The sequence below is a fragment of the Desulfosporomusa polytropa genome, assembly GCF_055380075.1.
The window spans coordinates 5,322,501-5,380,171 of the sequence record NZ_AP042400.1 but is presented as its reverse complement, the minus strand read 5'-3'; the positions used below and the strand labels follow the sequence as shown (position 1 = coordinate 5,380,171).

60 protein-coding genes and 2 tRNA genes (1 of these 62 only partly in view) are annotated in these 57,671 nt (G+C 41.2%); 17 read left to right on the top strand and 45 right to left on the bottom strand.

What is annotated here, in order from left to right; translation table 11 throughout:
- The first annotated feature begins 883 nt into the window (after positions 1-883).
- The 9 genes from ACZ449_RS27035 to ACZ449_RS26995 all read left to right on the top strand — a co-directional run bounded on the left by ACZ449_RS27035 (position 884) and on the right by ACZ449_RS26995 (position 10,338).
- A complete protein-coding gene (locus ACZ449_RS27035; protein ID WP_464259101.1) occupies positions 884-1,501 on the top strand; it encodes a TetR/AcrR family transcriptional regulator in 618 nt (205 codons plus the stop codon).
- Positions 1,502-1,593: 92 nt separating this feature from the next.
- On the top strand, positions 1,594-2,208 hold the full coding sequence (locus ACZ449_RS27030; protein ID WP_464259100.1) for a TetR/AcrR family transcriptional regulator: 615 nt from the start codon (positions 1,594-1,596) through the stop codon (positions 2,206-2,208).
- 208 nt (positions 2,209-2,416) lie between these two features.
- A complete protein-coding gene (locus ACZ449_RS27025) occupies positions 2,417-2,623 on the top strand; it encodes a hypothetical protein (protein ID WP_464259099.1) in 207 nt (68 codons plus the stop codon).
- A gap of 27 nt (positions 2,624-2,650) precedes the next feature.
- Positions 2,651-3,778: an efflux RND transporter periplasmic adaptor subunit gene (locus tag ACZ449_RS27020; RefSeq protein ID WP_464259098.1), complete on the top strand. Its 1,128-nt coding sequence runs from the start codon at positions 2,651-2,653 to the stop codon at positions 3,776-3,778.
- Positions 3,775-6,876: an efflux RND transporter permease subunit gene (locus tag ACZ449_RS27015; protein WP_464259097.1), complete on the top strand. Its 3,102-nt coding sequence runs from the start codon at positions 3,775-3,777 to the stop codon at positions 6,874-6,876. Before ACZ449_RS27020 ends, ACZ449_RS27015 begins: the two co-directional genes overlap by 4 nt.
- A gap of 42 nt (positions 6,877-6,918) precedes the next feature.
- Positions 6,919-7,362 (top strand): universal stress protein, encoded by a 444-nt coding sequence (locus ACZ449_RS27010; RefSeq protein ID WP_464259096.1) that lies wholly within the window; start codon positions 6,919-6,921, stop codon positions 7,360-7,362.
- A gap of 196 nt (positions 7,363-7,558) precedes the next feature.
- Positions 7,559-8,929, top strand: coding sequence for a lipase family protein (locus ACZ449_RS27005; RefSeq protein WP_464259095.1), 1,371 nt, complete (start codon positions 7,559-7,561; stop codon positions 8,927-8,929).
- The gene (locus ACZ449_RS27000; RefSeq protein ID WP_464259094.1) at positions 8,926-9,288 is read left to right on the top strand and encodes an ion channel; all 363 of its coding nucleotides are present in this window, start codon (positions 8,926-8,928) and stop codon (positions 9,286-9,288) included. The genes ACZ449_RS27005 and ACZ449_RS27000 overlap by 4 nt, the downstream gene beginning before the upstream one ends.
- A 396-nt stretch (positions 9,289-9,684) precedes the next feature.
- A complete protein-coding gene (locus ACZ449_RS26995; protein ID WP_464259093.1) occupies positions 9,685-10,338 on the top strand; it encodes a TetR/AcrR family transcriptional regulator in 654 nt (217 codons plus the stop codon).
- A 166-nt stretch (positions 10,339-10,504) separates the two neighbouring features.
- Here the strand turns inward: ACZ449_RS26995 and ACZ449_RS26990 are convergent, their stop codons facing one another.
- The 9 genes from ACZ449_RS26990 to ACZ449_RS26950 all read right to left on the bottom strand — a co-directional run bounded on the left by ACZ449_RS26990 (position 10,505) and on the right by ACZ449_RS26950 (position 13,597).
- Positions 10,505-10,663, bottom strand: a complete 159-nt coding sequence (locus ACZ449_RS26990; protein WP_464259092.1) for a hypothetical protein — start codon at positions 10,661-10,663, stop codon at positions 10,505-10,507.
- Complete coding sequence (locus tag ACZ449_RS26985) at positions 10,656-10,817, bottom strand: YvrJ family protein (RefSeq protein WP_464259091.1); 162 nt, start codon at positions 10,815-10,817, stop codon at positions 10,656-10,658. The genes ACZ449_RS26990 and ACZ449_RS26985 overlap by 8 nt, the downstream gene beginning before the upstream one ends.
- Positions 10,818-10,839: 22 nt before the next feature.
- Positions 10,840-11,064, bottom strand: a complete 225-nt coding sequence (locus ACZ449_RS26980) for a DUF2922 domain-containing protein (protein ID WP_464259090.1) — start codon at positions 11,062-11,064, stop codon at positions 10,840-10,842.
- Between the two features lie 46 nt (positions 11,065-11,110).
- Complete coding sequence (locus ACZ449_RS26975) at positions 11,111-11,332, bottom strand: DUF1659 domain-containing protein (RefSeq protein ID WP_464259089.1); 222 nt, start codon at positions 11,330-11,332, stop codon at positions 11,111-11,113.
- 186 nt (positions 11,333-11,518) lie between these two features.
- Positions 11,519-12,055: an N-acetylmuramoyl-L-alanine amidase family protein gene (locus ACZ449_RS26970; protein ID WP_464259088.1), complete on the bottom strand. Its 537-nt coding sequence runs from the start codon at positions 12,053-12,055 to the stop codon at positions 11,519-11,521.
- A gap of 75 nt (positions 12,056-12,130) precedes the next feature.
- Positions 12,131-12,373 (bottom strand): hypothetical protein, encoded by a 243-nt coding sequence (locus tag ACZ449_RS26965; RefSeq protein ID WP_464259087.1) that lies wholly within the window; start codon positions 12,371-12,373, stop codon positions 12,131-12,133.
- 122 nt (positions 12,374-12,495) lie between these two features.
- Positions 12,496-12,813, bottom strand: a complete 318-nt coding sequence (locus tag ACZ449_RS26960; protein ID WP_464259086.1) for a single-stranded DNA-binding protein — start codon at positions 12,811-12,813, stop codon at positions 12,496-12,498.
- Positions 12,814-12,966: 153 nt separating this feature from the next.
- Positions 12,967-13,314 (bottom strand): hypothetical protein, encoded by a 348-nt coding sequence (locus tag ACZ449_RS26955; protein WP_464259085.1) that lies wholly within the window; start codon positions 13,312-13,314, stop codon positions 12,967-12,969.
- Positions 13,315-13,375: 61 nt separating this feature from the next.
- The gene (locus ACZ449_RS26950; RefSeq protein ID WP_464259084.1) at positions 13,376-13,597 is read right to left on the bottom strand and encodes a hypothetical protein; all 222 of its coding nucleotides are present in this window, start codon (positions 13,595-13,597) and stop codon (positions 13,376-13,378) included.
- A gap of 185 nt (positions 13,598-13,782) precedes the next feature.
- Here ACZ449_RS26950 and ACZ449_RS26945 point away from each other — a divergent pair, with 185 nt between their 5' ends.
- Positions 13,783-14,115, top strand: a complete 333-nt coding sequence (locus ACZ449_RS26945) for a helix-turn-helix transcriptional regulator (RefSeq protein ID WP_464259083.1) — start codon at positions 13,783-13,785, stop codon at positions 14,113-14,115.
- Between the two features lie 124 nt (positions 14,116-14,239).
- Positions 14,240-15,472: a tyrosine-type recombinase/integrase gene (locus ACZ449_RS26940; RefSeq protein WP_464259082.1), complete on the top strand. Its 1,233-nt coding sequence runs from the start codon at positions 14,240-14,242 to the stop codon at positions 15,470-15,472.
- A gap of 123 nt (positions 15,473-15,595) precedes the next feature.
- Here ACZ449_RS26940 and ACZ449_RS26935 read toward each other — a convergent pair.
- A tRNA-Lys gene (locus ACZ449_RS26935) sits at positions 15,596-15,671 on the bottom strand.
- A 110-nt stretch (positions 15,672-15,781) separates the two neighbouring features.
- Positions 15,782-15,857, bottom strand: a tRNA-Gln gene (locus ACZ449_RS26930).
- 204 nt (positions 15,858-16,061) lie between these two features.
- Here ACZ449_RS26930 and ACZ449_RS26925 point away from each other — a divergent pair.
- The 3 genes from ACZ449_RS26925 to ACZ449_RS26915 all read left to right on the top strand — a co-directional run bounded on the left by ACZ449_RS26925 (position 16,062) and on the right by ACZ449_RS26915 (position 19,903).
- Positions 16,062-16,526: a redoxin domain-containing protein gene (locus ACZ449_RS26925; RefSeq protein WP_464259081.1), complete on the top strand. Its 465-nt coding sequence runs from the start codon at positions 16,062-16,064 to the stop codon at positions 16,524-16,526.
- Positions 16,527-16,975: 449 nt separating this feature from the next.
- Positions 16,976-18,838 carry a molecular chaperone DnaK gene (gene dnaK, locus ACZ449_RS26920; RefSeq protein ID WP_464259080.1) on the top strand — a complete coding sequence of 621 codons (1,863 nt, stop codon included), beginning with the start codon at positions 16,976-16,978 and terminating at the stop codon, positions 18,836-18,838.
- A 33-nt stretch (positions 18,839-18,871) separates the two neighbouring features.
- Positions 18,872-19,903 carry a DnaJ C-terminal domain-containing protein gene (locus ACZ449_RS26915; protein WP_464259079.1) on the top strand — a complete coding sequence of 344 codons (1,032 nt, stop codon included), beginning with the start codon at positions 18,872-18,874 and terminating at the stop codon, positions 19,901-19,903.
- A 106-nt stretch (positions 19,904-20,009) separates the two neighbouring features.
- On the opposite strand, the gene larE is transcribed toward ACZ449_RS26915, so the two are convergent.
- From larE to asnB, 4 genes are all read right to left on the bottom strand, one after another.
- On the bottom strand, positions 20,010-20,837 hold the full coding sequence (gene larE, locus ACZ449_RS26910) for an ATP-dependent sacrificial sulfur transferase LarE (protein WP_464261949.1): 828 nt from the start codon (positions 20,835-20,837) through the stop codon (positions 20,010-20,012).
- Between the two features lie 32 nt (positions 20,838-20,869).
- The gene (locus tag ACZ449_RS26905; RefSeq protein WP_464259078.1) at positions 20,870-22,156 is read right to left on the bottom strand and encodes a homocysteine synthase; all 1,287 of its coding nucleotides are present in this window, start codon (positions 22,154-22,156) and stop codon (positions 20,870-20,872) included.
- A gap of 175 nt (positions 22,157-22,331) precedes the next feature.
- On the bottom strand, positions 22,332-23,618 hold the full coding sequence (locus ACZ449_RS26900) for an ankyrin repeat domain-containing protein (RefSeq protein WP_464259077.1): 1,287 nt from the start codon (positions 23,616-23,618) through the stop codon (positions 22,332-22,334).
- A 175-nt stretch (positions 23,619-23,793) separates the two neighbouring features.
- The gene (gene asnB / locus ACZ449_RS26895) at positions 23,794-25,638 is read right to left on the bottom strand and encodes an asparagine synthase (glutamine-hydrolyzing) (RefSeq protein ID WP_464259076.1); all 1,845 of its coding nucleotides are present in this window, start codon (positions 25,636-25,638) and stop codon (positions 23,794-23,796) included.
- Between the two features lie 212 nt (positions 25,639-25,850).
- On the opposite strand from asnB, the gene ACZ449_RS26890 reads away from it, so the two are divergent.
- On the top strand, positions 25,851-26,063 hold the full coding sequence (locus ACZ449_RS26890; protein ID WP_464259075.1) for a hypothetical protein: 213 nt from the start codon (positions 25,851-25,853) through the stop codon (positions 26,061-26,063).
- Positions 26,064-26,202: 139 nt separating this feature from the next.
- Positions 26,203-26,538, top strand: a complete 336-nt coding sequence (locus ACZ449_RS26885) for a cupin domain-containing protein (RefSeq protein WP_464259074.1) — start codon at positions 26,203-26,205, stop codon at positions 26,536-26,538.
- A 1-nt stretch (position 26,539) separates the two neighbouring features.
- Here ACZ449_RS26885 and ACZ449_RS26880 read toward each other — a convergent pair whose 3' ends face one another.
- From ACZ449_RS26880 to crcB, 3 genes are all read right to left on the bottom strand, one after another.
- Positions 26,540-28,021, bottom strand: coding sequence for a methyl-accepting chemotaxis protein (locus ACZ449_RS26880; RefSeq protein ID WP_464259073.1), 1,482 nt, complete (start codon positions 28,019-28,021; stop codon positions 26,540-26,542).
- Between the two features lie 261 nt (positions 28,022-28,282).
- A complete protein-coding gene (pfkA, locus tag ACZ449_RS26875) occupies positions 28,283-29,242 on the bottom strand; it encodes a 6-phosphofructokinase (protein WP_464259072.1) in 960 nt (319 codons plus the stop codon).
- A gap of 29 nt (positions 29,243-29,271) precedes the next feature.
- Entirely contained in the window at positions 29,272-29,631 is a 360-nt protein-coding gene (gene crcB / locus ACZ449_RS26870; protein ID WP_464259071.1) for a fluoride efflux transporter CrcB, read from the bottom strand.
- Between the two features lie 155 nt (positions 29,632-29,786).
- Here crcB and ACZ449_RS26865 point away from each other — a divergent pair, with 155 nt between their 5' ends.
- On the top strand, positions 29,787-30,203 hold the full coding sequence (locus tag ACZ449_RS26865; protein WP_464259070.1) for an EamA family transporter: 417 nt from the start codon (positions 29,787-29,789) through the stop codon (positions 30,201-30,203).
- 162 nt (positions 30,204-30,365) lie between these two features.
- Here ACZ449_RS26865 and ACZ449_RS26860 read toward each other — a convergent pair whose 3' ends face one another.
- From ACZ449_RS26860 to ACZ449_RS26730, 27 genes are all read right to left on the bottom strand, one after another.
- Positions 30,366-31,328 (bottom strand): acyl-CoA dehydratase activase, encoded by a 963-nt coding sequence (locus ACZ449_RS26860; RefSeq protein ID WP_464259069.1) that lies wholly within the window; start codon positions 31,326-31,328, stop codon positions 30,366-30,368.
- Between the two features lie 394 nt (positions 31,329-31,722).
- Complete coding sequence (locus tag ACZ449_RS26855) at positions 31,723-31,974, bottom strand: hypothetical protein (RefSeq protein WP_464259068.1); 252 nt, start codon at positions 31,972-31,974, stop codon at positions 31,723-31,725.
- 154 nt (positions 31,975-32,128) lie between these two features.
- Positions 32,129-32,587 carry a VanZ family protein gene (locus ACZ449_RS26850; protein ID WP_464259067.1) on the bottom strand — a complete coding sequence of 153 codons (459 nt, stop codon included), beginning with the start codon at positions 32,585-32,587 and terminating at the stop codon, positions 32,129-32,131.
- Positions 32,588-32,693: 106 nt separating this feature from the next.
- Complete coding sequence (locus ACZ449_RS26845; RefSeq protein WP_464259066.1) at positions 32,694-32,855, bottom strand: hypothetical protein; 162 nt, start codon at positions 32,853-32,855, stop codon at positions 32,694-32,696.
- 146 nt (positions 32,856-33,001) lie between these two features.
- Positions 33,002-34,774, bottom strand: coding sequence for an ABC transporter ATP-binding protein (locus ACZ449_RS26840; protein ID WP_464259065.1), 1,773 nt, complete (start codon positions 34,772-34,774; stop codon positions 33,002-33,004).
- Positions 34,775-34,862: 88 nt separating this feature from the next.
- Positions 34,863-35,036, bottom strand: coding sequence for a hypothetical protein (locus ACZ449_RS26835; protein WP_464259064.1), 174 nt, complete (start codon positions 35,034-35,036; stop codon positions 34,863-34,865).
- 58 nt (positions 35,037-35,094) lie between these two features.
- Positions 35,095-35,235 (bottom strand): hypothetical protein, encoded by a 141-nt coding sequence (locus ACZ449_RS26830; protein ID WP_464259063.1) that lies wholly within the window; start codon positions 35,233-35,235, stop codon positions 35,095-35,097.
- Between the two features lie 17 nt (positions 35,236-35,252).
- Complete coding sequence (locus tag ACZ449_RS26825; RefSeq protein ID WP_464259062.1) at positions 35,253-35,711, bottom strand: lasso peptide biosynthesis B2 protein; 459 nt, start codon at positions 35,709-35,711, stop codon at positions 35,253-35,255.
- Positions 35,704-35,991 carry a lasso peptide biosynthesis PqqD family chaperone gene (locus ACZ449_RS26820; RefSeq protein WP_464259061.1) on the bottom strand — a complete coding sequence of 96 codons (288 nt, stop codon included), beginning with the start codon at positions 35,989-35,991 and terminating at the stop codon, positions 35,704-35,706. Before ACZ449_RS26820 ends, ACZ449_RS26825 begins: the two co-directional genes overlap by 8 nt.
- A gap of 436 nt (positions 35,992-36,427) precedes the next feature.
- On the bottom strand, positions 36,428-38,026 hold the full coding sequence (locus ACZ449_RS26815) for a right-handed parallel beta-helix repeat-containing protein (protein ID WP_464259060.1): 1,599 nt from the start codon (positions 38,024-38,026) through the stop codon (positions 36,428-36,430).
- 110 nt (positions 38,027-38,136) lie between these two features.
- Positions 38,137-39,675, bottom strand: a complete 1,539-nt coding sequence (locus ACZ449_RS26810; protein ID WP_464259059.1) for an oligosaccharide flippase family protein — start codon at positions 39,673-39,675, stop codon at positions 38,137-38,139.
- Between the two features lie 48 nt (positions 39,676-39,723).
- The gene (locus ACZ449_RS26805) at positions 39,724-40,818 is read right to left on the bottom strand and encodes a polysaccharide pyruvyl transferase family protein (protein WP_464259058.1); all 1,095 of its coding nucleotides are present in this window, start codon (positions 40,816-40,818) and stop codon (positions 39,724-39,726) included.
- Positions 40,819-40,945: 127 nt separating this feature from the next.
- Positions 40,946-42,007, bottom strand: a complete 1,062-nt coding sequence (locus tag ACZ449_RS26800; protein WP_464259057.1) for a glycosyltransferase family 2 protein — start codon at positions 42,005-42,007, stop codon at positions 40,946-40,948.
- A 24-nt stretch (positions 42,008-42,031) separates the two neighbouring features.
- Entirely contained in the window at positions 42,032-43,189 is a 1,158-nt protein-coding gene (locus ACZ449_RS26795; protein WP_464259056.1) for a glycosyltransferase family protein, read from the bottom strand.
- Positions 43,164-44,375 (bottom strand): O-antigen ligase family protein, encoded by a 1,212-nt coding sequence (locus tag ACZ449_RS26790; protein ID WP_464259055.1) that lies wholly within the window; start codon positions 44,373-44,375, stop codon positions 43,164-43,166. Before ACZ449_RS26790 ends, ACZ449_RS26795 begins: the two co-directional genes overlap by 26 nt.
- Before the next feature lie 94 nt (positions 44,376-44,469).
- A complete protein-coding gene (locus tag ACZ449_RS26785) occupies positions 44,470-45,603 on the bottom strand; it encodes a glycosyltransferase family 4 protein (protein WP_464259054.1) in 1,134 nt (377 codons plus the stop codon).
- Between the two features lie 278 nt (positions 45,604-45,881).
- On the bottom strand, positions 45,882-46,976 hold the full coding sequence (locus ACZ449_RS26780) for a glycosyltransferase family 4 protein (RefSeq protein WP_464259053.1): 1,095 nt from the start codon (positions 46,974-46,976) through the stop codon (positions 45,882-45,884).
- Between the two features lie 65 nt (positions 46,977-47,041).
- A complete protein-coding gene (locus ACZ449_RS26775) occupies positions 47,042-47,659 on the bottom strand; it encodes an acetyltransferase (RefSeq protein WP_464259052.1) in 618 nt (205 codons plus the stop codon).
- A 103-nt stretch (positions 47,660-47,762) separates the two neighbouring features.
- Complete coding sequence (locus tag ACZ449_RS26770) at positions 47,763-48,428, bottom strand: sugar transferase (RefSeq protein ID WP_464259051.1); 666 nt, start codon at positions 48,426-48,428, stop codon at positions 47,763-47,765.
- A 2-nt stretch (positions 48,429-48,430) separates the two neighbouring features.
- Positions 48,431-49,657 (bottom strand): DegT/DnrJ/EryC1/StrS family aminotransferase, encoded by a 1,227-nt coding sequence (locus ACZ449_RS26765; RefSeq protein WP_464259050.1) that lies wholly within the window; start codon positions 49,655-49,657, stop codon positions 48,431-48,433.
- 304 nt (positions 49,658-49,961) lie between these two features.
- On the bottom strand, positions 49,962-50,912 hold the full coding sequence (locus ACZ449_RS26760; RefSeq protein WP_464259049.1) for an HPr kinase/phosphorylase: 951 nt from the start codon (positions 50,910-50,912) through the stop codon (positions 49,962-49,964).
- Positions 50,912-52,141 carry a nucleotidyltransferase domain-containing protein gene (locus ACZ449_RS26755; protein WP_464259048.1) on the bottom strand — a complete coding sequence of 410 codons (1,230 nt, stop codon included), beginning with the start codon at positions 52,139-52,141 and terminating at the stop codon, positions 50,912-50,914. The genes ACZ449_RS26760 and ACZ449_RS26755 overlap by 1 nt, the downstream gene beginning before the upstream one ends.
- A 58-nt stretch (positions 52,142-52,199) precedes the next feature.
- Positions 52,200-54,113, bottom strand: coding sequence for a polysaccharide biosynthesis protein (locus tag ACZ449_RS26750; protein WP_464259047.1), 1,914 nt, complete (start codon positions 54,111-54,113; stop codon positions 52,200-52,202).
- Between the two features lie 20 nt (positions 54,114-54,133).
- On the bottom strand, positions 54,134-54,823 hold the full coding sequence (locus ACZ449_RS26745) for a CpsD/CapB family tyrosine-protein kinase (protein WP_464259046.1): 690 nt from the start codon (positions 54,821-54,823) through the stop codon (positions 54,134-54,136).
- 36 nt (positions 54,824-54,859) lie between these two features.
- Complete coding sequence (locus tag ACZ449_RS26740) at positions 54,860-56,293, bottom strand: GumC family protein (protein WP_464259045.1); 1,434 nt, start codon at positions 56,291-56,293, stop codon at positions 54,860-54,862.
- Positions 56,294-56,335: 42 nt separating this feature from the next.
- Positions 56,336-56,968 carry a polysaccharide biosynthesis/export family protein gene (locus ACZ449_RS26735; RefSeq protein WP_464259044.1) on the bottom strand — a complete coding sequence of 211 codons (633 nt, stop codon included), beginning with the start codon at positions 56,966-56,968 and terminating at the stop codon, positions 56,336-56,338.
- A 181-nt stretch (positions 56,969-57,149) separates the two neighbouring features.
- Positions 57,150-57,671, bottom strand: the 3' portion of a protein-coding gene (locus ACZ449_RS26730; RefSeq protein ID WP_464259043.1) for a LytR/AlgR family response regulator transcription factor. Its footprint extends 162 nt past the window's final position; 522 of the gene's 684 nt are visible here — the last part of the coding sequence; its start codon lies beyond the right edge, outside the window; its stop codon occupies positions 57,150-57,152.

The following is a 57,671-nucleotide window of genomic DNA, read 5'->3' as shown; positions in this document are numbered from 1 at the left end:
TTTATTCGTCGGGAGGGGGATTAAGGGGGTGGGTCCTTTAAAGCGGAGCCAGGCCGTCTGCTGCCGCCGCCGTCTGATTGCCGCCAAGCTGAGTGGAGACCCTGCCGTGGCCGCGTACCCCCCAATTTGTTCGGCCGCACCTTAGCGGGGGGTTTGGGGGGTAGTCCTTCCCGTAAGGGCGCCCGGAGTCCTCCCTTCCCCCCGAATTTAATTGCGGCCCACCGCTTAACGGCAGCGCCAATTAGGTGGGATGGGGGGCTTGGGGGGAAGGGAGGACGGAGAGTGGATACGCGCTTTTGGTGTCCACGGGGCGGGACGGGCGCGGCCACGGCAGGGCTGGAACGACTGTTAACGTTTGGCTTAGGCGAGTGGCGGCAGGTGGCCTGGTGGAGCGCTTGGTTTCGTGCTTTGTTTTCGTTCCCGGCGATCGGCAGGACGCCCGGTGGGGTCGGTCGGTGGTTTTTCGGCCGGACTTGCCGGAGTGTCTTGCCGAGGCCCCGCGCAGTGTGCGGGGCCAGCCGACATAGCCCAGTCACCCCCGGCAGGCCGGTAGGCGAGTGATAAGGAGCCTTCGGGCCTGCTCCCCTGCCAAACTGACGAATGGCCTCCCGGCAGGATACGGCTCTAAGCGCAGCGGTGGCCGGGCGGGCGCGGATGAGGAGAGTGGAGCAACGCGGAACGCCGCAAGGAGCGGACGTCCGGCCATAGAGCGGTATCCGTTGTATTGGCACTGAGCGGAGCAGCCTGCAGGAATGCGGAGCGGGCCTTCCTTTGCTATTACACAGAACGAGCTTCAAATTTATCTACATATGGCAAATTAATCCTTGACAGTTTTCTTGTCCGGATTTATTATTTAAACATGTTTAAATAATCGAGGTGCACTATGGCCAGACCTCCACAAGATTCCCAGATTCGAATTACCGAGATTTTAGATACAGCTGAACATTTGTTTACGATTAATGGCTATTGCGGAACAACCATTAGTGATATTGCTAAGGAAATGAGCGTCGCTCAAGGAATGCCTTATTATTATTTTAAATCGAAGGAGAAAATATTGGAAGCATTAGTCAATCGTCATATCTCTTCCATTATTGCTGAAATCGAAGCTGTGACTTGTTCCGATAGTATGACCCCGCTCCGCAAAATAGAATTAACGCTATTTATCCTACTGCGGAGCGTTCGTTGTAAAGACGGATTACTTTTTTATACTTTATGTAATGAACAGCATTTACATATGAAAGAAAGGGTGGCCCACCTAGCTAAAAGCTTATTTACACCTCTACTGCTAACAGTTATTGAAGAAGGCATTCGCACACAGTCTTTTCACATATCGCACCTTAATACAACGCTGGCTTTTATCCTAATTATCATTGAACCCTTGTATGATGCTCTGTATGAGAAAATGTCTGCTGAGCTTTTATCCCATCGCGTAAGGATGGCAGAAACGCTTATCGAAAAGGCGTTGGGCCTCCAGGAAGCAATGATCCATATATCATTGTAAACGCTGAAACAAAATTCAATGGAAAATTAATCCTTGAAAATTTTCTCAGTAGGATTTATAATTTAAACACGTTTAAATAATCGAGGTGCACTATGGCTAGGCCTTCACAAGATCCCCAGATTCGAATTACCGAGATTTTAGATACAGCTGAACATTTATTTACGATTAAGGGCTATTGCGGAACAACCATTATTGATATTGCTATGGAAATGGATGTTACGCAGGGAATGTTTTATTACTACTTTAAGTCCAAAGAGGACATCTTAGAAGCACTGCTCAATCGTCACTTGTCTTCTATCGTTTCAGAAATTAAAGACATGGCTTATTCCAATATCACTCCGTCCGAAAAATTGGGACTTATGATTAGTATCCTGATACATGGTGTTTGTTATAGGGATTCATTACTGCTCAATACTATATACGAAAATCAGAATTCGCATATTAAAGATAAATTAGCCTCCCAAGCCACGCTCTCAATCACGCCCTTTGGGCTGAAAATCATTGAAGAAGGAAGCCGCAGTCAAGCTTTTAATGTGCTTCATCCTCAAACCTCTCTCGATTTTATCCTGCTTGTCATTGACTTCTTAGTTGACACCCTCTATAAGAAATTTCCCGCTGAACTCTTGTCTCTACGTCTGAGGATGGCGGAAGCTCTTATCGAAAAGACGTTGGGCGTACAGGAAGGAACAATCCATATCTCGCAATAAGCGACTATTAAATGTAATTGAATAATTGAGTGTTTGCCTGAAATTACCCGCTATCCAAACAGCAATTTGGCTTGAGCGGTTTTTTCAGGCCAATTAATTAAACGCGTTTAATTAATTGTGTTTAATTAATTGGCTTAACTCTGTACGCTAAAACCTGGCCACTCACTAGCAAGCTATCTAACCACGCAAACGAAAGGAGGATTGTATAATGTGTACTATCATTCAAGGCATACCCGTTATGGCTGACCCGGCACTATCCTGGGAGGAAATTAATAAAATTGTGACTGAAATCATCCAGGACTGGGCCTGGGAAGGCAGGAACCTCGGAAAAATCGAGTTGCTTAGCGATGGGCAATTAGTTCATATCTGCTCTTATGAAAAACCAGCTGTCAAGCTTGTCCCCCTAAAAAATTAATTGAGAATAAGACTAAGGAGTGAAACAATGCAACAATTAAATTGGTTAAGCAAACTACCACCTAAGAAGTTATATTGTGGTTTAGCCACAGCAATCATCGGGCTCGGTATCATTGCGGGCGTTATCCTGAAAGATCACAACAAGCCAGCAGCTGCAGCAGAAGAGATTGCGATAGTTCGCACTGCGGTAATTGGCACTACAAAAAATACCCAGGAGTATACCTATTCTGGTGAAGTACGCGGCCGCTATGAAAGTCAATTGGCTTTCCAGGTCAATGGAAGAATTACCAATCGAAATGTCCAATTAGGCAGTCACGTTAGCGCAGGCGATGCGTTGATGCAAATTGACGCCAAAGATGTTGTGCAAACCGTTAATAGCAATTCCGCTCAGGTGTATTCGGCTGAGTCGCAGCTACAGTTAGCAGAGAGCAATCTCAACCGGTACCGCGAATTATTGGAATGCGGCGCTATCAGTCAATCCCAATATGACCAGTATGCCAATGCCTACAATGTAGCCGTTGCCGGGGTGCGGCAAGCCTCTGCTCAATATGAGCAAGGTACTAATCAACTGGATTACACTCTGTTAAAGGCCAATAAATCTGGTATTGTGTCCAGCATTTCTGCCGAAATAGGCCAAGTCGTCAGTGCTGGACAAATCATTGCCACCGTAGTACAGGACGGCGACCGCGAAGTGGAAATTAGTGTACCTGAAAACCGCATTGAAGAATTGCGTCAAGCTAAGGACATCAAAGTCACTTTTTGGGCATTAGCTAATAAAATGATTGCTGGCAACGTAAGAGAAATTGCCCCTATGGCTGATCCAACCACTCGTACTTTTAAAGTACGCATTAGCTTACTAAACCCGCCGCCGGAAATGAAATTAGGCATGACCGCTAGTGTAACCGTGGTCAGCAGCAATGTACCGCAAACTACAACTATTCCACTGACTGCCATTTATCAAACCGGCGATACGCCAACCGTTTGGGTGGTAACAGACGATATACTTACCTTGCGCCCCATAAAAGTGGGCAACTTTATTAATGAAACATCAATTGAGGTCCTTGAAGGCCTACAGCAGGGTGATTGCATTGTAACCAAAGGCGTACATAAACTCAAGGCAGGACAAAAGGTACAAGCTGGCGGTGAGTCCCTGTGAAAAATTTCAATCTAACCGAATGGGCGCTAAATCATAAACATTTTATCTACTTTTTCATGCTCCTATTTTTCGTCGCCGGCCTCTACTCCTATAATAACCTCGGCCGTATGGAAGATCCGGACTTTACCATCAAACAAATGATTGTCACTGTCTCCTGGCCGGGTGCTACCGCGCGAGAAGTAGAAGAACAAGTTACCGACAAAATCGAAAAAAAATTACAAGATTTACCCGGACTTGATTATGTGAAAAGCTTCTCCAAACCTGGGATAGCAGTTATTTACGTTCACTTAAAAGATACTTTCCCACAAAAAGAGGTCCGTCTTAAGTGGCTAGAAGCCCAGAAAATGGTTAACGATATTAAACAAACTTTACCGTCTGGTGCTTCTGAACCCGCGTTTAATGATCGGTTCGACGATGTATATGGGGTAATGTATGCCCTTACCGGTGATGGCTATACCTATGAGGAAATGCGAGAAAAAGCCGAACGTATCCGCCGTATTTTGCTGGGTGTCCCCTCTGTTAATAAAGTTCAACTTGTAGGTGTGCAAACAGAAAAAATTTATATTGAAATAGAAAATAGTAAATTGGCGCAGTTGGGAATTAGTCCTGAGCTAATAACTTCCACCCTAGCAGCACAAAACGCCAAAACGGCTGCCGGTATGTTGGAGACAGTATCCGACAATATCTATTTACGCATTACCGGTATGTTTGAGCAGCTGGAAGATATCCGTAATGTTCCTATTCAAGCTAACGGACGTACTTTCCGCTTAGGTGACATTGCCAAAGTAACCCGCGCCTACACCGAGCCTAGTGACCCTAAATTTTATTATAACGGTGATCCTGCCATTGGCATTTCGCTGGCGATGAAGCCTGGTGATAATATTCTTACCTTAGGCGAAAATCTGGCTAAAACGATTGAGCAACTAAAAAAAGAGCTGCCTGCCGGGCTGGAAATCCACCAAACCGTTAATCAGCCTGAGGTAGTAAAAGATTCGATTAATTTATTTATAGAATCACTGATAGAAGCCGTCATTATCGTTTTATTTGTTAGCTTTGCCAGTCTGGGCACCCGCGCCGGTCTGATTGTCGCCATGTGCATTCCCCTGGTTATTTTGATAACCTTCTGCTTTATGGATATGCTCGGTATTCAGTTGCAACGAATCTCGCTCGGTGCCCTGATTATTGCGTTAGGTCTGCTAGTAGATGATGCCATTATCACCATTGAAACCATAATCGTTAAATTGGAACAAGGCTGGACCCGTTTCAATGCTGCCTGTTTTTCCTATACCTCAACAGGCTATCCGCGCTTAACCGGTGCCCTGGTCACTGTTGCCAGCTTTATCCCTGTCAGTATGGCTGCTGGCAACGGCTCTGAGTATTGTATAACTCTTTTCTACGTCATCGCCATTGCCCTGATTTCCTCTTGGGTCGTGGCCGGGACAGTTACCCCGTTAATGTCTTACTTATTTATTAAGATTAAACCAAAAGCAGCAGACGAAGATGAACATGATGTCTATGATACCAAGTTTTATAATCTATTTAAACACACCTTGAATTGGTGCATGTCGCATCGCAAAATCGTGCTCGCTATTACTGCCGTCAGCTTTTTCGGTGCTATGGGCTTAATGGGATTAGTCAAGCAGGAATTCTTCGCAAGTTCTACCCGGCCAGAACTTATTGTTCAATTACAATTACCGGATGGGGGTTCGATAAACACTACTGACGAAATCGCCAACCAGGTTGCCGCAAAGCTAAACGGCAATCCCCTGATTTCTTATTATACCTACCATGTAGGCGAGGGGGCACCCCGGTTTGTCTTAAGTTTTGATCCAACTTTTCCCAAAACCAACTTTGCTGAATTTATCATTGTTGCTAACGACTATAAAGCCCGTAACGAATTGAACGTTTCCCTCAGTAAATTAATAAATGAAGAATTTCCCAGCGTGCATGTTCATACCAAGATTCTAAGCAATGGGCCGTCAGCCGATTATCCGGTTATGCTGCGCGTCAATGGCTATGACCAGGATAAAGTCCTCGAGATAGCCGAAAAAGTACGTATTGCCATGGAAGCCAACCCGCAAGCAAAAAATGTCAACCTAAACTGGATTGAAAAAAGTAAAATTATCCATCTGGCTGTTGATCAAGCTAAAGCCCGCAACTTAGGCATTACCTCCCAGATGTTGTCTAACGCTCTCCAAGCCCAGTTAAGTGGTACTCCTTTTGCAGAATTTAGGGAATATGACAAAACCGTTAACATGCTTTTCCGCTTTGATTCGCAGGATCGCTATGATCCCTCCCGCATAAAAAATCTCAATATCCAAGCCAGTAATGGTCAATATATTCCCCTTGATCAAATTGCCAAAATTAGCTTTGATACCGAACATGGTTTGATTTACCGCCGTGATTTAAAACCCATGGTTTGGGTACAGGCGGAAATAACGCCGGGCGCAACCGGTGACGATGTCGCCCAGCAAGTATATGAAAGTCTTGCTGATGTACGCGCCAATCTGCCCTTCGGCTATAGCATCGATTATGATGCTACTAAAAGTGACAGTGTAAAAGCGAATAAGTATATTGCTGCCACTATCCCGATGATGCTTATTTCCATCATGATCCTACTGATAACTCAGCTGCAAAGTATCCCGAAGTTAATTCTAACATTGCTAACAGCGCCGTTAGGACTCATTGGGGTGTCAATAGGACTCTTGGTTACCAACAGTCCTATGGGCTTTGTTGTAACTCTGGGAATTCTGGCCTTATCCGGGATTATTATGCGTAACACAGTCGTTTTGATGGATCAAATTTCTCAGCAGCTTGAAGCCGGCGAATCCCTCTGGGATGCCATTGTCAACGCAACAATTATTCGTTTTCGCCCCATCTGCCTAACAGCAGCTGCCGCTATTCTCGGGATGGTTCCTCTATTTACCGATGTGTTTTGGGGACCAATGGCTATCGCTATCGCAACCGGTTTAGCAGGCGCAACAGTCCTAACCCTGATCGTACTGCCAGTTATGTATGCTACCTTGTATAAAGCACAACCAACCACAAACACACAGGCTTCTGAAACAACTACTACTGAAAATAAACCTTCTGTTTAATAATCCTTACTTGGTAAATATATTGAAATGGAGTTGTTATCTATGGAAAAACTGTATAATAAAATTTTGGTGCCGATTGACGGTTCAAAAAACTCACTTAAGGCATTGTCACACGCAGTGGCAATGGCACGTTCCTTAGATGCCGAAATCACCATCCTTTATGTATCAGTTTTATCGCAGCAAACACCCTTATATGATCAGGTGAAAGGGACTACCATTCCGGCAAATATCTCTACAGATCCCGCAAATTTCGCTAAACAACTACTTGCAGAGGCTTTAAAACATGTTCCAGAAGGCACCAGTGTTCATACACATAATGAACTTGGCGACCCACGTATTGCTATTACAGAATTTGCCGAACAAAACAGCTATGACATCATCGTCATCGGTAGCCGTGGGTTAGGAACCATTTCAGGATTACTCCTGGGTAGTGTCAGCACCTACGTCATCCGCAACTCTCATTGTCCTGTTTTGGTTGTCAAATAGTCTCTTAATCAAATTTAAAAAACAAGTCACTCGGCAGTAAAACTATATTGGATTCTTAGGTTATTCTGACACATCCAAGCTAATTGCCAACCTTTATTCTTACTTGCGACGAAGTATTAGCTCTATCGTATTCATTCAAGCATAACTTCATCTGACGGCAATATCGAATGAAGTTATGCTTCCATGGAGGATTCTGATGAAAAAACTAGTATTGTTGCTGCTCAGCCTTATGCTATGGTGGAATCCGGTTTTTGCTTACGCCAGCCCAAAAGAAGACTATGAGGAAGCCTATAAATTATATATTGCCGCCGGCGCCAGCGTAGCGGCTTATAGTGACCGGATTGGCCAATCGGCAAACCGTTACTTGGAACAGGACGGCTGGCAAATTGATCACTATATCCAACCGCAAGACCATACTGGGGCTCGTTTTCTTGTAGCAAAAAAGGACTGTGGCAACGGTACTCTCTTATATGTTTTAGCGATTGTCGGAACAGAAAGCAACGGTGATATCAGAACTAACTTAAAGGTCGATAAAGTGTATTTTGCCGGTACTAACTTAGAAGAATTCGCAACCAATGCCGCCAAAAAAGATGTGCCAAGTACGGAACCCAAAGTACACAGAGGCTTTAACGAATTTGTGCAAGCCGGCCCGTCCGCTATCCTGGAGAATGCCCACCAAGCTCCTCTTTTCTTCCCCGCAGTACTTTTAGCTGATAAAAACTGTAAGTTGTATCTAACCGGCCATAGTTTAGGCGGTGCGGCGGCAACTCTGGCCGGCGCAAGGCTCCTCAGCACCGGAGTAAGCCCAGAGCAGGTTGAAGTCATAACCTTTGGCGCTCCCGCAGTAGGCAATGCTGCCTTTGCCGCCAAATTTGAACCAATTCTCCACTTAACACGGGTCGTCAATTCCGGTGATCCGGTAACCGGCGTCCTGCAAACCCTGGTTGGCGGCTATAAGCAGTTTGGCCAAAAAATCAAATGGAACCCGCCTGACACTGTGGATGATCCCCATAAATTGACCGGCTATCTAGATTCCGCATTAAAAAACTATTATGACAAGCGACACCAAGCCGTACAAGCTAAAATCGAACTGCCGCCCCCAGCTGCCGTCAAACAGGCAGCCTCTGGTCGCGTCTACATTGTGCCACTCCAAAATAACCTTCCTGCTGGTTTGACGGCAGATTTTTGGTATATGCAGGAAGCATTAAATGAGGACTACCGCCAGAGATTACCAGACTATGTTACCGCAGATGCACAGGCGGCCTCCACCACATGGCGGGAAGCGGCCACCGCCTCCCGCTGCCGGTGGGCCATTCTCTCTGAAGTAAGCGCCTCTCGTGTAAAACAAGAAAAAAACACCTATTACATAACAGTAAACCAGACTATATATAATGTTGCTACCGGAGCTGTCACTGACACTGCTACCTTTTCTACCGGGACATACAATCTAACCCCGCTGGAAGCATTCATTCATGTTTTCAAAGAAATGAGCGCCCATCAAAATAACTGGCTACTTAAAAATAAAGCCGTGAACGAAAAAAACACTGTGAAGTGGATGTTTCGATGAATCAACTAAAAATGGCTGTAGCGTATGTCTTATGCGTGGTGACCGCCGGAATTATCGGATTTGTCTCCATTGAACACTTGCCATGGCTTGACGCCATCTATCTGACAATCACTACGATCACCACAGTCGGCTATGGCGATGTCGTTCCAGCGACTACAGCCGGGAAAATTTTTATCATTCTTTTTATGATTTGTGGTGTTGTCACTGCAGGCTATACGCTCACGCTGATCATGAGCATCATCATTGGGGCAGAGTTTTCTATCCTGTTGCTATCGGGGCAAACGGCCCCATTTTTCTCTCCATACATCAGCTCTGGTATGGGCAATTTATTTATCCGTTTGTTGCCGCTGTCACTCTAATCAGCTTATTTGGGCTCTGGCACACTTTTAACAGGTCTTTCGGGGGCAAAATCTGAATATTCCGGCTGTTGATACGTTCCTGCTCATCCTCGCAGCAATAGCGTCAACAGTTATTTTCGAAAAAACCGCGATTATCGCATTAAAGCCTTACGCACAGGTACTGGAAGAGCTGGCTGAATTGATCGCCTATTGGTGCATGGTCAGTATCGTCGCAACAGTTGGTTTTGCGAAACGGCAAGAGTATAACTGGGGACCAATAAAAAAAATACCCCCAAGTAATCATTTGTAACCATGCCATGAAGTATGATCATTTTACGACTTCAAAACCGGAGGATTTTTCTCGTCAGGCCTTATCAATCGTGACAAGAAAAACATTCCAACTTAGGAGTTGGTGATGTGAAAAGTAACACTGTAAATAGAATCATTGATACCGCCACGACCTTATTTGCCACACATGGATTTGAACATGTTACTGTAATTCATTTGGCAGAGGCAGCCCACGTCAATGTCGCCTCCATTTCCTACTACTTTAATGGCAAAGAATCGCTTTACAAAATTGTACTAAAAAATCAATTTTCACCTGCCCTCCAGTCACTGCGGGAAATTGAAACCAAGGTCAGGTTAACAGAAACCGAGCGTCTGATTGGCTATGCAGAATTGATTGCCGAGGTAAAACGTAAGCAACCATATCTAAATCCTCTTTGGCATTACGAAATTATCCGTCATAATGCCGCCCATAGCATCCCTGTCGTAAAAGAATATACAGTTCAACTGTATCAGTACATCTTCTCTTCTCTTTGTCAGGGAATAGCTAATAGAGAATTCGTCCCTAACCTCCAACCTCACAATACAGCCTCATTGTTGGTTGAAATAATTCATGTTCCTTGTGTCCCTTTTTCTCTAACTACGGAATGCGCCCCATTAGATAAAGATCCTGGTAAGGAATATGCAGTCCAGGCATTTCACCATTATCTACAAGGAATTAGGTACGCCCCGTTGCATGCTACTACTCAAATTACCATCGCAGAAACTGCGAAACCAAGCCTGTAAGAAACGATTAGATCATAGACAAAAAGACAGCATGCCAATCAGCATGCTATCTTTCCAAAGTTATATTCAATTTCGCACAGCTTTTAGCTGTTCCGGATACCTTATCCATATTGTCAGGCAATACTTCAATCGCAGCACCCAATGTTGCAAGCCATGCATCCCCAATTCATCGCAGATCCTCTGTTTGCCGGTTTGTGGACGATGGAACCATGACATCAACACGCTCGTCCATGTTTTCTTCATAGACACCAACTTCCTGCTCAAGCTCTACATCCTCAATCCTCTCGGCATCAGCTGGTGGCGGACCATATACCGTCTTAATCATAGTTTTGTCTGGCCTCCATCCTTTCGACACAATTACACATCTGATTGATTGCGTTAGTCAGCTCGGTCAGACGTTTTTCCAACCTAACCAACAGGAAAAAGGCCACCACCATGGGAAAACCGTACGTCGCCGTCAGGCGGGCCAACTCTTCCATCTGCAGGGCCTCCTCTCGTCTACTATGCCAGCTCGGTTATCGCCAGTTGCCGAATTTGCGCTTCCTTGGCAGTCACTAGGTCGCCGCTGCTACTGGTAAATACATTTTTTGCAATAATGGTGGCCATCACTGCCTGCACTTCGGCCAGCGTCAAACCGTCTTTCGGCTCCTTGACCGCCACAGTCACCTCTTTGCCACTTCCAGTGGCAAAAATCATTTCCAGCGTTTTGGTATTGGTATCAGCCATGGATCATTCCTCCTTTCTGCTTTTTGTTGACTAAGCGTCCTTAGCTTTACTGATTGATCAAATTGGCATTGTCCACCCGGGCAATATCTGCGACCGTATAGGACTGCAGCCCCATCAATGCCTGAGCCACATCGAACAAATCTTGGTCGGTCGCCGTCGATTTGCCGGTGTAGTTCCGGGTGACATATGCCGGATTACCGGACGTTGTCACACCCTTTTGCAGCTTAATAGCAATCGTGCTGTTTTGTGGTACTTTTACTACAGCCATCCATCCTGCCTCCTTTCGTGTGTCCCACGCAAAAGGCACACCCCGGGAGGTGTGCCTTCTACGCCTGGAACGGATTTATGACAAGCGCGGCCTTGGCCACGCGGGTCACCAATAATTGCCCGTTCCAGGAGCAATATTTCATTTTGTAATCATTATAACAACAAAACGAAATATTGTAAAGCATTCTTAGCCAGCAAAATAACGATTGATCCCCCCGGCAATCGCTATTGCCGCGCCCAGCTGGCATATATACCTCGTTAGCAGTTCGCGGTTCTTCTCATTGGAAATAAACGCAACCTCTACTAATACCGCCGGACACTCCGTTTCCCGCAGCACCCGAAAATTTGCTTCCTTAACCCCTCTGTCGGCAGTTTTCAGTTCTGCCACCAGCTGGGATTGAATCAGCCGGGCTAATCTTTGCCCCTGTTCACTCCCTGGATAATGGTATACTTCCGTGCCATGGGCGGCATGATTCGTGGCGCTATTTGCATGAATGCTAATAAAAAGATCAGCTTGATTGGCATTAGCCAGTTCCGATCGAAATAAAAGGCCATCGGATTCAATATTGCCATTGCGGGTAAGTAAAGCCTCATAGCCCTGTTCATAAAGCTGCTCTGCCAACAGCTTCGCAATTGCCAGCACCACATCACACTCCCGCACGCCCCTGGCGCACGCGCCAGGTTCTACCGGTCCCGAATGACCAGGGTCAATCACAACCTTCATAAAGAATTCCCCTCCCACCAGATTTTTAATTAATTCGCAATACAAAGCCCACTGTAGCATCCCTCCGGGCACGCTTCAGCTTGGGCTGGCTTCTGACCACAGTTGATTCATCACCCATTTGTCGTAAAAGACAGCCATTTCGCTGAAGAAATCAGACTGCCCTGAAAACTGTTCATCACGTAAGCCGATCTGTGTCAAAATACACAGTATCCACCAATACACCGCAAACGGAGGTGCCTTACATTTGGCCAAATCACACCCAGACTGACTGATAAACAAGTCAATGAACTTGACTGCTTGCTCAGCCAGCTTCAACAAACACAACAAGCAGGAAATACGGATAAAGCAAACCATTTAATCGATCAAATCGAAAATATTTTTCAGCAACTGCTGGTATCAAGACAGCCTACACAGGCTCGCGAAAAAACTAACTACTCCGGCTAAACTCTTTCCACTCCACTCATAAACTCTACATCCCGGACCACCACTTCAGTGACTTTTCGCTTTTGTCCGTCCTCCCCATCCAGGCCCCGGACATGCAGCCGTCCCTCCACGGCTACCTTTCGACCTTTGACCAAATGAATGTTAATGGTTTCGGCCAGAGTGTCCCACGCTACACAATCAATATAGTCTGTCTCCTCCCTCACTCTGGTCTGATAATTTACTGCCACCGCAAACGAACAAACGGCTTTGCCATTTTGTGTATACCTTATCTCCGGGTTTTGAACCACCCGGCCAACAAGGATGACTTTGTTCACCTTGAACCCTCTCCTCCTCAGTTATCCACACATCCACAGCCCCTACTACTATTATTGGTTTACGTTTATACATAGTTTACGTTTATATAATGTAACCAGGTTGCCAACCAATATGGTTGACAACACCCTGTTTGCCAACCAGCTTATCAACCATTATGGTTGGCAAGTTTTCGAAACCAATGTTAAGCAAGGCTTATCCACCGGTTTATCCACAGGTTTTCCGCAAAAAGAATGTAGCGTATAATAGGGAGCCAACCGTCCTGGTCTGGGCGTATGCGTAATCAGTCCTCCTTCCACCAGTTCTGTTCTGGCTCGCGACAAAGCCGAATAACTAAAACCCAACAATCCTAAAAGCGTACTGCTGGCCACCGTAAAATGTGGCGGCCAGCCAGCCCGATTGCACAAATGCATCAACACACCCCACAGAGCCTGGGCATCACTTGATAATGGCTGGGTAAGTAACCGTGCATAAAAGCCATTGAGCTCGACAATATAATTCACGGATACTTCCGCGTCCACAATAAGAATTGCCGAATCACAACCCAGCCAATCCCACTCCGCATCACGGCGCTACACGTTTCAAGCTGGCAATCTCTACTCCCACTTTCGCCATAGCGCGTTTACGCAACCATTCATTGGCCGCCTCGATATGAATCAAAAACCGGTTACCTTCTTTCGACGCCGGGAAGTCAGACAAATAGCAGAGTTCCCTCACCCGGTTCTGGCCAATTCCTGTCATTGTAGCAAACTCTTTTACCGACACCATAATTTTTGTACTAGTCATACCCCTTGCCTCCCATAACATTATGTAGTTATCATATTACACTTTGTAGTATATAGTAGTTTTTAAAACTTTTCAATACATTTTGTAATTTAATCTTTACAAAATGACGTAATAAGTCTTAGAATGAAGATAGAAACTATAAAGTGATGGTGTGTGAAAAAAGATGATAGAGTGTGTGATAAGGCATGATTAATGAAAAAATTAAAGCCGCCCGCGCCAATATGAAGCTGTCCCAAGCGGCTCTGGCACGCGCCGTCGGCGTCCAGCAATCAACCGTGGCGTCCTGGGAAAAAGGCCGTACCGAGCCTGACACCGTCATGGTGGGACGGCTGGCCCAAGCATTGAAGGTAACCAGCGACCATCTCCTCGATATTCAGTCCGAACAGCTGGTTTTACCCGAAGGTGTCGCCGACCTGGCAAAAAAAATCGCCGACCTGTCGCCAAGCGACCGAGCGGTTGTGGAAAAAGTAGTAGCGGCCTTAGGAACCGACGACAAATCAAAAGTCGTCCCTGGTTAACCGGTGGATTCGTAACTTGCTAAACCCCAAGCGGTAGCATCATACCGACTAATTTACTCATGATTTGCAGCAACAGGATTTGCATTTTTTACCGCATAAAATTTTTATAGGCGGTGTGTGAAAAATGGCAAAACGTGCAAATGGAGAAGGAACCATCTGTAAACGGAGTGACGGCCTCTGGACAGCGGCCATCACCATAGGCCGGGATGAGAAAACCGGCAAACTTATCCGGAAATATGTATACGGCAAAACCAAAACCGAAGTTCAAGAAAAAAAGGCTGCTCTTCTGGAAACGAATAAGGGATTATCCTATATCGATGCCGACAAAATTACAGTAGCTCAGTGGTTAGAAAAATGGTTACACGTATATGCTCGCACCAGAGTCCGACAAAATACCCTGGAAGGTTACCAGTTTATCGTGACCAACCACGTGGTACCCGCTGTTGGCACCACAAAATTATCTAAGCTGCAAGCGACTCAAATTCAAGCGATGATCAATAACATCCTGGATAATGGCGGATCACCGCGCTTAGCGGAGTTTTCTTTTGCCGTATTACGCGCTGCCATCCGTCAGGCTCTCAAAGAAGAACTAATTTACCGCGACCCAACCCTGGCTGTGTCGCTGCCAAAGAAAAAGAAAAAAGAAGTTGTGCCGTTAACCGATGAACAATGGACTGCCTTATTGGCAACGGCAGCTAAACCGACTTTTATTTTTTGGTACCCTGCGCTGCTGTTAGAATGGGGTACAGGTATTCGCCGCGGTGAACTGGTCGGACTGCGCTGGAGTGATATCGATTTTAAACGCCAAACCATATTCATTTGCCGAGCGGCTATCACCACAAAGGATGGGCCAAAAATATCCGAACCAAAATCACAAAAAAGCCGTCGCGCGATTCCCATTCCCGCTACAGTAGTGACCGAACTAAAAAAACACAAAGCCCGCCAGGCTGCCATGCGTCTTAAAGCAAAAACCTGGGAAGATAATGACCTGGTATTTCCAACCCGCTTCGGCACTCTGCAGGACCCGTGTGTAGTGACCCGGCGTTTTTCCCGCTTAGTGAAAGCCGCAGGCATTCCCCACATCAGTTTTCACGACCTGAGGCATGATCACGCCTCCCGCCTCTTCGCCCAGGGAGAACATCCCCGCGACGTCCAGGACCGTCTCGGCCATTCCTCAATCACCCTGACCATGGACACTTATACACACGCCATGCCGGGCCGGCAGGAAAATATCGCCGGCCGCCTGGAAGAAAACCTTCCATCCTGCCTGGCACCGGCTACACCCACTACCCGCAAGTTTAAAATTAAAAAAATTAGCATGCATCAACTTACTACAACAACCGGAAATTCCAAATAAAAAGACCCGTGAATGTCACCTTCATCAGGCGATATTCACGGGTCTTCTCTCTTTCATTGTTGTAGGGTTGTTGTAAAAATAAAAAAGCTTTCCAGAACTAAGTCCGGAAAGCCTTGAATTTCCTGGTGACACACCGGGGAATCGAACCCCGAACCTACTGATTAAGAGTCAGTTGCTCTGCCAGTTGAGCTAGTGAGTCATATAAATAGTAATTTAAGGATGTTCCGCGCTATCGCTCAGAACTAAGCGATTCACTCAAGTTTCCGCGTCACTATCGTTCCTAAAAACTTGGTTCTCTGCTTATGCTTATGGCTGGGGCGCTAGGACTCGAACCTAGGAATGCGGGAGTCAGAGTCCCGTGCCTTACCAGCTTGGCGACGCCCCAACGTTATAGATTAATGTTTAATGCACAATAAGTATTATATATATTGTTTGGTATTTTGTCAAATAAATATTTTTAGTAATTGCAAATTGCAGTAAAAGCTTATAAATAGTTGAGATATTTTTCTATAAAAGAAGGTTTTTTTGATGATAATTTATAACCTTATACAGTAGTTCATAATTTGCTACATAAATGGAGGCGATTGCTATGAATCAAATTACCGTTGGGAAGTATGCGCCTGATTTTGTTTTGAAAGACAATCGTGGGGATGAAATTCGTCTATCAGATTTCAAAGAGAAAAAGGTTTTACTATCCTGGCATCCCCTTGCATGGACACGGGTTTGTGCCGAGCAAATGAAAGCGTTGGAAGCTAATTTGGATGAATTTGATAAGTATAATGTTGTCCCTCTTGGCCTCAGTATTGATTCGTATCCCTGCAAAAATGCCTGGGCGAAGGAATTAGGCATTTCCCGTGTAAAACTGTTGGCTGATTTTTGGCCACATGGCCAAGTTGCACTTAACTATGGTCTTTTCCGCGAAAAGGAAGGTTTCTCAGAGCGGGCAAATGTTCTTATTGATGAAGCCGGCAAAGTACTTTGGGTCAAAGTTTATCCAATTCCTGAACTACCGGATATAACGGAAGTGTTTAATCAAATCAAAGGTAGTAACTAGAGTTGACTCAAGTAACTGCCCACAACCATGAGTGTAAAAAAACGCAGCTTTCAGGCAAGAATTGCTTGAAGGCTGCGTTTTCTTTGGCCTGTCAAATGACCTCGTTCAGTAAAGCTGAACATCGAATCTTCAATTGGGGACTCAACCCCACCTGAAGTAACGCGCCTATAGAGGCGGAAGTCCTAACTCAGCGACTAAGATAAATTCTCGCTTTGAAAGAGCAAAAGTATAAAGTCAAAAGGTTTAAAAGTCAAAAAGTCAGAAATAATGAGCCTGTGTATGAATTCCGGACATCTTATTGATAGAATGGCTTACATGATCATAGGTAGCTATTTTTAAACATTCTTGATTTTTCCATTAGTAATCATTATCTGTTACTATAAAGTTGTAAGCAAGGAACTATTCACACGTAAATTATTACTAATTGAAATAAAGAGGAGGCGCAAATTATGGGAAAAGTAGTAGGTATTGATTTAGGTACTACTAACTCGTGTATATCGGTATTGGAAGGAGAACGTCCTGAGGTTATTGTCAATGTTGAAGGTGGCCGCACTACCCCCTCAGTTGTCGCATTTCGCGATAACGAGCGTCTTGTGGGCCAGCTAGCCAAACGCCAGTCGGTCTTAAATCCGACCAAAACTTTTTATTCGATAAAACGATTTATTGGTCGGCGATTTAATGAAGTCACCGATGAGATGAAGCTGGTCCCCTATAAAATAGCGCAAGGCGCAGATGACACGGTAACTTTCGTTGTTGATGATAAGCAGTATGCACCGGAAGAAATTTCAGCACAAGTGCTTCGGAAGCTGGTAGATGATGCCAGCAAATATCTGGGCGAAAAAATAACCGATGCGGTCATTACCGTGCCTGCCTATTTTAACGATGCCCAGCGTCAAGCCACCAAAGATGCAGGCCAGGTTGCTGGACTCAATGTTTTGAGAATCATCAACGAACCTACCGCTGCAGCCCTAGCGTATGGACTTGATAAGCAAAAGAATGAAACCATCCTGGTTTTTGACTTAGGCGGTGGTACCTTTGATGTATCTATTCTTGAAGTTGGTGATGGCGTGTTTGAGGTCAAAGCCACCAATGGCGATACCCACCTTGGCGGCGATGATTTTGATAAAGCTATTGTCGATTGGCTGGCTGCCGAATTTAAAAAGGATAACGGCATTGATCTTCTCAAAGACAAACAGGCACTGCAACGTCTTACCGAGGCAGCCGAAAAGGCTAAAATTGAGTTGTCAGCTGTTACCGAAACAACCGTCAATCTGCCGTTCATCACCGCTGATGCTAGCGGCCCTAAGCATCTGGACAGCAAACTTACCCGGGCAAAATTTGACGAAATTACCCACAGTCTGGTAGAGCGTTGTCGCATCCCAGTGGAAAAAGCACTAGCGGATGCCAAGCTGTCTGTTAAAAATATTGATGAAATCATTTTGGTAGGCGGTTCTACCCGTATCCTTGCAGTTCAGGAATTAATCAAGCTTATGACTGGTAAAAGCTCTAATCAAAGTGTTAATCCCGACGAAGTCGTAGCTGTGGGCGCTGCCATCCAAGGCGCCATCTTGAGTGGTGACCTTAAAGACGTAGTACTCCTTGATATTACACCACTATCGCTTGGCGTAGAAACCTTAGGCGGTGTCATGACTAAGGTTATCGAGCGCAACACTACCATTCCAGCCCGCCGCAGTCAAGTTTTTAGCACTGCTGATGACAATCAAGGCGAAGTAGACATTCATGTGCTTCAAGGTGAAAGGGAAATGGCCAAAGACAACCGTTCCCTTGGTCAATTTAAATTAACAGGCATTCCTGCCGCGCCACGTGGTCTACCACAGATCGAAGTCACCTTCGACATTGACGCCAATGGTATTCTCACCGTCAGCGCCAAAGACAAAGCAACCACCAAGGAGCAGTCCATCACCATCAGCGGCTCCAGTAACCTGGATAAGACAGATATTGACCGTATGGTGACTGATGCTAAGCACTACGCTGCAGAAGATAAAACCCGCCGACAATATGTTGAACTGAAAAACGAATTAGATTCTCTGGCCTATCAGGCCCGCAATTTGGTAACAGAAAAGGGAGAGTCTCTGCCTGCCCATATTAGCGGCCGCCTGACAACCGCACTGGATGCAGTCACACAAGCGGAGAACACTGCTGACAAAGCTAAGCTACTACAGCTAAAAAATGAATTGGAACAAGCTTATAGCCAAGCTTGCCAATACACTCCCGCCAATGCCGGCCAGAGTACTAATCCCGCTCAGCAATCCAATCCAAATGATAACATAATAGATGCCGAGTATGAGTAAATAAACAAAGTCTAATAAAAAGGGGTGATGATTATGACCTATATCGATTACTATGAAACACTCGGAGTTTCCAAAACTGCATCTGATAAAGAAGTCAAGCAAGCCTACCGCAAGCTGGCCCGCCAACATCACCCCGATCTTCATCAAGGTGATGCCAAGGCTAAAGCGGAGGAAAAGTTTAAGCTCATAAACGAAGCCTATGAAGTGCTGGGCGACCCTGACAAGCGTTCTAAATATGATCAGTTGGGTATGAATTGGCAGGCAGGCGATAACACTCATTTTGATCCAACCAACCCTGCTGGTAACCAGACTTATACCTACCAGAGAGCTGCTGATTTTGATAACAGCAACTTTGGTTTCAGTGATTTCTTCTCAAGTATTTTTGGGCAAGATTTTACCCGTAGCGAGCATAGCGGCAACCAGGCACGCAGTGCCAACTACAAAGGCGAAGACGTGGATGCCAACATCAGCTTAACTGTTAATGAGTTAATCCACGGAATAGAAAAAGAGCTCTATCTATCTCTACCCAATGTCTGCACTACCTGCCATGGACAGCGCTTCAGTCAACAAAGTATCTGCCCGTCCTGCGGCGGCACTGGGGTCATCGAAGATACCAGAACTTTCAAGGTAAAGATACCTGCCAGCCTCTATCCTGGAGCGACATTACGCCTGAAGGGACTAGGCGGTAAGGGATACGGAACTGGTTCTGCCGGTGATCTGCATCTTCACCTCCAGGTTACTGAAAACGCGTCGTGGCAGGTAACTGGCAGTGACCTGGAAACCGAACTCATCCTTTATCCCGAACAAGCTGTATTGGGTGACAGCATCAAAGTCTCTACCCCTCACGGTGCAGTCCAACTCAAAATCCAACCTGGTACTCATGCTGGTCAAAGATTACGGTTAAAGAACAAAGGGTTACCGAAAAAACAGGGTCTGGGCAATTTATATTTTAAAATCTGCATCGATATCCCCCAAAACTTATCAGTAGCCGCCAAAGAACTATACCAGCAACTCCACAAACTAAATACAACTGATCAAGAAATGCCGGAAACCAAAATTGCTTAATGCTACCTGCCGAGTTCATACTCCTTACTATGCTTATATTCAAAAAGAAGTAAGTCCGCACCAATCAGTGGTACGGACTTACTTCTTTTAAAATATTTCGTTACCCTTACTGTTTGTCTGGTAAGTCTAACACTGCATTCATACTACCAGTGCGATACCCCGACAAATCCAATGTAACATACATAAACCCTAATTTACGCAGTTCCCCGCTAATCAAGGCTGCTTTATCCGGCGCAGCCAACACAGGGATATCTTCCGGCGAAACCTCAATCCGGGCCAGATTGTCATGGTGTCTTACCCTAACTTGACCAGTACAGAATTGTTTAATTACAGCCTCAGCTAGTTCGATCTGTTTCAGCCGCTCAGCCGTAATCGGCAAACCATATGCCACCCGCGACGACAAACAGGCGGCGCTGGGCTTGTTCCAGGTAGGAACTCCCCATTCCTTCGATAGTATCCGGATTTCCGCTTTAGTCAATCCAGCCTCTAGCAAGGGGCTGCGAACTCCGTTCAATTCATCAATAGCCCGCATGCCCGGCCGGTAGTCTGATGTATCATCTGCGTTCGAGCCTTCTAATACCCAGTTGATTTGCTCTTCATTAGCCCAATTTTTTAAGTCACTAAACCGTTGTTTCTTACAGAAGTAGCATCGCTCCGCCGTGTTGGCAACAAAGTCGTCACTAACAAGCTCACTACTGTGTAGCAGAACATGACGAATACCAATTTGCTTGGCAACATCAATAGCCTCCTGCCGTTCCGCATCAGGCAGGGTTTCTGAATAAGCAGTAACAGCCACCGCCTTGTCCCCTAATACCCGTTGGGCAGCAGCAGCCAGGAAGCTGCTGTCAACGCCACCGGAAAAACCAATTGCCACGGTCCCCATTTCCTGTAATAGCTGTGTTAATTTTTCTAATTTATCGTTGAGTTGCACTATGAGTTCCTCCTGCACCAAAACTACATCTGTTACTATTTGGTTGCTACAAAAGCCTGCTTCAAATCGGCAATAATATCCTCTATATCTTCAATCCCAACAGACAGGCGTACCATGTCATCACTTACACCAGCAGCAGTCAGTTGTTCGCCGCTCAATTGAGAATGGGTGGTACTAGCCGGATGAATGACTAGCGACTTGGCATCACCGACATTGGCAAGAAGCGAAAATAATTTAAGGCTGTTAATGAATTTTTTTCCGGCCGCTAAACCACCTTTAATACCAAAGGTCAAAATAGCGCCCGCACCTTTGGGCAGATATTTTTGTGCCAGTTTATAATCTGGGTGACTTGATAAGCCAGGGTAGCTGACCCAGGAGACAAGCTCATGCTGTTGCAGAAACTCGGCTACCTTCTGCGCATTTTGGCTATGACGTTCCATGCGGAGATGTAGTGTTTCCAGGCCCTGTAAAAATGCAAAGCTATTAAACGGGCTGAGGCAAGCACCTAAATCCCGCAAAATTTGTACCCGTAGGCGAATAATATAAGCCAATGGCCCTAAGGCTGCCGTATATTTTAAGTCATGGTAGCTGGGGTCAGGCTCAGATAGTAACGGGAATTTACCATTATCCCAATTAAATTTACCGCTGTCAATGACAACACCGCCCATAGATGTACCATGACCGCCAATGAACTTAGTGGCCGAATGGATAACAACATCAGCACCAAAGTCAATGGGGCGGCAGAGATATGGGCTTGTAAAGGTACTATCAATAAGAAGCGGTATGCCATTGTTATGGGCGATAGCCGCCACGCGCTCAATATCCAGCACATCAATCTTAGGATTGCCAATGGTCTCGGCATAAAGAGCCTTGGTTTTTGGAGTAATCGCCTTGGCAAAGTTCTCAGGGTCACTAGGATCAACAAAAGTAACCTTAATGCCCAGCCGCGGCAGGTTGTAAGCAAACATATTGTAAGTACCACCATATAAGGTCGAAGAGCTAACGATTTCGTCGCCAGCCTGGGCAATATTAAAGATAGCTGCACTTATCGCGGCGTGACCGGATGCAAAAGCCAGCGCACCTACACCGCCTTCCAATGCGGCAATGCGTTTTTCAAATACATCAGTAGTAGGATTGGTAAGACGAGAATAGATGTTGCCAGACTCTTTAAGACCAAATAGATTGGCGGCATGATCAGCGTCACGGAAATTGTAGGCTGTAGTCTGATAGATAGGTACCGCCCGGGAACCAGTAGTTGGGTCAGGCTCTTGCCCCCCGTGAACAGCCAAGGTATTAAATTTTAGATTTTCAGGTAATGCCATGTTTATTAACCTCCTAATAATTGTAAATTGTTAAAAATAAAAAGGCCAAAGAATGGCTCACTAGAGCAGTTCTTTGGCCTTTAGTTTACTAATCAGCCTAGATAAATATACTATATGTACTTGTATGTTACATATAGTATCATAGGAGTAGCTACTTGTCAATGAAAAAGGTATATTAAAAAATATAAATGCTCTTAATTTTCATATCATCAGGCAATGACTTGTCGTCACCGCCATTTAGCCACGCAATAGGTATACTATCGGCACTGATATCAAGTTCATAACGTGTTTTGCCATCGCGTGTTATGGCATAGAGCGCGTCACTGTATTCAATTGCTCTCAATCCGCCAGCTTGCCTCAATTCTCCCAAAGTCCCCCCTACCCTGACAACATTACCAGTCTTATAGCGGCTATCGAACACATGAATAGCTGTGACGATCCGCTCATTCTCTTTTCCCTTCGCAAAAAAAACAGTAAGCGACAGTGCCCCTGTGCTCTGATTATACGCTCTAATCACAGGATATATTCTGCCGCTAAGATACTCTTCACCGTCGGTTACAGCTTGTTTACCAAACTCCTGATATAGCGAATCAATTGACTTACCCACCCCAATGTTTCCCGCATAGCCTGGAGCTAATATAAATTGCCCCGGTGGTGCAGTCGCCGCTGCTGCTGTCTTACTCTCAACAGTAGAACCGGAAGATTTAGCCCCTTGTGGTTTGCTGTCAGGTGTGGTTAGTGATTTGTCCGGTTTCTTGCTCACAGGAGCAACTTTATCTAAAGCTTCTTTAAGTTCAGTAACTCCTGCTTGCACCAAAGCCTCTAACACTCTTCTGTCATTCTTGGCTTTAGCCATACTAATACTAGTATTGCCTTTACTATCTTTGGCGGTAATGTCAGCGCCCCTTTGCAACAAGACATTCACCACATCGGCATGACTGTTACATACGGCCATCATTAGCGCAGTCTGTCCCGCTTTATCACGAGCGTTTACATCAGCGCCTTGATCTAATAGTTGCCGCACTATCGGAGTCTGTCCATAGGCAGCTGCCGCATGCAACGGCGTAAATCCGTCAGTTTTTCGGTAAGAGTCAGGCGCCATCCCCGCTTGCATAAATAGTGTGGTAACACCTTTCTCGCCCCGGCCAGCATATTTGACAAAATCATCAGCTGTAAAACTCACACCCATGCGAAAAAGCCGGTTTTCCGGTAAGTTAGCAGCTTCCAGTTTAGACTTACTGTCCATAATGCCATAGTAAGTCCCGAGCCCAACAATAGCCGGTAGAAGGATCAACGCAAAATACACCAAATGCCGCGGCTCAAAGCTTGTGAAAAAACTGCCTGTAGTCACCTTAACTTTACTGAACAGTCCAGGAAAATCAGGTTTACTCACCGTCGGTCGTTTAATCCCTTTTATTTTCTCAATAGTGTCTTTAATTTTAATTTTTAAATTTGCCCACATATTTCGCTCCGGTACATAAAGTTTTTATTTATTATATATTCGCCTTCAGACACATATTCCCTTTGTTTTTCGACAAAAAGATACACGTGAAATTAATATTTTTCTAACAAATGCCAATGCAGTAAATAGTCAACTGCCGTATCTTTGATTTTTTTCAAGAGATACGGCAGTTATTTTAGACTATTTGTACCTTGTATTCGCGCATCCAATGATCAGCTTGGATGAGATAGGCAAAGAGCTGCGGTCCACTCATCAATTGACCAAACCAAGGAATATTGGCTGCAGATAAATCGGTCTCAGCAATTTTTCTTAACTCATCCATTGCAAGAACCTGTTTTAGCGGGGATGACGCTTGGTTTAAAACAGTAAGGGCCTCATTGACAACTGCTTTGGTATACGCTGGGTTATGCGTTTTCGGGTAGGGACTCTTTTTTCGCCACAATACATCCTCAGGCAAAATCCCTGCCAGTGCATAACGCAAAAGTCCCTTTTCCCGGTTTTGTGCATTTTTTAGATCCCAAGGTACATTCCAAACATAATCAACAATCCGGTGATCACAAAAGGGTACCCTAACTTCTAAGCCAAAGGCCATACTCATACGATCTTTACGATCAAGCAGTGTTGGCATAAAGCGGGTAAGGCTAAGGTAAAATATCTCCCGCATTCTGGCCGAACGTTTATCTTCGCCCGGCAGCCGCGGCACTTCGGCTAATGCATCACTATAACGCTGGGCTACATAGTCAGTCGGCTTAATTCTTCTCTGCATTTCCGGTTTCAGCCAGGGGATGCGGATCTCGGGGTGCGGCGACCAGGGAAAAGTAGCCGTATTGATCATCTCTTCCCGCCGAAACCAAGGATATCCGCCAAAGATTTCATCAGCACACTCGCCTGACAAGGCAACTGTCGCGCCCTTTTTTATTTCGCGGCAAAATAAATATAACGAAGTATCAATATCAGCCATCCCCGGCAAATCACGCGCTAACGCAGCAGGTCTCAAGCTTGCTGCCAGTTCCGGAGTGTCTAATACTATATTATGGTGACATGTTTCAAAATATTCTGATACACGGGTAACCCAGGGCGCATCCGCGTTTGGCTGAAAACTATTTGCTTTAAAATATAATTCGTTGTCTACATAATCCACAGAATAGGTGGATAAACTTCCTAAGCCTGATCGTTTATTTGACATAGCGGCTAGCGCAGTAAGCACACTGGAGTCAAGCCCTCCTGACAATAATGTACAGATAGGGACATCAGACACCAATTGCCGATTGGTAGCGTCAATTAATAGCTCCCGGACTTTAGCCGTTGTTGCAGCAAAATCATCTGTGTGTGGTTTTGATTCAAGCGCCCAATATTTTTTTATAAACATTCCCTGTCGGCTGTATATCATGGAGTGACCAGGCTTTAATTCCTTAATACCGCGAAACACGCCATGCCCGGGTGTGCGTCCTGGACCGAGCATGAACACTTCGGCCAGACCCTCTTCATCAATTTCTGGCCTTACAAGCGGATTCGCCAAAAGCGACTTAAGCTCTGAGCCAAAAATAAAACTGCTGCCTTGTTCGGTATAAAATAATGGCTTTACACCCATGCGGTCACGGGCCAAAAACAGGCTTTGGTTTGCTTCGTCCCAAATGCCAAACGCATAGATGCCGTTGAACCGTTGAACACAATCCGGACCCCACTCGATAAAAGACACTAGCAAGACCTCGGTATCACAACGTGTGCTGAACACATGGCCCCGATCCTCAAGTTCCTGCCGAAGCTCTGGCATATTATACAATTCTCCATTATAGGTGATCACAAATTTTTTCTCACCACGATAACGAATCATAGGCTGCGCACCCCCTATCGGGTCAATAACACTAAGACGGCGGTGTCCTAATGCTGCGTGCGCTGCAATATAAGTTCCTTGTGCATCTGGCCCGCGTGCTGCCAATGTTTCAGTCATAGCAATTAAGATATGGCTCTCGTCCGCAAGATTTTTCTTCCAGTCAATCCACCCAGCGATCCCACACATTGTACTTATCATCTCCCCAAAAGAATAACCTGTGTCAAAACGCAACCAGATCACTGGTGCGTTGCACAGGCCGCTTTGCCTCACACATCACATGCTTATAGATATGCACGATAGCATCCAATTGTCACATACTACAAAAAAGTATGTATGGAGTACGAATTCAACGGATACGCTAACGTAAACATACCCGTTGCAATCAGGAGGAATTTGCTATGACTGAAGCAAAAAACAATTTACAATCAGTAACTAAAGCAGCTACTGCCCCAACAACTTTAGATTTTCCAGAAGGCACAACCTTTGATAATGCCCACACAGCCAATAGTTTGGTGGCAAGAATGCTCTGGGGACATGAAGAGAAAAAAGTTAGCCTTAATGTACGGGTTTCTGAAGATGGGACTCTAGATTTAAATGATATTGTACATTAAAAGAACAGATTGAAAAAACAGGCCCACTGCGGCCTGTTTTTTCGGCAAACTGTGACATGTGTCACAGTATCTTATTAATTCGTTTGGTAATATAAGTACAAAGATACTTTTCGTTCCAAATATAAGGGAGGTTATAATAATGGAAAAACAATTCATCAAAAATATTGAGTTCAGTAAAGCCTTAGAAATGGTTGATCTGGTAGACTATCAGCCAGGCAAAGTGGTCAGCCTGACTTTGTCACAAAACCAGACACTTAGCATGACCCTCTTTGCTTTTGCTAAAGGCGAAGCGATCAGCAGTCACTCTGCCCCCGGCGATGCCATGGTCTACATCCTTGATGGAAAGGCTGAAATTACAATTGGTAACGAAAAAGTCACAGCAACAACTGGTCAAGTCGTTGTTATGCCAGCCGGAATTCCCCATGGCCTTGATGCAGTAGAAAACTTTAAAATGTTATTGGTACTTGTAATGTAATTTATAGCCTTAAATCAACGCCAAGTACACCACTGACACGTCCCGTGCCATCACGAATGGGCAACGATATCGTTAAACAGGGTTGATGCGATATCGCCGAAACATAAACCTCAGATACGTAGAACTGCCCCTGCATCGCTTGTTTAAACCATTCTCGCGTTTGCGCATTAGCAATTCCAGCCGGTGGCAGAGAAACAACAAACTGACCATCCGGAAGGTTAGTCCAAGCGGCCTCCAATTCAGGATATCGTTGCAAGAGGTCGCTTACTGTTGCATTATGTTTATAAGCATCAGTCGATATAATGCGCTCATCCTGTACTGTCTTTGCAAGCAGATTACGAAGTTTAGCAATTTTGCCATCAAGCTCCACCTGCTGGTGGCTGTTGATATCAACGAGCGTTATTTTGCCAGTAGTAGCTACCAAATTATCCGCTACTTTAGCTAATACATCCCCCAGTTTCCGGGTATCAGCCAAAGACTTGTCCTGTTGTTCGATGGAAGCTGCCACTATCATCATTCTACTGGCGGCCTGCTCAGCAATACCAGCGATTTTCCCCAAAAAGTCTGCCGTTTTCTCAGTAGCTGCAAGTTGATTCTGTCTAGCCGCACTGGCTTCTGCTACTTTAGTCTCGACCTGCATACTGGCAGCAAAAATAGCCTGGAGACTCGCATCTGCCTCCTGCATGTCCCTAGCCCCTGCTTCCACAGCACCTGCCCCTACTTCTGCAGCCTTAGCGGCAGATACTACACCACCGTCAATTTCAGCCAACAATTTATTAGCAGAATGAGCTGCGTCGGCACTAGCATCTGATAGTTTTTGAATCTCATGTGCCACCACAGCAAAACCACGTCCGTGCTCACCGGCTCGGGCCGCCTCGATGCTTGCGTTGAGTGCCAAAAGGTTGGTCTGCGCTGATATTCCTTGAATCGTAGCCAACAAGCTATCAATATCGCGAGCCATTTTAGTCAGAGCACTAATTTTTCCATCAACTTCAGCCGTAGCTTGGCGGATAGAATTCATCGCCACAGCGACTTTAGCCGCGGCTTGACAACCTTGTTCTGCCGCATTCTTTGAAGTAATACTGTCTTGATAAATATCGCTGGCCGCTGCGGTTATTATTTGCGTTGCTACCATTACTTCATCAATTTGTTTAGCAGCGTTTTTAGTAGCTTCAGCAATATCCTGAGACAACCTGTCAACGACACTGGTTTCCTGTTTTGCTTGCTCCGCTAAATCAGCCGCTTGTCCAATAACTGTATTAACTTGATTTACCGCTGCTGAGACCTGACTTGATGACACCTGTGTTTCCCGAGTAAATGTCCGGAGCATATCAGACAGTGCCGCAATATTACCCGCCAGAGGACGAAGTTCATCCGGATACTCTTCTATCGTTATCGCTATCGACATATCTCCGTTTAAATAGCTAGCCGTTACTTTACTTAACTTTTCAACTGCTCTATTTTTCCCAAACCATACTGCCATACATTCACTCTCCCTGCCTGCGTTAATCATACTTCCCCAAACGCCAATACCTATATACTATTATAAAACTAATTCTTACAGCAAGGGCAAATAAAGCAGGGTCTACGCTGTATTGTACATTAACACAACGTTTCTCTCTGAGATGTACATTTATGAGAAAGCTATCGAAACACCTCTTATTATCTGGATATCAGACAAAATCCCGCATTTATTTCCCCGGAAATAAATGCGGGATTTTTACCTTAACAGCAAGTATAAAACTTATTGAGATAAAACATCAGCCAAGCGATATAACTCTGGATCAATGTCTTTTTTCTTACCAACAGCATCCGCAATGGGTACTTCCACACATTGGTTATTGTGGTAGCCAATCATAATATCACTTCTACCATCCGCAAGAGCTCTGACTGCTCTTTCCGCTAAGCGGCTAGCCAGTAGCCGATCTGATACTGTAGGTGCCCCGCCACGCTGAATATGCCCAAGAATGGATACTCGCGTCTCTAATCCCGTCTTAGCTGAGATGTACTTACCAAGACTTACTGCACTACCCGCGCCCTCAGCCACAACAACAATACTATATTTCTTGCCCTTAGATCGGGACTCTACTAGTTGTTGGCAAATATTATCTGCCGAGAATGGCTGTTCCGGGACAAGAATAATTTCTGCCCCGCCTGCTAAGCCAGACGTAAGCGCAATCCAGCCACACGCCCGCCCCATTACCTCGACCAACATAACCCGTCCATGGGCAGAGGCGGTATCCCGTAATTTATTTATAGCATCAAGCGCAGTATTTACGGCCGTATCAAAGCCAATTGTAAAATCAGTGCCCCAAATATCATTGTCAATCGTCCCCGGCAACCCGACAATCTTAATTCCGAGATCACTCAGTTGTTTAGCTCCAGTAAGAGAGCCATCGCCACCAATAACAATGAGGCCTTCAATGCCATGTGACTGTAAATTGGCAGCCGCCTTTTGCCGTCCCTGCAAGGTTTTAAACTCTTCACTGCGGGCCGTCCCTAAAAAAGTTCCGCCCTTTTGGATAATATCGCCTACAGAACGTGAATCTAATTTCATCATATCATCATCAATCATACCCGCATAGCCGTTTCTAATTCCCCATACCTCAATCCCGCAAGTCAAAGCCACACGAACTACTGCTCGAATAGCTGCATTCATTCCCGGGCAGTCACCGCCACTAGTTATTACCGCAATTTTTTTCATACTATCCCTGCCTCTCCCTAAAAAATTGATCAAAATAATATTCTAATCGCTTTGATTCCCAGCCAAGTAGCCAACAGTCCGCTGACCAGGTTAGCGGCAATGTTGTAAAACGCAGCATTAACACCGGTTTCCTCAAACAATTTAAATGTTTCATAGCTGTAAGAGGAAAAAGTGGTAAACCCACCCAGAAAGCCAGTCGTAATCAACAAACGCCAGTACGAATTTGCAATGAATTTTTCGGTAACGATTGTCATAAAAATACCAATGATAAAGCACCCTACAACATTAGCAATAAAGGTACCATACGGAAATGACGTACCCAGCCTTGCAGCCGCCCATAATGAAACTGCATATCTGGTTACAGCACCAATTCCACCACCTAAAGCCACCAAAAGTACATTAATAACTATTTGAATCAGCCCCTTTATGTTGTACGTAACCTAGTACAGAATTAACATTTTTATGTGCCCGGCAATAGGTTCTTTTTTAAACTTATTTTAGCATATTTATCTATAACAAGCTTAGGTTGAAATGAGGAATGATCATGATTTTAGTATATGCCTTAGCTGGAGTTTTTTGCTTAGGGTTAGCGCCATTATTCGGCAAAACGGTTTTAAATAGCATAAGCCCGATGACCGCATTTGTCCTGAGAACGACGATCGCAGCAATCATTATTGCCACTTGGTTTCTTAGCGCCCGCGGTTACAATGAACTTCTCACCGTACCACCATCGCTCTGGTTAATCATTACAATTGAAGCCATACTAGCCGCACTCCTCGGCGATCTAGCCTATTTTTATGCTTTAAAAGAAGGCAACATTAACGAAGTATCCCTGATTATGGCCTGTGCCCCGCTGATTACCTTAATTTTAAGCTATTTTTTACTCCACGAAATGGTTACTACCAGCCAAGTCATTGGTGCCTTTTTTATAACTATTGGCTTGGTATTAATCAGCTTCTAATAGAGACATTATCATATACTATCTTCCATCTCTCAACTAAAAAAACCTCTGTTCAAATAAATTTTTGAGCAGAGGTTTCTTATTTGAGTCTATCCGCAAGACATGATACGATACTTCTCGCACTTGGAATTTCTTTCATGACTGCGGGAGCAGACGTAAATCTTAAGCTACAGTTATATTATTGGACCACTTTCCGCAGTGATCTCCCCAACGACTAATAACTTTGTCATTCAATCTAATTTCGACGATTTCGCACATATTGGCACAGCCGGAACACTCAAAGCTTTTCGGCTGATAGCTAAAATCTGTAACCCCAAAACCGCGAAAAGCTGTTGGCCGATTATCACTAACCTCTTCCTTCGCCAACAAAGCTGCACCTACAGCGCCCATAACGTTAAAATGAGGAGGAATCAATACTTTAGCGTTTAGTGCTTCTTCAAAGGCCCGGCACATGCCCTTATTAGCCGCCACACCCCCTTGAAACAAAATAGGTTCCTTAATCTGCTTACCTTTGCCAACATTATTAAGATAGTTACGAACCAATGCCTGACATAAACCATGTAAAATATCAGCAGTTGAATGCCCTGTCTGTTGTTTATGAATCATGTCTGACTCAGCAAATACAGCACAGCGGCCGGCAACTCTCACAGGTACTTGGGACTCTAGCGCGATATCACCAAATTGTTCGATAGGAATATTCAGTCTGGCCGCCTGCTGATCAAGAAAAGAACCCGTACCGGCGGCACATACCGTATTCATAGCAAAATCAGTGACAATACCGTTGCGCATAATAATAATTTTGGAGTCCTGCCCTCCAATTTCGAGTACGGTCTGCACATCTGGTACCAGATGCATGGCCGCAACAGCGTGGGCCGTAATCTCATTTTTTACACTATCTGCCCCTACCACTACACCGCTCAATACCCTTGCACTACCCGTAGTCCCCACACCCTGCACCACAATCTGCGGATTTCGCTCATAAATTTGTCGTAAACCTGTTTGCACGGCCTCTATAGGGCGCCCTTGTGTACGAATATATAACGTATCTCTCACTACTGCTTGGTCATCTAAAATGATCACATTGGTACTAACTGAACCAACATCAATTCCTAAATAGGCCTGCATAAACAGCCTCCTTCAATGTATGCAAAATCAAATACTATGGATAACTCACCCAGTATATACTTACCCGTCTTGCTGTTTTTATACCATTTGAGTTTTTAAAAAATAAAAAAGCCTGCCAAATTAAATATTTGACAGACCCATCGTAGCTTTCCTACTGTGTCAACTGTATTTATTATTTCTGGCATTTACTGATTGTTTCCACGTTTGTGCTCCGCACAGACACTGGTATTGAGGTCGAACAACTGTGTTGCAGTGAAAAACCTTTGCCCCACAATCCGCGCACAACCACACTCTAGAAGCTTCTATACAGGGCCTATCAAAAATGCGCGCTATACCCACTGGTTTTCTCCTCGGAATAAATTGAATCACCAAAATCATCCCCTCTGGCTACTGATTATGGCGCTTTTTCTGTCTTTTCTACTTCATTTATGCGATTTTTCTGAAGCCAATCATCTAATTCCAATCTTACTTTATGAAGGCTGTACTCAAGCAACCCCAGTTGCATATAGTTATTAGTAAACTCGTTTAATTCTTTGTCGGTAAAATCTCTTCGCCCTGACTTGTAGAAAGCCAACTGAGTCATTCTGACCAATGCTTTTTCTGCCAAGGCTATTTCGCTCATGCATATCAGCAGTTTCTTGCGCATTCCTCATCTCCTTACTACACAACTTGGCTACTAAAAAAATAGTCTTACTAGAAATCATTATATATTACCACATTTTACCATGCAAGGAATGTCGCACAAATTGCTCTTAAATCAGCATGAGTTGACTTTTAGAGTAGCTAACTAAAAATTATACTTACTTTTCTACTTGGCGTCGACAGTTGCCTAGCTTTATCTGTTTTCTATGTGATACATACATAAATACAGCTGCAGCCATAGTGTCAAGAACGATATCTCCAAATCGACTGCTCCGCCCCGGTACGATGCCCTGGTGTAGTTCATCTCCAATTGCAAACACCACCACCAACGGAATTGCCCAATATATTGACCTGCCGACCGCTTTATATAGGAAGCTTCCCAACAAACCATACAGGATAATATGTCCAGCCTTATGAATAAGATAATCCGGGTGAGGACTTATACTATAAGAAAAAAAGCCAGTATTCCCAAACCTCAAAGAATACTGCTTAATTAGTTTGAGTAATACGGGCGGCAGGTCATTGTTAAAAAAAGAAAGATGGGACATGCTAGAAAGGCAGGATATTAGAATCATCATAGTCATAGCAGCTAACCAATAAACATGTTTTGTGGTCATTAGGGCATGATTTCCTCCTTTGGCATTAGGCCTATCTGCAAATATTGGGGCTACTACTATTTGTGAACTATCCGACCTGCTCAACTATTTCAAGAATTAACACTCATTAACTGACGTCCGCATTTACTGAATGGTGGTGATGACCACCATCGATCAAACTAAGCAACCATGCTACTCCAGCATCAGTAGCTAAATCACCGAAAATTAGTTCTGTCTTCTGTATATCTAGTTCTGCTACACAGGGCTTGCTCCACTTCTTTTTAGGCATGGATTTTTCAACCTCCTTTTACGTTATAAACATGCCCGCTGAAAACAAAGACCAACGAGCATAGGTTATTGTCCACTATATATTGGTATATACATATGTAGAAAAGCATTCCCTTATACTACTTTTTAAATACAATACCCCAGTAACTATATACATGCGAGCTTATAAAACCGGCTATTCTCATCTGCAATAAAAGTCTGATAGGAGCCTCGCTCTACTATTCTTCCTTTTTCCATAACAAGTATCTGATCGGCATTTTTAATAGTAGAGATGCGGTGGGCAACCATCAGTATTGTTAGCCTACCCCTCAGGCCGTCAACAGCATCTTGGATGCGTTTTTCATTTTCGGTATCCAGGGAACTTGTAGCCTCATCCAAAATAAGCAAGGCAGGTTTTCTTAATAAAGCCCTAGCCAGGACGATACGCTGTCGTTCACCACCAGACAGGCGTATTCCCCGATCCCCTACCAGCGAGTCCAGTTTTTCAGGCAAGCCTTCAATGAACTCATCAATAGCAGCCAGCCGTAAAACGTGCCATATCTCTTCCTCTGTCGCCTCTGGGCATGCCCAAATTAGGTTTTCCCGGATACTGGCATTAAATAAAAACGCATCTTGCGGCACATAGCCAATAGATTGCCGCCATAAATATCTATTATTATCAGCAGCAAGCCGCTTATCATCAATCCATATTTCTCCCTGCTCGGTTTCTATCAGCCCAAGGACTAAATCTGCCAAAGTGCTTTTGCCAGAGCCTGATACTCCGACAATGGCAGTGGTTGTTCCTGCAGGAATAAAAAAATCAGCTTGTCTTACAGCAAACCGTGAAATACTAGTATCATAGCGAAAAGAAACATTAGCAACACGTATCCCCGTCCGCAATACGAACTGGTCCTTTCTTTGGTACAATACTGCCTTTTCTGCTTCGGCTTCACATTGGTTTTGAAGCTCGGTGACCTTATGAAACGCCGGGAGCATCATAGCCAATGATTGGAATCCTGCCTGGAACGCCGAGAACCTAGGCCATAACCTGGTAAAAATGACGAATATTATAATTAGCTCCCTGGGGTCACTGCGGAATATTTCAATAGCGAAAAAGTAGAAAATACTAATAAAGACGGCTGCGCCCACTTTATATACAAAGGTGGACTGACTACGAAGCTTGGCTAAATCGACAAGCACGCCACCAATCTTTTTCCAATGCCTTTCAAAATTTTGCACCTGCTGTGCTTCAACACCATAGCTTTTAACCTCTTTGATGCCGTTAAAATGCTCACTGATTTCAGAGAACAGCTGGCTTGCACACTCCGATAGTGTCATGCCCATTTTCCGGGTTCTCCTGACAGTAAATTGCAGACATCCAGATAAAATTAATCCGCAGCATAGCACCAATAGCGTTAGATATGGGGCTAAAACAAAAGCAATCCCTACATGAATGATAGCAATCATCGCAGTAACAATCATTTGCAAAAGCTGATACGCACCTGTAGTTACCCTTGGCATTTCCGTAGCGATAACATGAATGATGTCTGCTCGTTTCGACTTAAGAAAGAACGACCAGCGAGCATAGGTTATCGTCCGGTATATATTTGTATACAAATAAGTAGCAAAACTCTCCCGTATACTGCTGTTTAAGATAGACTCATAACTTTGCAAGAGCGCCTGCCCGGCGTTAATACCAATATACACCATCAGGACAAACGGCAAAGCAATCCCTGAAATGTTTAAGTACTCCTCGACTATATGCCCAAACCCTGCCGTTTGATTGCTGGTAATACCGGCAAAGGTAAGTAATGGGACTAGCATCATAATGCTAGCCCCTTCGAGGAGCCCCAAGACAATAGTCAGGAATAGGTCTAGTATTAATTTAGCTCGTACAAAATTGTATAGTTTTAAGACGTATATAAATAAAGGCTTTAGCATAGGTATTCTCCTCAAAAACCACCTTGGTGGTATCGTCAAAAAATAGGACAGTCTTACTTTATCAACGGAAAACTGTCCCATTTTTCCATTACGAAAGATAAGAGTTTTTAGCACGCCAATCAGACTCTTCCGCATGAGTAATCTTTGGCCCATATGCATCGTATAATGCTTTTATGAAATCATCGAATGAGTTGTATACGGTTTCTGTCATCAACACATCTAATTCTCTAACCACGGGTTTATCCCACCTCTTTTTAGACATAACAAATCCGCCTCCTTTCTTGCCTATATCCTTACCACTTAACCTCCTTTCTTTAAGGCTAAAAATATAAGTCTTTTTTTCTATTCATATGCTGACCGTGTTTGCATTTTCCCGCAGATACTGCAGATATAGCTCCTATGAAAAACACAATAGACAGTAGTCCCCATGCTAGTATTAACATACCACATAACTCTGCCATTAAAATACCTCCAACCTCTATGTCCCACTATTTCCGCCAATATCAGCAAACTTAGCAACAACAGTAAATGTGCTACAGTTACGGCCTCCGGTTACCAGTTTGTTCCCTGAACGAAGCCATGCATGGGCAATCATTTGATCCTTACTGTCTTTTGCAACCCCTAAATACATTGTATTTTGTAACCGCTTATGACGAAGTAGTATCTTCGCTGTTATTGCCTGCACCAAACATTTACTCTCCCAGGGAGTGTACTTACTTACAACTTGAATAGCCCCTCCAACCCGATTAATAAATGTGTCTTGGGTTCCATCAATATAAGGAGACTCTTTCATATACTTACCTAGCCAGACAGTAATATAGCGAAAAGGAACAAGCAAAAGAAGTAACCTGACAATGGCCAGCAGTATAAATATATACAGCAATAACAGCTTATCAGTCCGTGAACATCGAAGATATTTCAAACTAAGTCTAAGCAACCTTAACAAGTCCTTCTTTATGCAAACAATCAAAAAATCCAAAAATGTCTGCCTGGCACTGCTGCTGCTCGACGTCATATTCTTCCCCCAAAATACGTACTACTTCAGCCACACTTTTAGGAGCTTCAATCAACTCCCATATTCTACTCGCGATAGAATCCATCCCATAATATTTACCGTTTTCAATACTTATCATCACTATCTCTCCATCCATTTCAGCGGCTACTACTTCCACAATCCGAGATATTATTGTATCAGGTCCAATTACTTGTTTTTTCATTTACTTTTCCCTCCTCAACGCACCAATCATTATGTATTATATCCAATTATATGTTCCCATATTTATCCAAACAACTATTTGCACACGAGTTGCACTTATCTCAACATAAAAGACAACCCTAGTGCCACCGCTCAGTATGCACTAGAGTTGTCCATCAAATATCCTATTGGAGAAATACGGAATATATTCCTATGACCGCTCCATTGGGCCGTAACATTTGACTTCTTAGTAGCCACAAAATCTATTTAAAACCGATCATTCGACAAACCTGTTCCAGCAGCCGCTTGCATAAATAATAGCCAATGAAACCTGCTGCTCAGTAATAAGGAATACTTGTGTACAGGCTGTTTGGGAAAGGGTTCAAGTGGAAGCTCTGCCTAACAATCATAAGCAGGCCGTCAATGGATTTACGCATATTAATCTTTTAACACATCCGTTAATCATAATAGTTTTTGTCAACGCCTTTTTTATTTGAGAGTATATATGCGGTGCCAGCTAGATTTTTATATTTTAATTTGCCATCCGTAGATTCATAAATACTTCCGTTTGGAATAGTGTCGTACGCTGCAGTATATTGATTAGCACTCCCTATTAAAGTATAACCATTACCATAAGTCAACGTATGGCTTGCTGTTCCGCCCGGGGTTATAAATGTTAATGCGCTGCAATTATTTGAGTTTCCAAAGCGGAAAGTTAAGTTACTTACTAAACCATCATATTCGCTTTTTGCATTACCATCTGTATAGCAACCTATAATATTAATGTTGCTATGAGTTTTTGAAACAAATTTAACTGCATACGGTTGTGCTTTACTACCTCCATCCTTAGTATCAGTTAATATACTATTGATAATATTTACATTATTGCAAGCATAGTAAATCCCAAGTCCAGCTTGGGTATTATCGTGTATATTACTATTTATTATATAAGCACTTTTAACATTTTGAAGTAATATACCATGTTTTCCACAGTCGTATATATTAACATTATCAATCATTAGGTTTGTAACATAACGTGATGAACTATCTTCATAAGCATAAATACCTGTCCCAGTAAATCCAGATAACCTTGTTCCATTGGTAATATTAATATTTTGAGAACCAACTATTTCTATATATTGACCAGTAACTCTTTCAAGCGTTACATTGTCAAAATCGCTAATTTTGATTCCAGCGTTAATCCCCTCTATTTTCAAATTCCGTAATACAACATTGGCTGTGTTTCCAGGTTTATTATTAGTGATAAGCTTAATAGGTTGAGGCCCTGCAGTTACGGCAAAATCTTCAAATGTAATATCAGAAATCATATCACTTGTATCATGTTTTTCAAAATCAATTGTTGACGCAAACGCATCATTGCTAACAATGGTGCAATCTTTTGCTAGTACATTTTTAGCATTGGCTATAACAAGTTCATTTCGAGCACTATTACATATAGTTACATTATTTAATTTAATATTTTGTGCTAAATAACCAGTATAGCCTAAATATATTCCATCTCCATTCACGTTTTGTACTACAGTATTGGAAATAGTAATATTATCAGCAGATAACACATATATCCCTGAAACATAGTTTGATGTATTGTTTATCCTGTTACCGTCAATTAATAAATCTTCAATACGTGCATTAGAAACATTATTTATCTCTATTGGATTAATATATTGACCTGCGTTATTAATTAGTTTAAAAGTGGTGTTTATTCCGTCTCCGCGTAAAACCACATTTTCTTTAAGGTATAACTTACTAATTAAGTACGTACCTTTTGGCACATATACTACACCACCACCATGTTCACTACAATAAGCAATAATAGTATTTATTACGTAAGTGTCATTTGTCATACCATCACCTCTAGCTCTAACCAGTGGCGTGGGTGGGCACTTGACATTTATAATTGGTAATACGTTTTGGAGACTTGACAAATAATTTGCCACAATGGTTTCTGGTGTTTTAGCAACACTATCATGAGCTGGCGCTTGTGTTGATACAAGTTTACTACTGTATTCATCGATTAAAACCACATAATTATCCATTTATTTTGTCACCCCCGAAGATACCTCTTCTATGCCAAAATTGGCCGGTTTCGTCATCAATAACTCTACCAGCCATTCTTGGTGTCCGTAAAACCCATTATGATTCACTGTCAAATGTCCGTTTTACATAATCTCAAATTACTTAATAAGTTAAGTGTAGGTTTAGCTAATAAATCTTTTTCATACTTATTCATCCCTAAAAACCACATGGACACACCAAAAATGATCACATAAATAGTTCCACATATAAAAAATGTAACAATATGGTTTAAATCTAAAAATATTAGCATTAATATACCACTTGCTATCGGGGGGATCAGAGAAGGTATCATACTCAAAATCTGTCGCCAAAAGAACTTCATATTAAGACCAACTTTTTTATGATTATACCAGTTCATAATAATACCATTACCGATAATAAAAGAAACTGCAGTCCCTACGGCGCAACCAATACCACCATATAGTTTACCTAATGGAATGCTCATACACAAATTGCATATTGCAATAAATAAGTAAATCCATGAACGAAATTGATGCATATTTTTTGCTCTTTGAATTTCAATGCCCAAGTTTTGAATTAAGGGAATCGTTACTGGAACAATTAGAATAATTAGTATAAGATAAGACTCGCTATACTCTTTTCCAGCCCACAAATTAATAAAAGGCAAACCAAATAAAATGAGACCTGAGCTAATTAACGATAGTATGAGAAACTGTACACGGCCCACTTTTGTAAATAACAGTGTTAATTCTTTATTATCATTGCTTACGGCTACCATCCTATTTACTTTTGGAATAAATACACTAGAAATAGCTAAAGATATCGATAGATAGTAAAAATTCAATTGTACAGCTAGACCATATATAGCTACAGTAACCGTACCATGATAAATACCCAGTATAAATTTATCAACATTCCAATTAACTAAATCAATAATCATATTCATAAAAATATAAAATGAAAAAATTGACATTTCCCTCATTAAAGAAAAATCAAATTCTTGAAATAGGAATTTCATTTTTAACTTCTTCAAACAAAATATTACTTGACTTATCTCAAAAATGAGAGAGATAACAGATGTTGCAAGTATCATGCCTACAGATTTATAACCCATTAATAAGACTGGTAATATTATTAACGGGCCAAGCACAAGTTTAATCATACCTATAATTTTTTGAAAAATATATTCTTCATTTGCTACTACATAATTATTAAATACACTAGTCATAAGTGAAATTACAATATTGAATATCATTATTGTCATCAATATTTTTGCAGTAGCTAGTTCATTCATGGTAAGTTTTTCGCCAAAAATATACTCAATATTCATAACAACTATTAATCCGGCTATAAGAGCAATAAATCCAATCACTATAAAGACAATTAGAAACATCCCATTTAACATTGAAATTTTCGATTGTTGGTTATTAATTTTATATCGGGAATAGTATCTTATAAACGCACTACCAAAACCAAAGCTCATTAATCCAAGATAGCTTACAACCGAAGATACTAGATTATATAAACCATATTCACTCTGCCCCAAAAGGCGGAGCATTATAGGAGTGTACACAATCGCTATTGCATAACCCAAAATCATAGAGCTATATGATAATACTACACTCGCTTTTAATTGATTAACCTTCATTTAAACTCCTTATGAAACCTTCATTATTCTGGAGTAGGTTTTGGGACATTACTCTGCATGGGGATTAAGAAAGGTATCTAATTTCTCAAATTGCTTTGCAGCATTTTTTACTTGTTTAGATACATCTATTATGTTTGTTGTCATAGATTCAAACACTTCCTCTGGATTTAAATATTCAATTTTGTTAAAATCTGTATATAACCCTTTGAATTCTAAATCTTTAATAACATTTATCATTTTATTACTATAAATTATTGGGAATACAGGCTTATTATAAACCCAACCTAAAATCATAGAGTGAAATCGTGTTGCAATAACAAATTCGGAGGTTGCAATTAGATTTAATGTTGCTGCCATATTAGATTTATATAAATGTTTTGATACACTATTTAAATAATCATAAGGAATTGTTTTAAGGATACTCTCAATTGCTTCTTTATCGCCTTCACTTTCACAAAAAGAAATAAAAGTAATATTATATCCTCTTTTAATAAAAAAAATCGCAATATCTCTTATTTTTTTATAATATAAATAATCAAAGTTGATTAACTGTTTTCTAAAAGATGGTTTTATAACTGAAATTAGTATATTTTTAATATTTTTTTCGCTATTTTGTGTATTTAATTGAAATACAATATCATCCGCCAACCTAACATTGCTTAAGTCTTTAAATAATTCAAACGAATATCTATCTCTAAAACAGATATCTGTAGATTCTCTAAATATCTGCTTATAAAAAGTAACATATTCTGGATCACTAAAAGGTCCAAAATTAGCTCCTAAAATAAATCTTGGTTTATCTTTAATTTCCAATCTTTTTATATGATTTCTTTCTTTTAACCAATTTTCTGATTGCATAAAAATAGATCCACCAATCGTAACAACTGCATCACAGAATTTAGCTACTAGTATTTTACAAACGTCATTCATAGTTAAGTATCGGAAAATAAAATTTATTCCTCTAATTATAATTGAGTTATTGGGGATTATTTTGAGATTATTTGTATCTTTTAAAAAAATTTTGTATTCTTTTGGAGCAAACAATATAAATAAAACCTTAGGATATCTATCACATAATATTTTAATAAATAAATCATCACCTAAATTAAAATTAGCATATGCATAAATAAGTACTTTTTTCACTTTTTATACCTCTTTAAAATACATTACCGATTTTAATCTATCACGATAGTAGTAAAAACCTGCGAAACGTTCAATTTATTGACACTGTCCTTCAAACGATATGCAGGACAATAATACTATTTCTCTCTTATTCAGTCGAACTTATGCATTTACGAATCAAAGCGAAAGCTGCAGTAAGATTATTTCTAGTATATTCCTTAATATAGAAATATCCGTCAATTACTCCAAACCATCTGAGATTGGTAAATATACTCACTATCCAATTTTGTATGTTGTTAGATAGCTGCTTTCTGAAGCTTGCTAACACTCTTTCATCTAACAAAACGTCTTTTATTATTGTTCTTCTTTTTATTGATATAAGTTCAACTCTATTATTATATAATTCCCCTATACATGAAATTGCTGCACCACATATTATTTTTTCAATCATATGTTTTTTATCTATATGGTACTCGTGAAGCAAATTCTCCAGTAACCTAATTAAGTATAGATAAATTTTCATCCTATCCGTTCTAAATGTAGTAGAAAGAGTATCAATGCTACGTTTCATGTAGAAATAAAGACATCTATCAATTGAACCAATACGAATACAATGAGTTAAGTAGCGATAAACGAATACCGTATCTTCCCCAAAGCTCAGTTCCTGTGGAAACAAAATATTCTTGTTTTTTATAATTTCTGTTCTGAACAACTTCCCACACGGTCCTTGAATAGATTCACTTGCCAAAAAATCATCTATGACTGTAAGAAACTGTTGAATTGATCCTTGGAAACTCGTACAAATATGATAGCAAACAGCTATTTTATCATTTTTCTCGATGCAAACGCTCTTATGCCCACAGATTGATAAATCGGCAGCATTGTTTATAATACATTTATACAACTCTTCGAGCATATGCGCTTCTATTTCGTCGTCAGCATCTACAAAACACATATACTCACCGTCGGCCTTACTAATAGCAAAATTTCTTGCACGTGATACCCCTCTGTTCTCCTTGTGGAATACCTTAATTCGGCTGTCCACTTTTTGGTATTCATCGCAAATTTGACCACTATGATCAGTTGATCCATCATTTACTAACAGTATTTGAGTATTTTTATATGTTTGATTTATAACGCTTTCAATACAATTTATTAAGTACTTTTCGGCATTATAAATTGGTATAATAACAGTTATAAGAGGATTCATTCCTACCTCCTGCCATAGCCAAAGTTAAATAGAATCTAGTAGCGTCTTGGCAATTTCTTTCGGTGAAAACTCTTTGCACGAAGCATACGTCGCATTTGCCACAATCATCTCCGCAATTTTACTATTAATACTATCCAGACAATTATCACAAATATTGAATCTGGAATACGAAGCAAGATAAGCTTCAATCTCATCCCTAAAATCCCCGTCTAAGAGTACTAATATAGGTTTATTAGTTGCAGAGTAGTAGTATATTTTCCCCGGTATTTGCGTTCCAAATTTATTACATATACAAACAAGAATATCGCATTTCGCTTCTAGCTCATCAACCTTTTCTTGGCTGATCCGTGGTAAGACTTTTACATTATCTGTTTCCGCTAATTCAATGTTACTGCTGCCAGCTATAATTAAGTTGTATTGATTATTCATAACACAAGAATCATATAAAGGGATTATATTTCTTGTTTTAGTATTATAATCGCCAAAATAGCCCAAGGTAATTTTTATATTTGAGTTGGTATCATATATCTTTTCTTTGTAATAGGGCAAAGGTATAAATAGCATTCTTTCTGCATATTCGGGAAACATCTTACACTGCATTTTTTTAGTTAACGGTGACACATAGACTATTTTATTGGCACATGAGATAATCTGCCGCTCTTTATTTTTGATAAATACCCGCGGATAAATCGTTTTGTTAGTAACATCCAGACTAAGTGGATCACCCCAATGTTGAATCCACACATTGTATTTTAAACCCTGTTTTATCAATTTATTTACATATATATGGGAAGTTTTGGGATCAGATGTTGATATAACTAAATCATACTCTTTACCTTTTAATGGCGTAATATCGGCTTTGCTAATTAAACTAATTGTATTGTCATGTAAACTAAACCAATAAAACACAACTCTTATCATATTAATAATCCATCTTTTTACTGGACTTTCTTGTCGAATTACTAGGTTTTCATAGATGGTATTTCCTTCAATTCTTATCGTATTAACGCTATCCATATTTTGATCTATAGCATCACACTGTTTTAAGCGTTTATTTACAGTTGGCATAATTAAATCAACTTCGCATCCGCAATCAATCAGACCTTTTAATAATCCCATATTGCTTATTGTCACTGATGAATTTATCTCTAGTGCTCTAAGTGTTACAAATAAAATTTTCATCCGAACCCTCCTCATTACTTAAATAAATGAATGTTAGCAAATAAAAGAAAAAGAAATTATAAATAAATTGGTCAATTGCACAAATCATTACGAAAATCAAATCGAAAATTAACCTTCCCCGCTTATAGCAATAATAGGTTGTGACCATATGAAATACTATATAAAACATTAATCCTACAATGCCGGTATTAATCAGTGTTGCAATGAACGAGTTACTGTAATTGAAAACGTTAACTCCAATAGATGCAAAATAATTTTTCATTTGGCTTACTCCCACACCAAAAATCTGATTGAATTCAGGAAGACTTTCAAAAAGGTAGATTTGACCTAAAATTCTAATATTGACTGAATCATTTCCATCAAATATTGAAAGAACTTTATCCAAACTTCTTTCAAATGCAGTATTATAATAGTCACTAACGTAAAAAAATAAAATATGTACAACCAAGATACATAAGATAATTAACACAGACTGTTTAAGTTCTCTTTTTTCTGCTAGAAAATAATATACAACTATTATAAGAGCCCCTAGTATACCTAAGCTTGATGAGCTCAAAGTCAATGCAAGGATATAAATTGTAGATAGTATGTAATTCTTTAGTTGCATATTAACAGCCAATAAAGGTAAACAGAATATAGCAAAATATGATGGTTCTTGAAAGACGGAATTCAACCTAAACCCCCAAGTTTCGGAAACCCAACCAGCATAATGTAATAAGGGTAAGTTAAATAACTGTCCGCTCGGTGGCTCCCCTCCCAAAGCCAATTGTACTGCTTGGTAAAATAAGAATAGACAGCAGCCAATTCCGATATAATTTGCATATTTCTCGAAAACTTTTATATTACATCTAGACCATAGAACACTAAAGCAGATAATACTATAGCTAATCGATAGCATAGAATTGAATAAGGCAATATTATAGTCCGTACTAAAAAACGCCAAAATTGATAAAAAAAAATGTAATAACCATAAATATGAGATATGCCGATTTATTGAAAACCTACTATTTAGAACTAGTACTAATACCGTAGCTATGCATAAAAGAATCATATTTACTGAAATAGGCCCTAATAAGATATAAGGAGAAAATATCGGCAATATAGCTAAAACAAACTCTGGAATTTTTATGGAGTTCGAATTTTTTCTTCCTTTATGTGTATTAATAGTTTGATTAATTATATTCATTGCATTTCCTACAATCTTTCTTTAGAGTTTCGCAATTCTATCATTTAACAGCAGTTTACCAGTTCAGATTTTCAAACTTTCTATGATGGTAAACCTATATATTTCTATATAGTCTAACCAATCTTTTCTCCATCTTATCCCAACTATAATCTTGCTCATATATCCGCTTCATTTTTATTGAAATCTTTGACCATTCAGCTTTTCGTTTTATCAAACGATCTATCCCAACTTTGAGGCTTTCAACATTAAAATCAATTACCTCACCGATATCATTCTGAGAAACGACTTCATCCTGCCCTGTATTTTTCACCATAATTAATGGCTTTCCAAGCATAAGAGCTTCATAGAATTTATTTGGTGCTGAATAATAATGATTTCCGACTGCTGGGTCATAAATCGCAGTCATTATATCGCAGCTTTTTTCTAACTGCAAGGTTTTACTGTAAGGTAATTTACCGTAATAAATAATATTATCATAATTAAAAGACATATCTTTAAAATAACTTTCATACTTACCAAAACCACCTATGTGTAACTCACAATTAGGGAGTTCTTTAATCACGTCTGCAAGCTCTTTTAAAAATCTACCATCTTGTAATATTCCAACATAAACTATTTTTGTCTTATCGTCATTCAGCTCTATTTTTGAAATTATCTCGCCAACTTGCGGAGTGCTGTTGTGTATAACCGTCAATAACTTTGGTTTACTACCATGTATCTGCTCTTTTCGTTTCTCTGTACAAATAATTGTTCCATCCGCATAATTAATTATTTTATGTTGTTCGCATACAATAAATTTTTTGAATGCACTAAATCTACCATTAGTATGAGTGAAAAGATAGTCGAATATATCAAATATCAGCTTTTTCTTAAATAATTTTGCACAATAAAAAGCTGTATAAGCTGTGTCAAAATCACACGCATGTAATATTTGATATTGCTTTCTATTCTTAAAAAGCCACAAAAACAAGCGTACTTGGAATAATATAAAGGCTATTAAGTTTTTTCTTCCTTCACCAAAGGTTGCGGGTATCCCAAATCTATAAATTTTCACCACGCCATTTTCCAAGTTCAAATTAAATTCTTTAATTCTATATCGTGAACTTCTATCCCATGCCACAACTTTAACTTTATACCCAGCTTTAATAAGACTATTAACTTCTTTTTCAACTCTTGAATCTGGGTCTACGGGATTAGAACGTAAAAATACTATACATGCATTCTCCATTTCATAACCTCACAGCAGAAATTATTTTAGGGCAAGATAAAATACGGTGGCTAGCCTAGGCGGCCATTTAAGGCACGATTTTCCTTCATCTTGTTAAGAGTTTTTTCATTGTTTCTATCAAATTCCACTAACTTGTTACATAAGCATGGTTAATCAGATTTAAACCCTAAAACCTAGCGAATCTTTCGCTCACGAACTTAAGGCGACTTACGGCGATTTACCAACAAGTAGCATACGGCGTTCATTTGACAGAGTTCCTATTCAGACACTCAGACACACTAATATTTTTTTATCATTCCATTACCATATATCTTTTTCATTTCCTCTTTCACACTCATTAAATCAAAATGCTTGATTATTTCAGTATTGAAATGCCCCATTAAAGATCTGTTTTTGACTGTTTTTTCTATAGCTTTAGCAAACCCCTCAACATCCTCCGGCTCCACCAAATAGCCACCTTTGCCATTCTCAATTAAATCTGTATTACCTCTGATATTGGAGCATACCACTGGTAGACCTGTTGCCATTGCTTCTATCAGAGCAACTGGCAAGCCTTCTCGAAGTGACGGAAAAACAAATATGTCAGAGGCGGCACATATCTCAGATATGTCTTCTCTAAAGCCCAAGAGCCTTACATCAACCCTATATTTCCTTGCTAAGTTTTTCAAATATCCATCCAGTTCGCCACAACCACAAATAACATAAATTATATTATGTTCCCTTAACTTAGCTATACCCTTAATAATAACCTCATGATTCTTATTATTAGATAACTCACCAACTGAAAGCAAAACAAGCTTTCCTTCAGTTATACCCAACATCGCTCTTTTTACAGACCTATCAATATTTATACTGTTAAACCTCTGTGTATCAACACCCACGCCCGGCACATAGACAATTTTCTTTGCTCTAAACTGCTGCGCCCTTGCGTAATCCTCCTTATTTATTGTGATAAGCACATCTGTATACCGTGCAAGAAACCTTTCAATCGGATAATATATTAGCCAATACATCATCGGTGCACCTTTGAAAAAATGGAAACCGTGGGCTGTATAAAAGACTTTTGTTCCACTCTTCTTGGTATCACGAGCTGCCAATCTTGCCAATAACCCTCCCATAGGCGTGTGACAATGGATCATGTCGTATTTGTTTTGACGTAATATTTCCTTAAGCTGCGTATACGCCACTATGTTATTTAATTTGTAAGGAGACCGCTCTATCGGAATTACATATTTCTTATCACAATATGGAAGTTCTATATCCTTGTTAGCTGCTACGTGAACTTTCCAGCCTTGCTTTTGAAACCATCTCATGTACGGAAGGTGAAATGATTTAAAATGTATCATTACTGTAGCTACAAATAGAACCTTCAATATGGTATCCCCACCTTATATTTTTTTTCTTAATCAACATCACAATTTGAATGACAAATCTGTTCTCATAGTATCCTCTCCGCAGGAACTCCAATATAAGTCCCCGCCTCTACTATATCCCTCACAACCACTGCGCCAGCACCCACGACTGTTCCCCCGGCTATTCTAATGTTGTTACTAACTACCGAGCCAACACCAAGCCATGTACCCTTACCAATTTTAACTGTACCAGAAATATGTACGCCTGGTGATATGTGAACATAGTCTCCAATAGTGGCGTCATGATCAATAGTAGCACCTGTATTCACTATACATCCCTCGCCGATTTTACTACCACAGTTAACAATCGCGCCAGCCATCATAACTGTACCTTCGCCAATTTCAACCTGCACACCGATATTAGTGCTGGGATGTATCAACTTTGGCACAGTAGCTCCTGCTGCTTTGATCTGCTTATATATCTTTTCTCTTATTTCATTACTTCCTATGGCTACGAAGATGCTATACTCTTCTATAAGGTTTAACGCTTTGCTTGATGTACCAATAACATCGTATCCCATTGAAGATTTTACTGTTGTATCATCGTCAAGAAATGCTATTTGCTGCCATTTATTCATTTTTAGTGCGATGTCTGCGATCACTCTACCATGACCACCCGCACCAACGATAAGAAGTTTTTTCATATAATTATTGCCCCTTAACAAACTTCCACGTTAGCTTTTATTGTGAATAAATTAACTAAAGTATATCTAAACTATGTAGATTGCTCTTAATAACCGAAAGATCTCAAACTTCTTTAGTCCCCCTAAATATCTCCATAGTAGCAACTCTTTCAGAACTTATACCTTTTCTTTTAATTACTTGGGCCACCGTTTTGAAGATTATCTTCCAGTCACCACATATTGTGATATTTTCCGCATATCTAACATCTAAGTCAAACTTTTCTTCCCAGCTAATAGTATTTCTCCCATTAATCTGTGCATATCCGGTAAGACCAGGCCTCACATCATGTCTATGCCTTTGGTGTTCGTTGTACAATGGCAGATAGTGAACCAATAGTGGCCTTGGTCCGACAATGCTCATATCACCTTTTACAATATTAATTAGCTCCGGTAACTCGTCTAAAGATGTCGATCGTAGCAACTTACCGAACTTCGTTAACCGTATCTCATCAGGCAGTAGATTTCCGTTTTTGTCTCTTTCATATGTCATTGTTCGAAATTTATACATCAAAAATATCTTCTCATTCAATCCGGGTCTTTTCTGTTTAAAAAGGACTGGGCTACCTAATTTAATTCTAACTAGTAAAGCTATAATAAACAGTACAGGCGAAAGAACAATTATTGCACAGACTGACAATGTAAAGTCCATTGGTCTTTTAAAATATTGCCTATACACCCCTAACTTTTGAGGAAGCTTTACGTTCAGTCCAGTTCCAGCCTCTATCTGCATTTCTATCTCCATAAGTTTTTAATTATCTTAACTACCCTAGCTAAATCACTCTCTGTCATTTTAGTATCGCTAGGAAGGCATAAACCACTTTCAAAAATCTGCTTACTAATACTTTTATCATCACATTGAGTAATAAAATCACAGTCACGATAGTAAGGTTGAAGGTGCATTGGTTTCCAAATTGGCCGAGCTTCTATGTTTTCTTCCTCTAATGCAAGTATAACGTCTATGGGTTTAATCGATCTTACTGTTTCACTCAACCTAATACAAGAAAGCCAATAGTTCGGCTCATTCCATTCATTGATCGGCATCATACTAACACCATCTAGGACTGCTAGCTCTCTTTTATAGAACTCAAATATCTCTTTCTTTTTCTGAATCCTATTTTCTAAAACTTTAAGTTGTCCTCTACCGATACCTGCTACAATATTTGACATTCGATAGTTGTAACCGAGATCACTATGTTGATACCACCTAGCTTCATCCCTACTTTGAGTAGCCCAAAACTTTACTTTAGCTATTCTTTCCGCTGCAGTATCCGAGTCGTTTGCCACAAGCATTCCGCCACCGGACGATGTGATGATTTTATTGCCATTAAAACTAAATATCCCGTATTTACCAAAGGTTCCGGTATACTTTCCTTTATATAACGTACCTAACGACTCAGCGGCATCCTCTATTAATGGAACATTATACTTATCACATACCTTTAAAATTTTATCAAGATCTGCAGATAAACCATAAAGGTGTACAACTAAAACTGCCTTAACTCGCATGTTATATTTTTGAAATGCCATTTCGAGAGCTTGAGGTGACACGTTCCAAGATTCTATGTCTGAATCAATAAAGACTGGGGTTGCATTTTGATATACTATCGGATTAGCCGTAGCTGCAAAAGTTAACGAAGGGCAAAAAACTATATCTTTCTCATAGCTAGATTTATCAGAATTTATTCCAGGTTTTATACCCTCTCCCACACCAACAGCCTTGAGCGCAAGATGAATAGCCGCGGTGCCGGAAGATACTGCGGCGGCACACTTTGCCCCGATTTTTGCTGAAAGTTCCTTTTCAAATTCATTAACATTAGCTCCAAGTGGTGCAATCCAATTCGTTTCAAAAGCATCTTTAATATAAAACTGTTCATATCCTTCTTCACTCATGTGAGGCGATGATAGGTAAATTTTCTTCATCTTATTAGATAGTGGATTTTCACTATAGCCAATTCCCATTATCTCTCCCATCCCTACGAAAAAATCAAATTTTGATATAGGTTACCATCCAAAATTAGCTCTGCCAATTCAATGTAACAATCCGGTTGCTGCCTGATCCCTCCTGTATACTCACTATTTTGACTACTAGTTTCACCAGCTTGACTACTTTCTGGTTTATGATTCACAAATCTCCAATCCAAACCGGACAAGCCGCTTCGACGAAAACTCCGCATTCTCTTCTTTAAATCTGGAAATTGATAGGCTTTTGCTAATTGCCTGCCTTATCATATAGCCTCCCATCCGATTTTGGTATTCAGTTGCTCTAAGACCATTTGGATAGGACGTCCGTATAGTGCTTCAAAAAAAATTCCGTCTGCCTATCCAATAATATTTCGTTTGCTGGCCTTATCAATCGAAAAACCTGCACTTGCTTAACTAAATTGGCACACTGCTTGAAATGGGAAAACTTCTTACCCAAACAATTTATATACTTGGCTCGATAAGTATTACCCATAATTGTGGCAAGTTTAGCGGCCCCTTTTAGCGGAAGTATAGAGATATCGTCATTACATGGCTGCACCACAATTTCGTAAATAACCTTAATGGGTACGTGTTGCTTGCCGAAGCGCTCATATACCGACACAGCACGTTTACTTTCGCCTTGAACAACTTGACTAGCAGCAGCAACATCAATACCAAGCATAGCTGCAGAATCCGGCCAAAGTTTCTGCTGGGGATATGCGGGCTGCACCTGATAACTTCCCTGTGCACAAGTAAGTACGGAAACATCATCTGCTAACAATAAATATCCCTGTTTGCATAGTGCCGCTGCAATTGTTGACTTTCCGACACCAGAAATACCTGTGAATAGAACACCGCATCCATTAATATCTACTGCGCTGCCGTGAATAGGTAAAGTATCGCGTTGCATAAGCAAAATCCCCATAACCGTACCTAAAAGGAATAATCTCACCATGCTGGAATTAGCTGAGTTGCAAATCTTAACTATGATTTGTTCCCCATTAGCAACGTAAAATGTAGCAACTCCTTCTACCCGAAATATAAATTCATTGTTTCCAGCCTGGTAGTAATCGGTTTCTTCTATAATAGATTCAACCCGTTTAGGTATATCGCCATATTTGATTCTAACATCGGAAGTCTCCCCTACTCCCCTTGCCAACTCTGGCAGTACAAGTTGGGATTTAATATTTAGGCCAAAGGCAAAATAATTATAACTATGCATGTTACTATTATTAATGTTTTGTTCTACCATCACAAACCTCGTAATACATTTCTCATAACGTTACGTGTCCTTCGATAAAACCAAGTAAATGGCGATATAATATAATAGAAGAAATATAAGTGTCCAGATAATGAAATTAGTTCTAAATCCTCATTCGTCGGTGAAAAATATCTACCAATACAAGATAATTGTCTTCGCCATCCATCATTTAATCTAAATTCATAATTTTTTTGTCGACACAAAAAAATCATCTTTTCTTTTATAGACTTAGTCGTATTGAAATGATTATCTGTAATAAATCGCAATCCCATAATTGCTAAAACTTGAGCCTGGATATCCGCATCCACCTTATTGGTAACAGCCTTTGGCAAAGGTGTTTCAAAAAGCTCTCGCACCAAAAAAAGTGTTTGGTTAAGAATACTTTTAACACCAAAATCATCAGCAAGTTGATATACCTTTGCCCAGGAAAATTCCTTTTTTTTGATCAAAACGTCGATATCCAGCAACCATTTTACGCGAAACCATGCGTGAATAGCACCATGAATTACTAGGTATAATAGCAATTCTTCTTTGCCAAGCATATTTATTGACTGTCCAAACATTTTCATTGAAATCAAATTGTTTTCAATTATATTCATTGGCAGATCCATGCCCCTGCAATCCAACCGCCAGTGAACTTCTACAGATACGCCAAGTTTCGGGTGCCAATACTCAAAATTTTTTTCTAATTTCATCCATTTTTCAAGGTCGACTGATGTTATTTTTGCTACCGACTGACTCCAGATATAGCCATGCATTTCAATAATTTTTCTTGTCTCACCAATGTCTTCCGGAGATATAAGAAGATCTAAATCTCTAGAGGTTCTAAGCGTTATGTCTCCATAAAGCTGTTGCGCAAGTGGAAAACCTTTAAGGACAATCACCCGAATCCCACACTGGTCCATTGCTCGCAGTATTCTTATAGATTCTGTTACCATCCGTAGTGTATTGCTTTTATTATCCTGGTCTAATTTGCCCAAAGCAGAGATTACATTCTTAGGTACTACCGGATATGCTATTTTGCTGAGGTAGTTATATGCTTGTGGATATACTCTATGGTGTATAGCTAAATGTGTAAAAAGAGACCAATCAAATTTGAAGGAAGTTAGCTTATTTATAGCATCCAAATTTTTATCCCTATTTTTAATATTGGAACATAGTAATAATAAACGTAATTCAGGCGATAAATTGCTACAAATATCTATAGTATTTGCCTGCACTCGATTTCTCCCCTTTACACATACCTCGCCGTAGCCTTTGCCAACCAGCCAAAACAAATTAATGCAGTAATCCAGTTGCTGTCTGGTAGCCCCCAGTATACTCACTAGTTTCAATCGTGGTCTCATCGTGTTGATTACTATCCGGTTTTTTTAAAGAACTTCCAGCCGAATACGTTGGTACAATCTTCTTTATAATTCTAACTGCATCATCATCATGAATTGCCTTTCTTAAAGCAGTGAGCCTCAAATGGAACTGCTTCTCGCCAACTGTTTTTATGTTGGCAACAAAAATTTTCTCATGTTTGGTTGCATCAGTGCCTTCTTCAGCAGTAAGCAACTCTTCAAACAGCTTTTCGCCAGGCCTTATTCCTGTATATTCAATTTTAATATCCTCATATGGTATAAGACCGGAAAGTTCAATTAGGTCGTGGGCTAAATCGACAATCTTAACTGGTTTACCCATATCTAGTACAAAAACCTCACCGCCCTTGGCAATTGACCCAGCTTGCAAAATTAGCTGTACCGCTTCGGGAATGGTCATAAAGTAGCGTTTCATATCCGGATGAGTAACCGTTATTGGCCCACCTGCTGCTATCTGCTTTTTAAATAACGGTATTACACTACCCCGGCTTCCCAATACATTGCCAAATCGAACTGCAACGAATTTTGTATTACTAGCATTATTAATGCTTTGAATGACGAGTTCAGCCACCCTTTTAGTAGCTCCCATTATACTAGTGGGATTTACCGCTTTATCTGTTGAAACCATGACAAACACTTCTGTTTTAAATCGGTCTGCTGCTTCGGCGATTACTTTAGTGCCGAAAATATTATTATGTACTGCTTCTTTAGGTTGAAACTCCATGAGGGGTACATGTTTGTGAGCAGCAGCGTGAAAGACCACATGTGGTGTATTGGCGTTAAATATCTCATCAACTCGATCACTGTCACGTATGTCAGCAATAATTGGCCGTACATCTATATGTGGAAACTTTATTCGCAGTTCTCTGTTGATTTCGTAAATACTATTTTCGCCTTTTCCTAGAAGACAAAGTCTATCTGGCGATAACTTTGCAATCTGCCGACATAACTCTGAGCCAATAGACCCTCCCGCACCAGTTACAAGAACACGCCTTCCGGAAATATAGCCAGCAATTTCATTCAGATTAAGCCGGACGGGTTCTCGCTTTAGCAAATCCTCCAAATCTATATCGCGCAATTGTTGAATTGTAACCTTGCCGTCTATCATCTCATATATGCCGGGAAGCGTTTTTACTGAGCAGTTGGTATGCTTGCACTCGCCCAAGATTTCCCGCACAACAACACCGCCTGCAGAAGGCATTGCAATGATGATTTCATCCACTTGATATTTCTTCACTATTTGGCGTATAGCTGCCCGTCCGGCAAGAATTTTGATCCCATACATCATTTGGTTGCGTTTATATGGATCATCATCAATAAAGCCGACAATATGTTTACTGTTATAATAACGTTGCTTTATTTCCCTGGCAATCATTGCTCCCGCGTCGCCGGCACCGACGATTAGTAAATTAGAAGTGTCTTTTTCGCCCTTTCTGTGACGCAAATGAGATATAATACGCAGACATAATCGAGATACACCAATAAGAATAATGGTCGAGAACCAACTTATAAAATGAGTGCTTCTAGGTATGTCAGGACCAACGAATGCTGTGTACATCGCAATGATGATCGAGCTAACCGTCACTGCTCCACTTATCGCTACCAATTCATTAATACTGGCATAACGCCACAAACGGTGATATAAGCCAAACCCATAGAACGCGCTAAGGCGAACCGCAATAAATACAGGTAAAACAGAAAATAGAATTTGCAAATATGGTTCAATAACAGCCATGTCCTCAAAACGTATTACCAGCGCAAACAGAGGAGTAACGCTAACTATAACTATGTCAATAAATAGTAAAATCCCTAAAAATAATTTGCGTCGCATTCGAACATCTCCCGCATAAGTTAATTTGCAGTCTTAGCAAATGTCTCATAATAATGATAATAAGCACGCTGTTTGGTGCTTTCTGAGCGATTAATAATTAGGCCCAATATATTTCCATTTGCGTCTTCCAACTGCTCCTTAGCTCTTTGAGCCATCTCAGGCTTAACTCTGCCAATTCCTACTACTAATAAAATACCATCAACTTTTGAACCAAGAATGCAAGCATCGGTAACTGGCAGTACCGGCGGACTATCAACAAGTACATAGTCGGCCTGACACTTAAGTGCGGCTATTACTTCCGTTAACCTACCAGAATCAAGAAGCTCCGCAGGATTACGTGGCGTTGGTCCACTGGTAACCAAACGGAGGTTAGGGATATCAGTGTCCTGTACTATATCTGCTAGGGAGCATCCCTGATATAGAAAGCTTGTTAACCCCTTATTGTGCTTTCTAAAAAGTGCGTGCTGCGTAGGTTTACGCAAATCACAATCCAAAACAATTACTTTTTTGCCGGTCTGTGCTAAGACAATAGCTGTGTTCCTAGTAATTAATGATTTTCCTTCTCCTGGTTCAGCACTGGTAAACAGTATACTTTGCACGTTTCTATACACTTTAGAATATAAAATATTTGTCCTTATGGTTCGAAATACTTCCGATATTATAGTTGTTTGCTTCACACCATCAATCGTATTTTCTCGACTCTTTTTCATATGACCTCACATCCAGTTTATTCTTTATGATCTGCGCTAACTAAATAGAGCGCGAATTCTATTCCAAAATGGCCCCTTTTTACCAACTATGATTTTATCCATATCTGGTACAATTCCCATTACCGGTAAATTCAAAAGTTGCTTAGCCTCCTCTTCATTACGAATCGTCCAGTTTTTATACTCTAGTATTAGTGACAAAACTATGCCGATACCTAGTCCGAGTATTGCCCCGATTACTGCATTTAGTACTATTCGCGGTCTAATCGGTAATTCAGGTACAATTGCAGCATCAAGTACTTGTACGTCTGAAGGACGCATTACCTCATTAATTCGGGCCTCTTCATACCGCTTATCCAACATAATATATATTTCTTGAGCAACAAGGGCCTCCCTCATCAGACGGCTTATCCCCTGTTCCTTGGCAGGAAGCGCTGACATCTCTTTTTCGCTAGAAGCTATTATATTTTCGATTGCCGCTTTTTGTGCCATTGTGGCGGCTACTTCCGCCTCCGATGTTATTTTTGCCTGCAGCAGATTCTGATGGATTGTATTACCAGAGGCAGCTTCGGCATTAACAACTAGGGCCGCTTCGGCTTTTAGTTTCGTTTTGACTTCATCAATTGCCGCTCTAAGGGAAATTACCTTAGGATGGCTGTCTGAATACTTAGGCAATGCACTTACCAATTCCACTTCTAAATCAGCCAATTTTGACTTGTGCTGTTGAATAAGTGGGCTATCGGCAATAAAACCCGGTTTTTCCCCTGCCAACTGCTGTTCAATACTGCTCAGCCTTGCCTGGGTGGACATTAAATTCACTCTGTTTTCAGCCTTGAGTTTATCAATACCTATAACCTTATCCAACATTGCTTTGGACTGGACATCAGGGGCTATCATTTTTTGTGTACGTTTATATTCTTCCAGAGCTCCTTCGGCTTTTTCCAATTCCAGTTTGGACTCTTTCAGGCGCTGACCAATAAACTCCCGTACTGCTCCTTGCTCTGCCGTCAATAAAGAAATAAGTGTATCACTGAGTGTATTCGCAATTAGCTGAGCATATTCCGGTGACCTTGCTTGAACCCGTAGGTACAATATATTGGCTGTTTTGGATGGTTGTACGTTAATGGTTTTGACCAGTTTCTCATAACGCGGAACATCATCCTCGTTTTCATCCGCATAAACCTTATCAATCACTGGCTGTACAACTGTACGGCTCTTAAGCATTTCCGTATAATTGGCTAAGTTTTGTCTGGTATCAAGCACTGAGCCGCCCGGTATATCTGATAGAAGTGAGGTTGCCAGCCCTACAGGAAGCTTAACTCTAAGACTTGTCTCTGCCTCATAGGTAGGAGAAATCATAAAACTAACAATTAATGATACCAGCAAGACTATTAGGCTAGCCCTTACAATTAGTGAAAATCTCTTTTTGGCAATTGCAACACAATCTTGCAGATTGATTGTCCTTTGAATCATGCTAGAAATCCTCCGTATAATTCATCAATGGTTCGTAACGAACTAATCATCATTCATGTCCGCAATCTGGTAAGCAATATTGATAAAGGGAAGTATATCTCTGCCAATATCCACTCGCCCGCTGGGTGCAAGGTATACCGCATCACCATCATTTAATGCATAGTTCTGAGACATATCGCCTTTTCTCAGCAGTTTAAGAAGGCTAACCTCTAGCGGTTTGTTTTTACTGTCCTTGCGGATGATGTAAACCTTCTTTTTTAAAGCATCCTTGGTGTAGCCACCAGCTGCTCCTATCGCATCAAGCAGTGAGTGCTGCTTTTCCAACTCGTACATACCGGGCTTCGCAACCTCACCCAATACATAAATTCGAGTAGTACGAAACTTTATTACATTTATTGTAACCTTCGGATCGTTCGCGTAATGACTGATTCCGGCAGTGATAGTTTTCGTCAACTGACCGGGGGAAAGTCCACTGGCCTGTACTTCACCGACTAAGGGAAATGCGATTTTGCCATCGTTTCTAACAATCAGGTCTTTGATTTGCAGTTCATCAAAATCCAGTACATTGATAGCCAATACATCTCCTGGTCCTAAAAGATAATCCTCGGCACAAACAATATTGACTACACTGAACATTATGAGAAGAACTAAGACAATACTCACTGTCTTTCTCATTATTTACCTCCATAGCTTGGTTCCAAGCCTGATCTCTTTACTTATTGGAAAAAAATGTATTTTGGTAGCCCTTATTATATTCTTACAATTTTTTTCATGCAAGCTATTTATCATGAGTTGCGTTTATACGGCCATAAGTTGATTTACAAGATGCGATCCTGTTGGTATAACTACTCAAAGGCTATGGGAGCAATATATTCTTTTTACAGTCAGCCCTCGTGTGTAGTCCGGCAATAGTCCTAAGTGTAGGGCTATACTGTCGGCTGACTGGAATTTCACTATTATAACCAGCGACCTTAGCAACCATGGTATTGTTTTCTCTTGGAACCATCTCTGATAAATAATCGGGATTAATAGCAAAACTTCGATGGCAACGAACCAATTTGGTTTCCCCAATCCTATTCAAAAAAGCATGTAACGTATAATTGCTTTGATACGTTTTGTTCTCAGCCACAACCGTAACTTTGCGATTCCCTTTTTGTAAAAAGCAGCAAGCAATTTTTGCAATGTCTACCAGGACAATCCTTTCACCTTCCCATAAGGATATCCGGTCAGACTTTTTTAGGGCTATTTGCTTTTGTATTACCGCTTCATTTACTTCATCAATTTTAAACGATTTTGAAGCAGATTGGTCATGTGCCATTACAAGGAGAATTTCAGAATCAGAAACACGATTTAATCTTACGCCAGGCTCTTTTAGCAA

Coding starts and splice junctions, on each gene's coding strand:
- ACZ449_RS26925 (WP_464259081.1), top strand. CDS start 16,062: ATGAATCAAATTACCGTTGGGAAGTATGCGCCTGATTTTGTTTTGAAA.
- ACZ449_RS26990 (WP_464259092.1), bottom strand. CDS start 10,663: ATGATTAAGACGGTATATGGTCCGCCACCAGCTGATGCCGAGAGGATT.
- ACZ449_RS27025 (WP_464259099.1), top strand. CDS start 2,417: ATGTGTACTATCATTCAAGGCATACCCGTTATGGCTGACCCGGCACTA.
- ACZ449_RS26850 (WP_464259067.1), bottom strand. CDS start 32,587: ATGACCACAAAACATGTTTATTGGTTAGCTGCTATGACTATGATGATT.
- ACZ449_RS26845 (WP_464259066.1), bottom strand. CDS start 32,855: ATGCCTAAAAAGAAGTGGAGCAAGCCCTGTGTAGCAGAACTAGATATA.
- ACZ449_RS26840 (WP_464259065.1), bottom strand. CDS start 34,774: ATGCTAAAGCCTTTATTTATATACGTCTTAAAACTATACAATTTTGTA.
- ACZ449_RS26900 (WP_464259077.1), bottom strand. CDS start 23,618: ATGTGGGCAAATTTAAAAATTAAAATTAAAGACACTATTGAGAAAATA.
- ACZ449_RS26940 (WP_464259082.1), top strand. CDS start 14,240: ATGGCAAAACGTGCAAATGGAGAAGGAACCATCTGTAAACGGAGTGAC.
- ACZ449_RS26860 (WP_464259069.1), bottom strand. CDS start 31,328: ATGCAGGCCTATTTAGGAATTGATGTTGGTTCAGTTAGTACCAATGTG.
- ACZ449_RS26970 (WP_464259088.1), bottom strand. CDS start 12,055: ATGAAGGTTGTGATTGACCCTGGTCATTCGGGACCGGTAGAACCTGGC.
- asnB (WP_464259076.1), bottom strand. CDS start 25,638: ATGTGTGGGATCGCTGGGTGGATTGACTGGAAGAAAAATCTTGCGGAC.
- ACZ449_RS26880 (WP_464259073.1), bottom strand. CDS start 28,021: ATGGCAGTATGGTTTGGGAAAAATAGAGCAGTTGAAAAGTTAAGTAAA.
- ACZ449_RS26975 (WP_464259089.1), bottom strand. CDS start 11,332: ATGGCTGTAGTAAAAGTACCACAAAACAGCACGATTGCTATTAAGCTG.
- ACZ449_RS27035 (WP_464259101.1), top strand. CDS start 884: ATGGCCAGACCTCCACAAGATTCCCAGATTCGAATTACCGAGATTTTA.
- dnaK (WP_464259080.1), top strand. CDS start 16,976: ATGGGAAAAGTAGTAGGTATTGATTTAGGTACTACTAACTCGTGTATA.
- ACZ449_RS26735 (WP_464259044.1), bottom strand. CDS start 56,968: ATGAGAAAGACAGTGAGTATTGTCTTAGTTCTTCTCATAATGTTCAGT.
- ACZ449_RS26815 (WP_464259060.1), bottom strand. CDS start 38,026: ATGGATAATTATGTGGTTTTAATCGATGAATACAGTAGTAAACTTGTA.
- ACZ449_RS27020 (WP_464259098.1), top strand. CDS start 2,651: ATGCAACAATTAAATTGGTTAAGCAAACTACCACCTAAGAAGTTATAT.
- ACZ449_RS26890 (WP_464259075.1), top strand. CDS start 25,851: ATGACTGAAGCAAAAAACAATTTACAATCAGTAACTAAAGCAGCTACT.
- ACZ449_RS26810 (WP_464259059.1), bottom strand. CDS start 39,675: ATGAAGGTTAATCAATTAAAAGCGAGTGTAGTATTATCATATAGCTCT.
- ACZ449_RS27010 (WP_464259096.1), top strand. CDS start 6,919: ATGGAAAAACTGTATAATAAAATTTTGGTGCCGATTGACGGTTCAAAA.
- ACZ449_RS26775 (WP_464259052.1), bottom strand. CDS start 47,659: ATGAAAAAACTTCTTATCGTTGGTGCGGGTGGTCATGGTAGAGTGATC.
- pfkA (WP_464259072.1), bottom strand. CDS start 29,242: ATGAAAAAAATTGCGGTAATAACTAGTGGCGGTGACTGCCCGGGAATG.
- ACZ449_RS26745 (WP_464259046.1), bottom strand. CDS start 54,823: ATGAAAAAGAGTCGAGAAAATACGATTGATGGTGTGAAGCAAACAACT.
- ACZ449_RS26950 (WP_464259084.1), bottom strand. CDS start 13,597: ATGACTAGTACAAAAATTATGGTGTCGGTAAAAGAGTTTGCTACAATG.
- ACZ449_RS26865 (WP_464259070.1), top strand. CDS start 29,787: ATGATTTTAGTATATGCCTTAGCTGGAGTTTTTTGCTTAGGGTTAGCG.
- ACZ449_RS26885 (WP_464259074.1), top strand. CDS start 26,203: ATGGAAAAACAATTCATCAAAAATATTGAGTTCAGTAAAGCCTTAGAA.
- ACZ449_RS26945 (WP_464259083.1), top strand. CDS start 13,783: ATGATTAATGAAAAAATTAAAGCCGCCCGCGCCAATATGAAGCTGTCC.
- ACZ449_RS26915 (WP_464259079.1), top strand. CDS start 18,872: ATGACCTATATCGATTACTATGAAACACTCGGAGTTTCCAAAACTGCA.
- ACZ449_RS27030 (WP_464259100.1), top strand. CDS start 1,594: ATGGCTAGGCCTTCACAAGATCCCCAGATTCGAATTACCGAGATTTTA.
- ACZ449_RS27000 (WP_464259094.1), top strand. CDS start 8,926: ATGAATCAACTAAAAATGGCTGTAGCGTATGTCTTATGCGTGGTGACC.
- ACZ449_RS26855 (WP_464259068.1), bottom strand. CDS start 31,974: ATGCGCAAGAAACTGCTGATATGCATGAGCGAAATAGCCTTGGCAGAA.
- ACZ449_RS26830 (WP_464259063.1), bottom strand. CDS start 35,235: ATGGCAGAGTTATGTGGTATGTTAATACTAGCATGGGGACTACTGTCT.
- ACZ449_RS26985 (WP_464259091.1), bottom strand. CDS start 10,817: ATGGAAGAGTTGGCCCGCCTGACGGCGACGTACGGTTTTCCCATGGTG.
- ACZ449_RS26795 (WP_464259056.1), bottom strand. CDS start 43,189: ATGAAAATTTTATTTGTAACACTTAGAGCACTAGAGATAAATTCATCA.
- ACZ449_RS26905 (WP_464259078.1), bottom strand. CDS start 22,156: ATGGCATTACCTGAAAATCTAAAATTTAATACCTTGGCTGTTCACGGG.
- ACZ449_RS26820 (WP_464259061.1), bottom strand. CDS start 35,991: ATGAAAAAACAAGTAATTGGACCTGATACAATAATATCTCGGATTGTG.
- ACZ449_RS26790 (WP_464259055.1), bottom strand. CDS start 44,375: ATGAATATAATTAATCAAACTATTAATACACATAAAGGAAGAAAAAAT.
- ACZ449_RS26770 (WP_464259051.1), bottom strand. CDS start 48,428: ATGCAGATAGAGGCTGGAACTGGACTGAACGTAAAGCTTCCTCAAAAG.
- ACZ449_RS26980 (WP_464259090.1), bottom strand. CDS start 11,064: ATGGCTGATACCAATACCAAAACGCTGGAAATGATTTTTGCCACTGGA.
- ACZ449_RS27005 (WP_464259095.1), top strand. CDS start 7,559: ATGAAAAAACTAGTATTGTTGCTGCTCAGCCTTATGCTATGGTGGAAT.
- ACZ449_RS26800 (WP_464259057.1), bottom strand. CDS start 42,007: ATGAATCCTCTTATAACTGTTATTATACCAATTTATAATGCCGAAAAG.
- ACZ449_RS26785 (WP_464259054.1), bottom strand. CDS start 45,603: ATGGAGAATGCATGTATAGTATTTTTACGTTCTAATCCCGTAGACCCA.
- ACZ449_RS26750 (WP_464259047.1), bottom strand. CDS start 54,113: ATGCGACGCAAATTATTTTTAGGGATTTTACTATTTATTGACATAGTT.
- ACZ449_RS26765 (WP_464259050.1), bottom strand. CDS start 49,657: ATGGGAATTGGCTATAGTGAAAATCCACTATCTAATAAGATGAAGAAA.
- ACZ449_RS26760 (WP_464259049.1), bottom strand. CDS start 50,912: ATGGTAGAACAAAACATTAATAATAGTAACATGCATAGTTATAATTAT.
- ACZ449_RS26740 (WP_464259045.1), bottom strand. CDS start 56,293: ATGATTCAAAGGACAATCAATCTGCAAGATTGTGTTGCAATTGCCAAA.
- ACZ449_RS26835 (WP_464259064.1), bottom strand. CDS start 35,036: ATGTCTAAAAAGAGGTGGGATAAACCCGTGGTTAGAGAATTAGATGTG.